This window comes from Pseudoalteromonas sp. ASV78 (assembly GCF_047806705.1).
Classification (GTDB): Bacteria; Pseudomonadota; Gammaproteobacteria; order Enterobacterales; family Alteromonadaceae; genus Pseudoalteromonas; species Pseudoalteromonas prydzensis_A.
The window spans coordinates 1-56,986 of record NZ_JBLOPA010000004.1; the positions used below are offsets into that span (position 1 = coordinate 1).

At 42.3% G+C, this 56,986-nt stretch carries 49 protein-coding genes; 14 read left to right on the forward strand and 35 right to left on the reverse strand.

Annotated elements, in window-relative coordinates; genetic code table 11:
* From ACMVDV_RS23045 to ACMVDV_RS23120, 16 genes are all read right to left on the reverse strand, one after another.
* Positions 1-2,955, reverse strand: a 2,955-nt coding sequence (locus tag ACMVDV_RS23045) for a hypothetical protein (RefSeq protein WP_416159824.1), incomplete at its 3' end; no start/stop codon positions are given.
* 5 nt (positions 2,956-2,960) lie between these two features.
* The gene (locus tag ACMVDV_RS23050; RefSeq protein ID WP_416159825.1) at positions 2,961-4,598 is read right to left on the reverse strand and encodes a hypothetical protein; all 1,638 of its coding nucleotides are present in this window, start codon (positions 4,596-4,598) and stop codon (positions 2,961-2,963) included.
* 11 nt (positions 4,599-4,609) lie between these two features.
* On the reverse strand, positions 4,610-5,281 hold the full coding sequence (locus ACMVDV_RS23055) for a DUF6682 family protein (protein WP_416159826.1): 672 nt from the start codon (positions 5,279-5,281) through the stop codon (positions 4,610-4,612).
* A gap of 12 nt (positions 5,282-5,293) precedes the next feature.
* Positions 5,294-5,857, reverse strand: a complete 564-nt coding sequence (locus ACMVDV_RS23060; RefSeq protein WP_416159827.1) for a hypothetical protein — start codon at positions 5,855-5,857, stop codon at positions 5,294-5,296.
* A 2-nt stretch (positions 5,858-5,859) separates the two neighbouring features.
* Positions 5,860-6,426, reverse strand: a complete 567-nt coding sequence (locus tag ACMVDV_RS23065) for a hypothetical protein (protein ID WP_416159828.1) — start codon at positions 6,424-6,426, stop codon at positions 5,860-5,862.
* 93 nt (positions 6,427-6,519) lie between these two features.
* On the reverse strand, positions 6,520-6,933 hold the full coding sequence (locus tag ACMVDV_RS23070; protein WP_416159829.1) for a hypothetical protein: 414 nt from the start codon (positions 6,931-6,933) through the stop codon (positions 6,520-6,522).
* Positions 6,934-6,987: 54 nt separating this feature from the next.
* The gene (locus tag ACMVDV_RS23075) at positions 6,988-8,205 is read right to left on the reverse strand and encodes a DUF4043 family protein (RefSeq protein WP_416159830.1); all 1,218 of its coding nucleotides are present in this window, start codon (positions 8,203-8,205) and stop codon (positions 6,988-6,990) included.
* A 14-nt stretch (positions 8,206-8,219) separates the two neighbouring features.
* Positions 8,220-9,188, reverse strand: a complete 969-nt coding sequence (locus ACMVDV_RS23080) for a hypothetical protein (protein ID WP_416159831.1) — start codon at positions 9,186-9,188, stop codon at positions 8,220-8,222.
* 69 nt (positions 9,189-9,257) lie between these two features.
* Positions 9,258-11,375, reverse strand: coding sequence for a hypothetical protein (locus tag ACMVDV_RS23085; RefSeq protein WP_416159832.1), 2,118 nt, complete (start codon positions 11,373-11,375; stop codon positions 9,258-9,260).
* A complete protein-coding gene (locus ACMVDV_RS23090) occupies positions 11,372-12,955 on the reverse strand; it encodes a hypothetical protein (RefSeq protein WP_416159833.1) in 1,584 nt (527 codons plus the stop codon). The genes ACMVDV_RS23085 and ACMVDV_RS23090 overlap by 4 nt, the downstream gene beginning before the upstream one ends.
* Positions 12,956-13,116: 161 nt before the next feature.
* Entirely contained in the window at positions 13,117-13,737 is a 621-nt protein-coding gene (locus tag ACMVDV_RS23095) for a hypothetical protein (RefSeq protein WP_416159834.1), read from the reverse strand.
* A gap of 6 nt (positions 13,738-13,743) precedes the next feature.
* A complete protein-coding gene (locus tag ACMVDV_RS23100) occupies positions 13,744-13,986 on the reverse strand; it encodes a hypothetical protein (protein ID WP_416159835.1) in 243 nt (80 codons plus the stop codon).
* Between the two features lie 2 nt (positions 13,987-13,988).
* On the reverse strand, positions 13,989-14,498 hold the full coding sequence (locus ACMVDV_RS23105; protein WP_416159836.1) for a hypothetical protein: 510 nt from the start codon (positions 14,496-14,498) through the stop codon (positions 13,989-13,991).
* Positions 14,495-14,836 carry a hypothetical protein gene (locus tag ACMVDV_RS23110; RefSeq protein ID WP_416159837.1) on the reverse strand — a complete coding sequence of 114 codons (342 nt, stop codon included), beginning with the start codon at positions 14,834-14,836 and terminating at the stop codon, positions 14,495-14,497. The genes ACMVDV_RS23105 and ACMVDV_RS23110 overlap by 4 nt, the downstream gene beginning before the upstream one ends.
* Positions 14,837-15,070: 234 nt before the next feature.
* Positions 15,071-15,439 carry a hypothetical protein gene (locus ACMVDV_RS23115; protein WP_416159838.1) on the reverse strand — a complete coding sequence of 123 codons (369 nt, stop codon included), beginning with the start codon at positions 15,437-15,439 and terminating at the stop codon, positions 15,071-15,073.
* Complete coding sequence (locus ACMVDV_RS23120) at positions 15,429-15,794, reverse strand: hypothetical protein (RefSeq protein WP_416159839.1); 366 nt, start codon at positions 15,792-15,794, stop codon at positions 15,429-15,431. Before ACMVDV_RS23120 ends, ACMVDV_RS23115 begins: the two co-directional genes overlap by 11 nt.
* A gap of 165 nt (positions 15,795-15,959) precedes the next feature.
* On the opposite strand from ACMVDV_RS23120, the gene ACMVDV_RS23125 reads away from it, so the two are divergent.
* Positions 15,960-16,586: a hypothetical protein gene (locus ACMVDV_RS23125; RefSeq protein WP_416159840.1), complete on the forward strand. Its 627-nt coding sequence runs from the start codon at positions 15,960-15,962 to the stop codon at positions 16,584-16,586.
* A 193-nt stretch (positions 16,587-16,779) separates the two neighbouring features.
* On the opposite strand, the gene ACMVDV_RS23130 is transcribed toward ACMVDV_RS23125, so the two are convergent.
* The 3 genes from ACMVDV_RS23130 to ACMVDV_RS23140 all read right to left on the reverse strand — a co-directional run bounded on the left by ACMVDV_RS23130 (position 16,780) and on the right by ACMVDV_RS23140 (position 18,098).
* The gene (locus ACMVDV_RS23130; RefSeq protein WP_416159841.1) at positions 16,780-16,992 is read right to left on the reverse strand and encodes a hypothetical protein; all 213 of its coding nucleotides are present in this window, start codon (positions 16,990-16,992) and stop codon (positions 16,780-16,782) included.
* 201 nt (positions 16,993-17,193) lie between these two features.
* On the reverse strand, positions 17,194-17,469 hold the full coding sequence (locus ACMVDV_RS23135; RefSeq protein ID WP_416159842.1) for a hypothetical protein: 276 nt from the start codon (positions 17,467-17,469) through the stop codon (positions 17,194-17,196).
* Positions 17,466-18,098, reverse strand: coding sequence for a hypothetical protein (locus ACMVDV_RS23140; protein ID WP_416159843.1), 633 nt, complete (start codon positions 18,096-18,098; stop codon positions 17,466-17,468). Before ACMVDV_RS23140 ends, ACMVDV_RS23135 begins: the two co-directional genes overlap by 4 nt.
* 566 nt (positions 18,099-18,664) lie before the next feature.
* On the opposite strand from ACMVDV_RS23140, the gene ACMVDV_RS23145 reads away from it, so the two are divergent.
* The gene (locus tag ACMVDV_RS23145; protein WP_416159844.1) at positions 18,665-19,864 is read left to right on the forward strand and encodes a tyrosine-type recombinase/integrase; all 1,200 of its coding nucleotides are present in this window, start codon (positions 18,665-18,667) and stop codon (positions 19,862-19,864) included.
* Here the strand turns inward: ACMVDV_RS23145 and ACMVDV_RS23150 are convergent.
* On the reverse strand, positions 19,848-20,081 hold the full coding sequence (locus tag ACMVDV_RS23150; protein ID WP_416159845.1) for a hypothetical protein: 234 nt from the start codon (positions 20,079-20,081) through the stop codon (positions 19,848-19,850). The genes ACMVDV_RS23145 and ACMVDV_RS23150 overlap by 17 nt on opposite strands.
* Positions 20,082-20,553: 472 nt before the next feature.
* On the opposite strand from ACMVDV_RS23150, the gene ACMVDV_RS23155 reads away from it, so the two are divergent.
* From ACMVDV_RS23155 to ACMVDV_RS23195, 9 genes are all read left to right on the forward strand, one after another.
* On the forward strand, positions 20,554-21,258 hold the full coding sequence (locus ACMVDV_RS23155; RefSeq protein ID WP_416159846.1) for a hypothetical protein: 705 nt from the start codon (positions 20,554-20,556) through the stop codon (positions 21,256-21,258).
* A gap of 43 nt (positions 21,259-21,301) precedes the next feature.
* Positions 21,302-21,709: a hypothetical protein gene (locus ACMVDV_RS23160; protein ID WP_416159847.1), complete on the forward strand. Its 408-nt coding sequence runs from the start codon at positions 21,302-21,304 to the stop codon at positions 21,707-21,709.
* Positions 21,709-22,107, forward strand: coding sequence for a hypothetical protein (locus ACMVDV_RS23165; RefSeq protein ID WP_416159848.1), 399 nt, complete (start codon positions 21,709-21,711; stop codon positions 22,105-22,107). The genes ACMVDV_RS23160 and ACMVDV_RS23165 overlap by 1 nt, the downstream gene beginning before the upstream one ends.
* Positions 22,100-22,738 carry a hypothetical protein gene (locus ACMVDV_RS23170; RefSeq protein WP_416159849.1) on the forward strand — a complete coding sequence of 213 codons (639 nt, stop codon included), beginning with the start codon at positions 22,100-22,102 and terminating at the stop codon, positions 22,736-22,738. The genes ACMVDV_RS23165 and ACMVDV_RS23170 overlap by 8 nt, the downstream gene beginning before the upstream one ends.
* A gap of 76 nt (positions 22,739-22,814) precedes the next feature.
* On the forward strand, positions 22,815-23,126 hold the full coding sequence (locus ACMVDV_RS23175; RefSeq protein ID WP_416159850.1) for a hypothetical protein: 312 nt from the start codon (positions 22,815-22,817) through the stop codon (positions 23,124-23,126).
* Positions 23,119-23,343 (forward strand): hypothetical protein, encoded by a 225-nt coding sequence (locus ACMVDV_RS23180; RefSeq protein WP_416159851.1) that lies wholly within the window; start codon positions 23,119-23,121, stop codon positions 23,341-23,343. The genes ACMVDV_RS23175 and ACMVDV_RS23180 overlap by 8 nt, the downstream gene beginning before the upstream one ends.
* 1 nt (position 23,344) lies before the next feature.
* Complete coding sequence (locus ACMVDV_RS23185) at positions 23,345-23,809, forward strand: hypothetical protein (protein WP_416159852.1); 465 nt, start codon at positions 23,345-23,347, stop codon at positions 23,807-23,809.
* An 11-nt stretch (positions 23,810-23,820) separates the two neighbouring features.
* The gene (locus tag ACMVDV_RS23190) at positions 23,821-23,997 is read left to right on the forward strand and encodes a hypothetical protein (RefSeq protein ID WP_416159853.1); all 177 of its coding nucleotides are present in this window, start codon (positions 23,821-23,823) and stop codon (positions 23,995-23,997) included.
* Positions 23,998-24,012: 15 nt separating this feature from the next.
* Positions 24,013-24,291: a hypothetical protein gene (locus ACMVDV_RS23195; RefSeq protein WP_416159854.1), complete on the forward strand. Its 279-nt coding sequence runs from the start codon at positions 24,013-24,015 to the stop codon at positions 24,289-24,291.
* A 68-nt stretch (positions 24,292-24,359) separates the two neighbouring features.
* Here the strand turns inward: ACMVDV_RS23195 and ACMVDV_RS23200 are convergent, their stop codons facing one another.
* Positions 24,360-25,100, reverse strand: a complete 741-nt coding sequence (locus tag ACMVDV_RS23200) for a RepB family plasmid replication initiator protein (RefSeq protein WP_416159855.1) — start codon at positions 25,098-25,100, stop codon at positions 24,360-24,362.
* Between the two features lie 356 nt (positions 25,101-25,456).
* Here ACMVDV_RS23200 and ACMVDV_RS23205 point away from each other — a divergent pair, with 356 nt between their 5' ends.
* Together ACMVDV_RS23205 and ACMVDV_RS23210 are read left to right on the forward strand one after the other, a co-directional pair.
* A complete protein-coding gene (locus ACMVDV_RS23205; protein ID WP_416159856.1) occupies positions 25,457-26,062 on the forward strand; it encodes a hypothetical protein in 606 nt (201 codons plus the stop codon).
* Position 26,063: 1 nt separating this feature from the next.
* Positions 26,064-26,288: a hypothetical protein gene (locus tag ACMVDV_RS23210; RefSeq protein WP_416159857.1), complete on the forward strand. Its 225-nt coding sequence runs from the start codon at positions 26,064-26,066 to the stop codon at positions 26,286-26,288.
* 34 nt (positions 26,289-26,322) lie between these two features.
* Here the strand turns inward: ACMVDV_RS23210 and ACMVDV_RS23215 are convergent, their stop codons facing one another.
* From ACMVDV_RS23215 to ACMVDV_RS23225, 3 genes are all read right to left on the reverse strand, one after another.
* Positions 26,323-26,661, reverse strand: coding sequence for a hypothetical protein (locus ACMVDV_RS23215; protein ID WP_416159858.1), 339 nt, complete (start codon positions 26,659-26,661; stop codon positions 26,323-26,325).
* 9 nt (positions 26,662-26,670) lie between these two features.
* On the reverse strand, positions 26,671-27,309 hold the full coding sequence (locus tag ACMVDV_RS23220; RefSeq protein ID WP_416159859.1) for a hypothetical protein: 639 nt from the start codon (positions 27,307-27,309) through the stop codon (positions 26,671-26,673).
* Between the two features lie 85 nt (positions 27,310-27,394).
* Positions 27,395-27,619, reverse strand: coding sequence for a hypothetical protein (locus ACMVDV_RS23225; protein ID WP_416159860.1), 225 nt, complete (start codon positions 27,617-27,619; stop codon positions 27,395-27,397).
* A gap of 132 nt (positions 27,620-27,751) precedes the next feature.
* Between ACMVDV_RS23225 and ACMVDV_RS23230 the strand changes: the two genes are divergently transcribed.
* Positions 27,752-28,453: a recombinase family protein gene (locus ACMVDV_RS23230; protein ID WP_416159861.1), complete on the forward strand. Its 702-nt coding sequence runs from the start codon at positions 27,752-27,754 to the stop codon at positions 28,451-28,453.
* A 503-nt stretch (positions 28,454-28,956) separates the two neighbouring features.
* Here ACMVDV_RS23230 and ACMVDV_RS23235 read toward each other — a convergent pair.
* The 11 genes from ACMVDV_RS23235 to ACMVDV_RS23285 all read right to left on the reverse strand — a co-directional run bounded on the left by ACMVDV_RS23235 (position 28,957) and on the right by ACMVDV_RS23285 (position 56,926).
* On the reverse strand, positions 28,957-29,952 hold the full coding sequence (locus tag ACMVDV_RS23235) for a hypothetical protein (RefSeq protein WP_416159862.1): 996 nt from the start codon (positions 29,950-29,952) through the stop codon (positions 28,957-28,959).
* Positions 29,953-30,329: 377 nt separating this feature from the next.
* The gene (locus ACMVDV_RS23240; protein ID WP_416159863.1) at positions 30,330-42,077 is read right to left on the reverse strand and encodes a PLxRFG domain-containing protein; all 11,748 of its coding nucleotides are present in this window, start codon (positions 42,075-42,077) and stop codon (positions 30,330-30,332) included.
* A gap of 6 nt (positions 42,078-42,083) precedes the next feature.
* Positions 42,084-43,790, reverse strand: a complete 1,707-nt coding sequence (locus ACMVDV_RS23245; protein WP_416159864.1) for a hypothetical protein — start codon at positions 43,788-43,790, stop codon at positions 42,084-42,086.
* 13 nt (positions 43,791-43,803) lie between these two features.
* On the reverse strand, positions 43,804-44,592 hold the full coding sequence (locus ACMVDV_RS23250) for a hypothetical protein (protein WP_416159865.1): 789 nt from the start codon (positions 44,590-44,592) through the stop codon (positions 43,804-43,806).
* A complete protein-coding gene (locus ACMVDV_RS23255; RefSeq protein ID WP_416159866.1) occupies positions 44,589-45,038 on the reverse strand; it encodes a hypothetical protein in 450 nt (149 codons plus the stop codon). Before ACMVDV_RS23255 ends, ACMVDV_RS23250 begins: the two co-directional genes overlap by 4 nt.
* On the reverse strand, positions 45,038-45,613 hold the full coding sequence (locus tag ACMVDV_RS23260; protein ID WP_416159867.1) for a hypothetical protein: 576 nt from the start codon (positions 45,611-45,613) through the stop codon (positions 45,038-45,040). Before ACMVDV_RS23260 ends, ACMVDV_RS23255 begins: the two co-directional genes overlap by 1 nt.
* Positions 45,613-45,984: a hypothetical protein gene (locus tag ACMVDV_RS23265; RefSeq protein ID WP_416159868.1), complete on the reverse strand. Its 372-nt coding sequence runs from the start codon at positions 45,982-45,984 to the stop codon at positions 45,613-45,615. The genes ACMVDV_RS23260 and ACMVDV_RS23265 overlap by 1 nt, the downstream gene beginning before the upstream one ends.
* A gap of 49 nt (positions 45,985-46,033) precedes the next feature.
* A complete protein-coding gene (locus ACMVDV_RS23270; protein WP_416159869.1) occupies positions 46,034-46,390 on the reverse strand; it encodes a hypothetical protein in 357 nt (118 codons plus the stop codon).
* An 11-nt stretch (positions 46,391-46,401) separates the two neighbouring features.
* Positions 46,402-46,800, reverse strand: coding sequence for a hypothetical protein (locus ACMVDV_RS23275; RefSeq protein WP_416159870.1), 399 nt, complete (start codon positions 46,798-46,800; stop codon positions 46,402-46,404).
* A 60-nt stretch (positions 46,801-46,860) separates the two neighbouring features.
* Positions 46,861-47,346, reverse strand: coding sequence for a hypothetical protein (locus ACMVDV_RS23280; protein WP_416159871.1), 486 nt, complete (start codon positions 47,344-47,346; stop codon positions 46,861-46,863).
* 1 nt (position 47,347) lies between these two features.
* The gene (locus ACMVDV_RS23285) at positions 47,348-56,926 is read right to left on the reverse strand and encodes a tail fiber domain-containing protein (RefSeq protein ID WP_416159872.1); all 9,579 of its coding nucleotides are present in this window, start codon (positions 56,924-56,926) and stop codon (positions 47,348-47,350) included.
* Between the last annotated feature and the right edge of the window lie 60 nt (positions 56,927-56,986).

The window sequence follows — 56,986 nt, forward strand, 5'->3', positions numbered from 1 at the left end:
GCGCTGTGCGTTCTCAATCGTGGCCGTTTCCACGGTACTGATCTGCGAACTTAGCTCACCATCTTTAATGCCCAATAAACGCAAGGATTCAACCGCGTCAGTGCTGGCGGTCTCTTGCGTCAGCATACGTGCTTGCAATGAGCCTTGCTCAACTTCAAGCGTATTTAATTGACTTGCATGGCCATCAGTCACTTGTTTCTGTGTTGTCACCAACGTGCGGTTTGTATCCGTTGATAACTGTAAGCTCTGCAAGTGGCTAACTGAGGTATCACTAACTTGCTTTAATTCATCGTAACGGGCGTCAATTTTACCATTCAGCGCTAATTCTTCGGTGACGTCCCAAATTTCTAAGCTATCAATTAGAATTTTAGGGCTACCGCTAGACTGATAATTTACAATCATCATCGGGCGTACGTAGACCGTTTCAGGTCTAAAGTTATGGTGGCCTAAGCCCACCCCACTGATAGTTCCCTCAAATGTTTTCCAGCCTGCCGCTACAGTCAAGTTGTAAGCCGACACGCCGCAATATAAATAACTACCAGCACCACCAGATTGTGCTGGTGCAATACTCATATCCTCTCGTAGTGGAACCACCCCTGCATATACAAGTGATTGACCATTACTGCCTGCAACCAACTGCTTAGCTTTAATCCGCACCTTGTAAACGCGATCTGTACGTATCTTGATTGCTTTACGAGAAAAAACGGAAACACTATTAGCTCGTATTTCAACACCCTCATTGGTGTTAAAAACACGAGGGCTCGCAGACACATGCACCCCACTCGATTCATCGGTGAAGTCTGCCGCACGAACACACACCACCTTATCGCCGGCATTATTGTTGCTGTAGGTTAGGCTTTCAGAGACTGACGCTTGGTTAGCGGTCGTGGTTTGCAATACGCTGATCTGCGATTGATGCGTATCCTGCTGTGTTGATATGCTATTGAGCTGTTGTGCTTGAGTGTTATTAACACTCTTGATACTGCTTATGTCGGCGGTTACTGCGGCGTCAGTGGCTTTTAGCTGGGTTATTTCTTGCGCACTTGTGGCCGTGGTCTGCTGTAAATTCGTTATTTTACTGCTGTTATCACCCTGCACTGTTTCAAGTTGGGCTATTTTTTGGCTACTGCTGGCCGTGGTTTGCTCAACCGAAGTAATACGCGAGGTTAAATTGCCGGCTGTCGTGGTTAAATCACTGACGCGCTGCGCGTTCTCAATCGTGGCCGTTTCCACGGTGCTGATCTGCGAGCTTAACTCACCATCTTTAATACCCAATAAACGCAGTGATTCAACTGCGTCAGTGCTGGCGGTCTCTTGCGTCAACATACGCGCTTGCAACGAGCCTTGCTCAACACTTAATGAATTAAGTGTGCTGGCCTGACTACTGTTTACTGACTCAACTGAGGTAATACGTGATGTGAGTGTGCCGGCTGTCGTGGTTAAATCACTCACACGCTGTGCGTTCTCAATCGTGGCCGTTTCAACAGTGCTTATTTTAGAACCTAATTCACCATCTTCAACGCCAAGCAATCTAATTGATTCAGCTAAATCTAAATGCGCCGTCTCTAAAACAACTATTTGACTAGTATGATCACCTTGTTTAATTTCCACATTACTTAAACGACTTGCAGACAACTCACTTGCTGTTTCAACAACACCAATACGTGAAGATAAATTACCGCTGGCAGTCTGTAACACCGTTACATTAGTTACTAAGTCCGACTGCACCTGGTTTAGATTGATGATCCGAGCATCAACCCCGCCATTGCCTTTGATGTAATCATCAAGCTCACTAAGTGATGTGTTAATTTTATCGCTAGCAATGATCAAGCCTGTCTCAGCATCAAATAAAGCAGCATCCGCTTTATTAATTTTTACCTCAAGGTTATCTCTAGCAAGTGATGCCGCAGCTGCAACATCGTTAATTCGATTATTCAGCTGCTCTCTAGCTAATGATGATGCAGATTCAGCACTGATGATTTGATTATTAAGTACTTGTCTTGCAAGCAATGCAGCATATTCAACGTTATTAATTTTTTCATCAATGGCTTGTCTTGCAAGCAATGAAGTGGATTCAACGTCATTTATCTTATTATTCAGTGTAGATTGCACATCAACAACTGATTGTGTTGTTTCTTCAATTTTAGTGTTTAGTGTGGTTCGAGTGGAGTCTATATCTGTTTGCGCTTGATCTACTTTCAGCGCTATACCTGCACGTTCACTTTGAGCAAAAGCACTGGCGTCATCTATCTTTGTATTAAGATTTGTTAATAGCTGTGATTTTTCTTTATCTGCAGCTTGCAATGCAAGGTTCGCATTCACTAAACCAAAGTGCTCACCAATGACAGCTGAATCTAAAACGCTAATTCGCGATAACAACGTTTCAGACACAAACGTATCATTGGCAATGTCGTTGCTTAATAGCGCTAATAACTCTTCAGGTGTTTGCTGTGCTTCAACATACAAACCTGCACTCGCATTAACGGGACCAACTACACCTTTGCTATTTACATGTTTAATCCAGTAATAACCGCTTGATAAGTAATTAACTGGATAGATAAAAATAGGAAATGAGGCAGTACCTATTACTTTTGCTTCCCCAAGTACATCATCCTGGTTAAATAGCACCACAGTATAAGCATGCCCTTTATAACCTGGCTCATCCCAATTAAGAACAACATTAGATAATGATGCCGAGCCGATAAAACCTGTCGGCAATTGTGGTCGTTGCGCATTACTATTGCCTGGACTCGTAAGACTTAAATCATTTACTGTTGAAGATAATTTATTGAACCGGTCATCAATACCTGTGTAGCTTCTTTGTGTCACAACAGAGTCAGGCGACGAGCCCGTCATGATATTTAAGTTACGCGCCATTACATCAATGGCGCGTTGTAAACTGCGTGGATCAGTTACTTTTATTTTAGGTATTTGTGAAAACTTCGATTTTGTCATCTAGGTTAATCCAGTTCTTGATGGTTATTAGCAAGCGTGATCGAATGGACTGGTTTTGTCGTTTCTATCTCAATTTGCCAGCGGCTGTACAAACCCGCTGGCAACCAAAAAATACCCTTATATTCATTACTTAATGTCACTGAGTGTAAAACTGCATCGTCAGCCAAAATGGTTACTTTTATTCCTTCAATATCAGGCGCCAAAATCTGACATAAAGAAAAACTCATAATTGGCGTTTCAAATAATTTACTACGCCATGTTGCGACAAGCGGCGCCCCTTCCCCCCATACGGCCATGTGAGTTGGCATCATTAAGTAAAATTTATCTGAGCTAATATCTTTAAACCCTGCTCCCGCATAGAAGTTAAAAAATCGTATATCCTTGCGCTTGGGGTTTAATATAAATCCACCACGGTCAAAGCGAGTGCTGTCACCTTGACCACCATAAAAAGCGATGTATTCACCTTCGTTATAGTAGGCATGGATACTCTCAGGTTTAAGTGAGCGCCATTGTTTAGGCTTAATCACCGCATCACTGATCAATTCAGCACCTGATCCCGTTACACTGACGAGCCCATCGGGGCTCGCATACAACACAAAGCCATCCATGGCGACAATTGAACGCTTCGATATACACGCTTGCTGCGCACCTGTTGTTTCTAGCATCATTGCATCCGGTGAAGTACCCGCAAAAATATACGGTTCACCTTGAGTGCATACTACTGCACCACCCGCAACTGCTGCTATACCAACAATCGGCCACTTTGTTTTATGTTGATATCGCTTAGGCCAGGCATACGGTAAAAAGGCTTCACTGACGCACAACGTACTATCTGTAAAACCTGCAAGCATTCCACCATCCATCCCCACTAAACCAGTTAATGTTTCAGGTGGCGGAATAAAATCGGAGGTTTCAAGGAGTGGTCCCAGCTCTGAATCGAGTTTGTTATCTATAAAAGAGGTTTGATGTAATGGCAGTTGGCCAACGAGCAACCATACTGCATCTTCTGCAGACGTGGCTGAACGATATACATTGATATGAGTAATGTTGTAGGTGTTAATAGCAGGCGGTGCGACTTTAACTGTCACTTCATCTTCAAGGGGGGTAGGTAAAACGAGTTTTGCTGATAGTGGCGACTGTGCGCCTTCTTCACCTGTGCCACTGACATACGTATAAACATAATAACGTGTTTCATCGTCATCAATGCCTTCGGGGTCTTCTTCCCCTACTTTTGTGATTTCAACAAATGGCCGAGTAAGTGGCGCAGGTATTCCCAAGTCATAAGACGCGTCAGGCATCACGTGACTACCAATCGCCATTTCATTGGTTGTTACTTGGGGCTTACCATCACCGGTGAAATAAACGCGTTTAAAATCATCTTGCAGAATTGGGCTAGGCACCACATCAACATCTTTTCCTTTCCATGAAAACCAGTGTTTATGCTCATACAAGTAAATAGTCCCATCCATGAATGGAATTGTAATTTGGTGGGGCCCTTCCGTTTCCAACGGTGCATTCAGTGATGTTAAGTCACCGTCCTCAAGCAAACAGTTTACAGCAATAGTGGCGTCGTGCGCCTCTAACCTGCGCGGAGGTGTGGCGGGAAATTCCCCGCCAAAAAAGGGGATATGTAAGCGAGCCAAGGCCATTCACCTTAGTTTACTTGGTCAGGTTTTGGCGTTATTGCCTGATCCATTTGTGCTTTAATGCCAAGCGCGTTTGCATAGCTTTGATACGCTGCGATTGCATTCTGGCCACTACCCGCATAGGTAACGTCTTTGCTGTAAGCACGATATAAAATAAAGTCCATAATAGGGTTTACATAGGTATCGTCTAACCCAAGCACCTGAACATCTGTCTCAAATTCATTATCAGCAATAACAACTTCAAGCGGTGCAGTACAAATAGCACCACGCAGCTTCGCGCCAACAGCGGCGGCAGGAAATACCATAAACTCTTTAGGGATACGATCATCATACACATAATGGTCAATCACCAATGATGCCTTCTCGTCATCATGCCAATCAGGTATTTGGTCATCTAAGATGCGCTGATCGATTAATTTCACCACCCGCTTACTTGCAGCCGTTTCATTACGCGTAATACGAATAAGCCGCAGTGCTTCAGGTGGTAATACTTGGCGCGTTCCCAACTGGCAATCAAATAGAATACTTTTTGTATGCGTGTCCGGACGATGGTTAACAATGTCCTTTTGAGCCAGGTTAAACCAGCCTAACAACTCAGGTAGAGGCCAGCGAGTGCCGGTGGTGTCTTGTAGAACAATTTGAACTTTTTTTAAAACAGAGGTGACTGTGACCGTAGCCATATTGAATTACCTTTAAAAGAAATGGTGTTTAATTGGTGCAGCTAATCGACGTCGGCCATTAAGCGCCACATCACGCGCATCATGTTTACCTATGCGAAATGCCTCTTGCAGTTCATACACTTTGAATTGCGGCATATCCACATGCGGACGGCCTGCAAAACGCAACGCAGCGCCTGCCGCTATCGCATCCCGAAACTGTTTGTAGAGAAATTCAGGAAGCTTATCCGCTTCTGAGTCAGGGAATAGCGCAATTGAAAGATTAACGGGTGTGGTTGGCGCTCGACCATCCAGCCATTTAAGCGTCCCAGCAATGATATTAACGGTGTAGTGCAAATTCTGATGGATTGGATAATCCATATCACCGGCTTCTATAACGCTGTGGAACTCGGCAAGCTCAGGGATGTTAATTACTGCCTTGTTTTGTTCATTAAATTGAACATCAACATCTTCTTGCCAGCAAAGCGTTTCTTTACAGAATTCTCGCGCACTCGCAAGTACAGCTCTGCGTACAATAAACGCCGGTTGCGAGGGTACATGCTCTGCGACAAACGCAATAAAATCATCGAGCGCTCTCATGATTACACCCCGAGTTGTTCTTTATACAACGTCACAATGGCTTCAATGATTTCGCTTTTTGTTCCATCATTTTCAGTTACATTAATTTCACTACCGAGCACATCTTTCGCTTTTGCAATAACGGCAGGCTTAGACGGCAGCTTATCTAGTTCACGTTTAAACGTGATCACCTTGTCTGCCACTTCACTTTCTTGCTTAGCTTTAATGCTGTCCGGTGAATCAATTGGGTTTGTTTCTAATGGGGCGATTGCTTTAGATGTTTTTCGCACACCCGCGATAATCTCTTCAAGTGAGCTATCTTTAAGAGGGCTATTATCGATAAGGAGCTGTGCATCTTCTTCTAAGCCGTTGTCGCATAAATACGCCAGGTACTTTGCGGTAGGCTCGCCTTTTTCGTTTTCGGTGATCATATACACAGACGGGCATTCACGTTCCATGCGACGTGCTTTTTGTGTATCGATTTGAATGGGTACTAAACGCTCGAACACTTCATTGGTGCCATAGTACGTATCGGTTTTAAATGCTTTTGGCCCGATGTATGCCAGCAATGAAAAAATAATTAAACTCATGATAAAAATCCTAAAATAAAAAACCCGCTCAATAGGCGGGTTTGTGTTAATGTGCTTTTAGCTTTTTAGGCTTTTAGCCTTTTAGCCTTTAATTTAATATTGTGAAACACCGTTGTAGCGGTAATGAACCGTGACTTGCAGTTCACCCGTACCAATACCACCTTTCAATGTGGCGATAAGTTCAACGGTCTCATTTACATGACGCGGTTTGATATTTTTCATCGCATCGCCTGCATCAACAGTATTAACCGATCCAAATAGTGCCAATTCATTAATTTCACCATTATGCTTGGACTGAATACCCAGCTCGATGCTTGTGCCTGCTCCCAGCGCATCATGAAACACAGTCACACCATCAAACGTAGTACCCGCAGGAAAGTTACCTAACAGAATTTTCGTATCTGCAGGCGTTGCTGCTAATACATCGTTCAATGTCTCACGGCTCGCATTACCATGTGTGCCGCTATAAACAGCAACTTGTGCTGTCGGTGCAATTTTTAAACTCATAATCAATTCTCACTTTAAACAAAAAGCCCCGCACAAAGCGGGGCAGTTTTCATATTAACGATTCATACCTAGCGATACCGCAGTATCAACAACCATACGACCAACATCGTACTGGAAACCATCCTGGTCTTTTAGGCGGATAGCCTGTTTACCGTGTACGTATGCAAGCGAGATTTCTTTAGCATTACCATGGTCAACGTCTTGCTCTGTGATTTTAAATGTAGATTTCACGTTTTTATGACGTCCGCTAGCAATAGCCAGTGCTTGGCCACCTAACAAGATAGAGCGATGAATCTCAGTATTTACTTGTACTTGCTCGGTTGTTGCATTTTTATCATTTTTCGATACAGCAACACTACTACCCGCAGTTAAACCTACAGGACGGCTCATGACTTTAACTAAAATGTTATTTTTCATTAAACACTTACCGTTAAAGAGCGGATGACTAAAGCCTTGCTTACGCACAGTCGCTTCCGCAACCATCTTCTGGTAGTCCTTGGTGGTTGCTGATTGTTCTAAATCGTACCACTGGCGCGGCGTGATCAATTTCACATAAAACGGGTCATGCCCAGCTTTTTCAGCATCCGGTAAAATAATAGGGCGCATAGGACGCTCTGTTTCTGCCAAGATCAAATCAATGTTATCCAGTATTTCTAATGAATACTTATCTGCCGCATCCACTTGGTCTAACGTTTTATTACCACCGGCAATGATATGGCGGTCATAACTTGGCGCCAATATTTCATTGATCAGGATTTCTTCGAATTCACGGTGCGAACTCAGCGGTACAACATCTGTATTTGATGTAAACGAACCACGCATACCCATTAAATGATACAACGTGGTCTGTTCGTCTAGCTCTTGATACCAGTTACGGATAAGTGTACGAGCAACTTCGACCATGTTGTATGTGGTCAGTTTACTGAACATAGCGCCGCCATCTTCAATCATCTTACGACCTTGATTGATCTTGATTGATTCGCTGTCCATTGCGATGCGACTACCACGACCTTCTAAACGACGATCACCCATCGTCGGTGGACCATAAATAGGATGAATAACATCATACATAACTTCATTACCAGGCATGGTGTTTAAGTCATCAATCATCACAATAGGGTGATCGGCATCGGTTTGCATTGTATTCAGACCATTGATTGTCTTTTTCGCTGCTTTACCGGTTAACAAGTTACTCATTGTTCGCGTTCTGCGAGCCATGGCATAAAGTGCAGCATTAAACGCGACTGCGCGTGAGCCTTTTGGAATAGACATAAATAGTTCCTAAATTAAAATTCGTTAAATAGTGCGTCTAGCTCGGCATCGCTCATTTGTGACGCGTATGCTTGAGCATCGCCGCCGTCCATATCTTCAAAGCGCTGCAGGGCGCTAACATCTGCGCTGTTGCTTTGTCCGCCGCTTGATTCAATGGAGTACGGGGCTACTTCGCCCGTAATGGTTGGGTCTTTCGGGTTTTGAGGGGGTTTAAACTGCTCTCCTAATTGCTGAACAACTGCCTTGAATCGTTCGGCTATAGGCTTGTCCTTGTAATTAGCATCGAGCTTTAGCTTTTCATCCAGTTGAATAGCTAAAGTGCGCTTGGTTGGATCTGCCATGATTTCAGGCAGCCCAGGTGTTTGAGCAATAATCTTGTTTATATCTTCTGGTGCTTGATGTGTGTTTTGTGCAGATTGATTTGCACTGGCATTTCCTTTTTGCGCATCGAGCATCACTTGAATTTGGCTTTCCAGATTCTTTAACTGGTACGCCATATCGTGTGCGACTTGACCTACGGGTCCAAGCTCGTCCATATCTTCACGTAAAGCGTCTAGCGCTTCTTGTGATACACGAATTTCAGTTGGCAGTTGCGCAGGCGTAATGCCCTGCTCTGTCAGCTGCTTGGTGTACAGTTGAAGCCTCTGCTCCATTACTTCCATTTGCTGAGCTAATCTAAGCTCCTCATCCGTGATTTTTGGTTGATAGCTATTACCTTCCCCCTCATCACCTTGGTTTTGTTGCTCACCTTCTTTGCCAGCTGCTGCCACGCTCTGAGTCGCGTTAGTGTCCGGAACCTCAGTTTTAGCCGCTTCTAGTTCAACATTGATTTCATCAGTGCCAGGCGACGTGCCTGTGTTGTGATCACCGTCGTTTTCACCAATTTTCTCTAGTTGAGAAAGTAAATTTTCAATTGCATCCGGATCGGTTTCACCGTCCAGTTGTGCCAATATTTGTTCTTCATCCATCTGGATTACTCCCATAAAAAAAGCCACCTCGCTTTCGCTTGGTGGCTTTGTTGGTCAAAGTCGTTTGTTTAAGTTGTTTGCTTGCTACTGTTGCATAACGCCTGCAAGTATCTGGTCTAGCTGTGCATCTACCTGCATGGCTAATTCTTTATCTTTTATTTCCATATTCTGGTCACGCTCACCTACACGACTAAGCGTTTCAGTTGTTTTTGCATCGTTGTGCCTAATTTCGCTTCGGACTTTTTGCTCTTGAGACTCAGTAATGGCTTGGTTGGCTTTCGCTAACAGGATATCCAGCTCACGCTTATTGTTTTCCAGCTCTGCTTGGCGTACCGCTTCTTCTTTTAAGCGTTGTTCAATTTGTTCTTGAACCTGTTGCTTTTGTTGCTGCTGCTGCATAGCTTGCTGTTCTTCAGGCGTCATATCTTCTGGCGATATAGTTAAGCCAAGCATTTGATTTAAACTGCGGATCAAGTCTTCTTTATCCGGCATATCGGACAGTTCAAGAATTTTAACGAGTAACAGCGGTTGTGCTTGCTCAGGCAGTGATTGCAGTACTTGCATCATTCGGTCAATCAACTGCTGTCTGTATCCTGATGTAGTATGAATATCAGCGATAGCAACGGTTTTACGCAGCATGGTCACTTTATTTGAAATTTGGCCGTTTTCTGATTTCTTGTTTAATTCAACCAATTTAGTCGGCTTCACTTCACCCGCATAAATAGGGATTGATTTAGGGCGGTCAGATATATCCTCTGCCACTAAGTGCGCAATCTGCCAGCCTACTTGCTTTTTAGCTGTGCCGTAGTTGTCGTAAAACTCGCTTAGCGTAATAGAGCCTTGCTCTACTAATGAATTGATGGCAATACCCGATGTAGCCCCTGTATCGCCTTTACCTAGCATGGCATTGTAAACGCCGGCTGAATTTTGAATCATCTCCATTGACTGATTCATCATATTAAATTGCTCACTAGCGACACCAAGCTCGCTGTCAATTTTAAACACACCATCTATACCGTGCTGCGCGGCCACTTTAGGGTCAATCTTTATAATGCCATCCACTCGCGCCAGCGCTTCTTGCACTTCGGTGTCGCTCATATCCGTTGCACCTTTGAGCATAATCACTCGACGTGCCTTGAGTATCCAGGTCAGCATAGAATGGCGGAAGTTAACACCATCTTGTGCGCTGATCATGTTACGTATAAGCCCATAAGGCACACGGCTACGCCCTTCTCTGTAACCAAAAAACGGAACCAGCGGAAATTCATTGTGTGGATAAGGACTTGGACCATCATGCACCATGTGAGGACCACAGAAGATAGCACGGCGCATTGTACGCACTGTAGATAGTGTAACTACCGCGCCTCTGCGCTGTAGTTCCAAGTGCATTTCATTGTTTTTGTTAAACTCAAAGACCTGATCGTGAACTCGCATTGTTGGTACACGTTTTGGTACGCGATACCACACCTCAAAGAACCGACACCGCTTTTCATCTGGACTCATCCACTCAACGCCACTTAAGTAGTGGGTTTCATTTTCAATCGTCCAAGCGGCTGCAAGATTAGGATCGAGTGAATCACTCATTATCGCTTCATCCATTGCCGGCCATTTGCTGTAGATATTGTTGAAAAGCTTTTTCTTCGCTGGCATGTAGTTAACGGCTTCATCGATGTAAAGCCACTTTTCACGCACAATCCAACGGGCATCCTTCATATCTGAGCGTTTAGAATGCCAGTCGTACCAAATGTTAGCCCAATCACTCTCTTCAACAATATAAGGGTCACCGAATGGGTCATCGTTACGGCGCACTTCTACCCAGCCTAGACCGCCTTTAACTTGGCGTGCAAAGGCATCACTACATGCTCTTGGAGCATCAGATAAACGCGATGCTTCGTTAACCTTTTCGTTGAGTACTTCGGCTACTTCAACGCCGTCTTTGTCATCCGCTTTCACCATGAAGTTAGTACGTGTCTTAGCTTCCATGCCAAGCACGCCATTCACCGTAGGATGAATTAGGTTATAAACAAGCAGTGGCTGTCCACGGCTGTCTAATAATTCTTTATCGACTTGTTTAATTTGATGGCCGTCATAATACATTTCAGACATTGCGTGTTCTTCACGCCAAGAACGTGGCTGATTGCGTATACCGTTCATCACCAGGTTTGTGATAAATTCTGCGCCCTGCTTTGGATTTTTTATCATGAATACAAGCTACCGCTATTACTTTTCACTTGATTACCTCTAGGTTCTGTCAATCGATTTCGTGGCATTTCAATTGCCATTTTCAGCGTAATTGCATAGGACATAACACAGTCGTCATAGCAACCTTCACGCGCGCCTAATGAGCCATTCTTTTGATAGATATAGGTAAGGCATTGATCGACAGTATGGATGCACTGTATGCCGCTTGATTCATCAAATAGTGATGCTCCAAGTACGTCATGTATTATTTCTGGTTTGCTTTGGCGGTTTGTATGCCAACCAACTTTAAGCGTTGTCTTGTCATACTCACGCTCGGAATTTTGCATTATGTGTTGATTTGGATAGTTCAATTGCTTCAAGCGCATAACAACAGCATGGCCATGATTATTTACTTCAACACCTAAGTAGGCGTCATTGAACCAACGGCCAACGGCATCGAGTAACTCGCCATACTGACTCATTTCTAAATGGCCGTGGTAATGGCCAACTTGCACACCTAAATCATCAACAATATCAAAACTACAGTAATCGCCGTGTTCAAGTCCTTCTGCAACATCGGCGCCTACTGCATATAGGCTGTTACTGGTTGGCTTAGCCCATAACTGCAGATAGCCTTTTGTACTATCAAAATCATAGCCAATTGGGTTATCGTCTCTGTCTCGTACAACCTTGAAACCTGCTGTATCAACTTCAACAAAGTCCTTTCCACCCTGCCATCGCAGTACATGCTCTGGTAATCGACAACAACTTTTAGCATCAAGTACTTTGAGGGGATCAAAAACGGGTCTCCCGGACGATAAGAATGCTTCATCAATATACGATGGGTATTCTTGGCAGAATAAGTCACTGCTTTTTAACTCGGATATTTTTATCCGACGCCACATCAACTGTTCGTCAGTTAAAAAACAACTAAATTCAGCACCGTCAGGGTGTGCCGCAACTAGTTCTACAAGCTTCTTTTCATCCGGTGTGCGTTCAAAGCCCTCTGGCACAGATACTTTGTAGCCATGATCCCAATACCAGGGCGAGAATATAAGGATAAACTCACCACGGCCAAAACGCGCATCCATCACGATGTCATAAAATGCGCCACCTTGGCCGTTCGCTGTTGATTCAAAATTGATTTCTGAACCAGCAACATTTGGCACAGCCTGCATAACACCCGCGAGTATTTGTGCAGCTTGTGGCCAAAACGCCACTTCTGAACCATGAAATAACTGCGCGGTAAAACCCCGACCTGTTTCCGCGTTTTTCGCGGTACCCAACTCATACGATGATGAAAGTGCCGGAAAGTCGATACCAAGAGATTGCGAGTCACGGCCAAGTGTTGGCTTAATTGGCGTGGGACAATGCTCATGATAGCGCTTAACCATTTGCGCGAGTTTGCCGGTTGTTTTGTTCTCATGACTGAGAATAAACGTTGAAAAACCTTCTCGCTCAGTAGTCTTTTTATAGTACCTGCCACCTATCCACGTACTAAACCCTTGCTGCCGTGCCTTTAGTGTCGCAGCGCGTACTTTACCCGTCCTTTCGACTTGCGCTTCAACTCGATGGTGAGCATATACCTGGGCTTGGTTCATAACGAAGGGCACTAGTGGTCCTTCCTTAGAACGTACCTTCAGGCATTGTTTTGCAAAGTCAGGAAACTTTTGTCCGCGAACCTTGCGTATTAACTCCTGCTTTCTATGCCTATCGAGCGCTGCATTAGCGCTTACCCCAAATGTATAGCCGGACACAATAGTTAATCGTTGTCCATTGCTTCACGGGCTAACGCTAATAGAATGTCATCTGATGATTCACCCGACTCCGCGCTATCAATCCCGTAAGTAATACGCTCCAGGTCAATCAAATCTTTTAAGCTAACAGTAAGCTTTCGCAGTTGATCGGTCACATACGACACCGATGGGGCACATAGCTCCATTTCACCGGTCTTTTTGTTTAATAACGCAATACGCTTATTCAGTGACTGGTCTTTTAAATCAGACGCAGCATGAGTGAATATTTCGCGTAAATCACCGATATTTTCTTGGTGGGCAAGTAACACCGATGCAGCCACGTTCGCAGCTGCTTCAACCTTGGCCGTTTCATCACCATCTAACGTTTTTGGGTCAACACCAAGAATTGCAGCGCCTTTGATAATTTGCGCCTGCATCATTTTTGTTGCAGTTTCGCGCTTAACTTCGTCGCTTAAATCACGCTGCCACTTTTCAGTACGTACCCAGCGTTGAAAGGTACGCATTTCAATTTTATAACCGGTTGCCGCAATTAAGCGGCGATAACATTCAGTGACGGGCAAAGATGGCGGTAATACACGAAAACGTTGCTTTATATCTTCCTTTTGCTCCGTAGATATACGCGCCATAACTTATTATTCCGCTTTCTGTTCGTCTTTAGTGATCCATTCATGATGCAACTGCTTCACGGCTTCACGCGCTGCTTCCACATCATTGGATAATAGCGCTTCAACTAAATCCACAGAGTGATCATCGACCTTACTCTTTGTAAATTTCGCATACGCGCGTAGAGTCCAGATCACCATTTTCTTAGACATAAATACACGCAATAGCGTCTTTGCCATTGTTGGTAATAAAACTTTTAAAGTGCCTATCATTTTTAACGTACCCTTTTATCTAAATAACAATCTAATTCGCAGTGGTAGTAAGACTCAACAAAGTCCGCAGCCTCGCCCTTACCTGCATCTGTGTTGTAATGGTCTTTCCAATAAGTAGCCATTCCCATTAAAGTTTCAGGCACCTTTTCAACAACCTGCCAATATTGAAAACGAGCAAATATCATTGACAGCAATGGATTGACGGCTAGTTCTCGATATTCAACTTTCTCAAGCGCTATACCAAAATGCTGGCGTAAAGTTTTAGCAATACTCTTTGTGCTGTACTTCTGCTTGATGTGATCAAATGCAATCTCGTCAATTTGCATACAACCCACACCATGACGGTAAATAGATTTATCTCGGTACTGTCCTAGCTTCGTTTCAACGGCACATGTACCCAGCAATAAATGAATATCATAAGGACGACGACCAAACACCTCGCACACGGCCTCTGCACACATAGTCAAATGTTCAAGGCTTAAAATTCCATATCCCAGCTGCTTACGTTTCATTTTTTAACTGTCTCCATTTCTGACTGTAACTTTTCAACTTGCTTGATGATGTTCGTTTGATTCACTTCAATCACAGTGATGCGGGACATTGATTGCTGCTGGTGAGTGACCATGGTGTCTATGGCTGTTTTTAAATCTTTGAGTAAAAAGTTTTGATGGCCAATGAGTGTACGCATTTCAACATCAGTTTCTTTTGATGAAACAACGGTGTTGGTAAGCCAGGCAACAGCAATGATCAATAGGCTACTGACGATAGTTATAAACTGGCGCTCTAATGCAGACGCGCTGCTTTTCTTTTGCGATTCGTTGTTATCGCAGCACGGTGCATTATTTGACATTTGGGTAGCCTAAAATGAAAAACCCGCCAAGGAGGCGGGTTTTTAGTAACTAATAAACTTTTTTCTAAGAGTGTTCAGAAACCGAATTGATAAAAGTTAATTTAAATTGATTTCTAGTACGTTGTGCTAACCCACAAGACACAAGACAAGGACATATCTACTTGCGGATCAACACAACGTAGGGAGACAATAATCGAAAAGATTAAACAGATCAACCCATTTTGGGTTATTTTGTCACATGCCTGATTCATTAAATACAGACATAGCCATTCTCATACGCGCTTTTCTAAGCTTATTTTTAAACTGACATAGCGTTATACCGAGGTTTTTAGCCTGCTGAGACTGTGTTTCTCTTGCTTTCGCATGGACATAATAATGGCGTACAACTTTTGCAGCGAGTGGGTCTACCCGCGCAACCATTGCCGCAGATGCTTCAATTTTATTTTCTAATTCGTAGGTATGTAATTCGCTAGTTCTGCCAATTGAACGACCTTCGATTATCCAGGTCGATGCTTGCAATGACACTTCGCCACCGGTTCTAGCCCACTGTCCCCACTTCCAAAACTGCTCATCGTATTTAAACATGCTGCGTTCATCCGTCATTATTTATTATCCAGTCATATAAACTTTCAGCATCAACGTAGTCAGCATTAATGTGTATCATGCCTGGTCTTAAATCTGCGTCACTTTCGCTTGAAGTTGCTGAAAAATGTACAAATATAACGTTCTTCGTATTTTCCAATCTTAGCTTTTCATCGTCTGTTGTATTGCCAACGATGACCAGGAACCTATGTTCAAGCGGCAAGTAATAGTTAAATACGCGATCTATAGTTCTTTGTTCGTTAAGTTTATAAATCTCGGTATACATCATTGCTATGTTTTTGAACTGCTCCGCATATTCAATAATGCTAGGTGGTGGGGTTTTACCGCGACAATTTAATACGATGATATTTTTCATTAGAGGCCAACATTAAAACAACTTGGGTTATTCTAACCAGATATAGTTACTTGCTGCCATAGATGTGATGATTATTGGTTGATTATTGTATTTGCAGACTGTATACCGGTTCACAATAGCCCGATTTGAGTTATACTAAAATGACACAGCACTAGGACATACAGCATGAATAACAACAACAGTAATATTGGTTCTGGCCAGAAATACCACGTTATTTCATATGATGATATGAAGGAGCAAACACGCTATTTATTATCTAAAGAACTAGATAAAAAAGCTCAAACATCTGTTCATAATAATTACGGCGCTTGGAAAGAATCATGCGCCATGTTCAACCGTGAGGTTGGGCTTGATATACCAAGACAGACGTTTAAAAACTTTTTCTTTGGATCTAGATTCAACCTTCCTTTTGTTTACTTATTTTCTCAGTTCGTTGATAAACCAATGACGTACTTTTTCGGCAGTAAAGTATTTTACAATGAACAATCTAAAATATTTAAACATCACAACATAAAGCCTATTGATAATATCGTTACAAGTGATATTGCCTGTGCGCTACCACAAGACCAGGTGGGTGATGCTGATACCACTAAAGTGTTTTCTCTTCCTAACGACGTTCGCCACTATCGCCGTGGCAGTATGTGTTTAATTGATATAACGAAAACTAGGAATACAGAAACAGGTATTTACTTAGTGAAAAGTGATGACGGCCAACTGACCGCTATGGAGTTATCCGAGGCTGGTAAGACACAAACGATAGGTAAAATTAAGTCAGTGTTGTGTCCTGTTTAAGTTTGGCGGCGCTCGCCTGAGCAATATGTTGTAAACCTCATCCCTCAGTTTCTTCCGTTCTTCTGCTATCAACTCAAAACGATAACGAACAGATGGTACGCTAATTTTCATAGCTTTAGCGACAGCGATCAACTTTTCGTTATCGTTATACCTTCTTTCAATCTCTCTTATTTGTTGTGGTGTTAAAATACTATTAGATGCCCACTTCTGCGGCTTCTTCTTTGAATTGCTCATTACACAACCCCATTTTCTCGCGATTAGAATAATACAAAGCAAAAGCTTCAACGGCCTTGGCTCTATCCGCAGCACTTACCCTTGTTACTTTATCTTTATCCGTTCTTGCGTATCTGATTTGTATAGCACACGCATCAATCCATGGTGTTTTGCTTTTTCTGTGACGCGTCACGGATACAGCACCTTGCAATCTTTCGTTAAGTAACAATCAACATCACCATAAAACAACCGGTTGCAGTTTGCGGGTAATGGTTCATTACAGCGAGTGCAGTTGGTTGCTTTAAGCTGCGTACTGCTTAGCTTAAAACGAACAACGGTTACACCCAACGAGCGTAACCGTTGCCTTTCTAATCGTTTTCTCTCTGCGGGTGACTTAGCCGACATAACCAACAATGGCTGATATAACAGCTGTTCCGAATGCTACTGACAATATCGCTAATGACAACGACACCGCTTTTTCTTCGTTTGTTGTTAGTAGTACGTGTACTAGATAAACAATTAGCAACAACGCTATGAATGTTCCGCCATGCTGTGCAACGGGGTTCTTCTTCATCATTAACCAATTGAAAACGAAAATACCAGGAACTGCGACAATGAACACGGCAACTATGGGGTTGTGTAGTAGTTGTGTTATTTTCTTTAGCTTCACTCGATAAGCTCCTTACATTTATCCTCTTCTATCAGCTCCCACTTAACGCCGACAGAAGTAGTAACTTTTCTGAACATTAATGTTAAGAAACGACTGCATTCGATTTTATTATCTCTTGGTACATAGAGTAATTTTGATATGAAAAGCGGATTACGAATATCTACTTGGTAATATTCATTCGGCCACTCTCGAACATCTGGTAATTTTTGTTTTACTTTATCTATTCGCTCTTTGCTTATTTTCGGGGCGACAAGCTCAATTGATGCGCTAGCCGGACCTCTCGATACAGATATGCCAAAATCCTGCATATTACGATCAAAGTTCTGCTTTAGCTCATCCATAAAATTCATATCTGCAGGGATAATATTTCTTTCAGCAAATGTGACTGCATCAACGTGATACACTTCATCGTGTTTCAAGTGAACAATATAATCACCAACAACCGGTTGAACATACGCTTTAAAGAATAGTGACGCGTCACTATTCTTTACTTTCAACTCCCACGTTGATTCGCCGTTAATCTTGGTGATCAACATACTGTCATCGATGAGGATTGCTTTTCTGGTGGTCGGTCTTGATTCGTAGTCACTGAACATGGCCATAACTGTACTGCTAATTTCTAAATTCATTGCTAACTCCATCATGCCAAGGCAAAAACGACAACTGGCCACCACTGGCTCGACTATTCGGCTCAATTTGTCCAAATGACAAAAAATGCCAAACGACAAAATTAATGTCATTTTCACGCTTGCAGCTATTTAATTCTGTTTAAAAAAAAGCTACCACCAACAACCACTTATAATTGGATAAAGCGATTTGGATTGGTTGAAGGCGGTGCTTTGACTTACTGGTTACTCTGTTAATCCGTACTTTTGGGCTCTTAAATGCAAAAAAATGGCGGTCAAACAAACCCCTTTATTGACCGCCATTTGCTCTCCGCTAAGAAGCCGCTGAGCTAATAATGGCAAACTCTTTCTAGGAGATTTTCATTAAATTAACCCAAAGCGGGTTAAATCGTAGCTTTGATTAGGCTTGCTTGTCAACTGGATCTAACGAGGATCTAACAATAAGACGTGATTTAGATTGCTGATATTGATTAAAAATTAGGCTTTAGTGAGTTTCTGCGGGTGTTTTTGAGGGTTTAGTTTCAGCACAACTTGTTTTTTCGTAATCTACGCACGATCAGGAGGTCACGATGAATAAAACATTGCGCGTTGTGCGACTTAGTAAAACTACGATCCAAAAGAGCCGTAAGTACTTTAGAATTTCAGAGGATGGAACGGGAGTTGTGTTTCAATATTACCGAGAACCGGTTAATAACTGCATCGGTTCATTTTACTTAGTGAATAAACGCCAATGGATTTTGCTTGGCGCTTGGCCTGCGATGACTGTTGAACAAGCCAGGCATAAAGCCGCTGAAATATCATTAACGCTAAAACGAAATGCTAATTTACCTGCGGCGCTTGCTGACTTAGATGCAACAACGGTAGTCGATGTACTCAATTTGTATCTTAAATCTATTGAAATAGATGCAAGTGTATCGTCTGAATCACGCACAAGAAACATCAGAGCCGTTATCAATAATCAATTAATACCGACTGTTGGGCAATTCAACGCCGAATCATTAACGACTCTTATTGTTTACCAGCAAATCTATGAACACATGCGCAAAAACGATTACGCATTGAGTTACATTGATATCACAGTGAGAACGCTCGCCAGTGCGTACAGAACAGCAACTAAACTAGGGGTAATTACTAGCAATCCTATTTCTGATTTAAAATTTAGCTTACTCACATCAATTGAAATAAAGCCCAAGCCAATGCAAATAGAGACGTATGAACTCAAGGACGCATTAACTGCAATAAAGAAAAAACGGTGCATCAAAACTCGTATGATGTGCATCATGATGTTGTTGTTTGGCTCACGACTTGAAGAAACCACGATGATATCCTGGTCTAAAATTGATATTAGCAATCGAAAGTGGGTAATTAGAGAAGAGGACACTAAAACCGCCAGTCGCCATGTGTTGCCGCTCACTCAAATATCAATTGAGATAATAAACGAGTACAAGCAGCTGCGCCGCAAAACTAACAACAGAGGACAGCACTTATTCCCTGCATCACGTAACCCCAAACAGCCAATCAGTAACACGTATGCATGTAAGAAAATAAGTGACGGCTGCAAATTCACAGCGCATGACTTTAGAAAAGTAGCTAGAACATGGTGGCAACAAAACCGAATTGATTACTACATCGGTGAAATGCTGTTGAATCACTCGAAAAGTAAAACTGACAAGGCATACATGCAGGGGGAGCTAGATGAATCGTGTCGTGATGCGCTCACAAAATGGCATGAACATCTTGTGAGCATTGGTATTAAAGAGTGTTTATAGTCACCCCTGGAGCCACTATATGCGCCATATTTTCCGTGTATTCCTCCCCCACAAAATCAATTGGTGACATCGTATTAATATCACACAACACATAAAAATCTCTCTCAGTGTGCAAGCGTAAATTATAGATGCCAACCCCATTCACTTCACGAATAAAATAGGCTGTCGCGCTTTTAATGTTAAGCTCAGCAGAGCTAATTACAGTACAACGTTGCATTCTTCATTCCTTTAAAATAGCCAGCTTTTAAAGCTGGCTATGCCATCCCTATTAGACTAAACCCTTTACTCTCGCGGGTTTCCACCCGTTTCGAGACCAGAACTCGCACCAAAATTCACGATTGTATCTAAGTTCAGCCATTGGCTTTTTTACTAAAGTGTTATACGCTTCGTTTGACATATCAGAAGTCCTATTTTGATTTATTGTCATTTGCTCACTGTTCCAGCAGTGAGCAAACCCTTCCCTAATTTTTATCTATCTATTTATAAACATCTAAAAACCAAGAAATTCAATCTTAGTTCGCCCCGCCGTGCGTGTCAATAACATTTTATGCTTTTATGCTTTTATGCCTTTATGCTTTTATGCTTTAAATTGTTGACAGGGTGCGAGGTAGGTGCGATACTTTAATCGTTCCCAGAGAACAGCTAAGAAGTCCGCCAATGTCGGCAGGACGAAAGTTAAGGAAATTATTATGACTACATTAAACATCACTTTTAAAAATGACGATACTACACCCCGCTTTCCGGTTTATCACAAATACGGTGGCCAGTTCCAACCACAACCAGCGTATGTATTTTTAGATTTGCGCGACGGCGAATGTGGCGCTGACTACAATGGCGAGATGGGCGGTGTTCCTGTAGTGCAATGGCACAACATTGTGCTTACCTTTCCAATCAGCGCTGAAACTAAAGCTGACCAAATTGAACAAATTATTAATGATAACGCCGAAAAGTTCCAAGCCATTTTAGATGATTCTGAAATTGTTTGGGATGGCAGCAATAACGTTGGTTCTTTTGGAGATAAAGCAACGGCATTGTTAAGTGAGCTTGGGTTTTATGCTGACGGGAATCCAGAGGGATTGCAAAGCTACGACTCTCAAGTTTGCATGATAGATGAAGAATACTTTGCAGAATGGGTTAGTGACAGTTCACTTGATAATTATGATTTAGACAGTTTGGCCGAAGATTTGCACAACTGTGATGGTGATGGAAATGCATATTTTACTGACAGCATGAATAGCAAAGATGCTATCTACACTCAACTTTTAGACATTTGGGCTGAGCGTTTATACTCAGGTTATGATGTGCCGAAAGAGGTAGCTCAAACATTGCTAGATGAAGGCAAGTGCGACGAAAGCGCATGGCTTGAAGAATTAAAAGAATTTGCTAACGCATAATTAAACACTGGCCGCAATGCGCGGCCTTTTTTGGGAGTATAAAATGACAGCAATTAAAAAATCAGTGCGTTTGGTAGATGAAACTCAAGCCACGCTACACAATTTAACGTTAACGGGCGAGGTTAATTGGTCTGGCTCAATTAACGACATGGCAGCTCAGTTTGAGTTGTTTGTAAACGACAACACACCTGATCTTACAGATAGCGAATGGAATGTATTTTATTGTGCGTACAACGGCTACATGCCAAGTCAAGACCAAGAGCGTGAAGCGCGCATGTTGAGCTGGCATATCAGCGAAGGTTATCAATACGATGAACAGATACGCGAGTTTATCGGCAGTGAAGCGACGGCAGTGGCATTAATTGACCGTGTTAAATCATGGTCGTTATCTCAGCAGTTGGCAGTTATTTACAAAGCCAAGGCGTTTTGGCGAAAAGGCAAAGACGACTAATGAAAGCGGCTCAGTTGATACATTTACGTGCTTTTGCACTTATTGAGAGTTGCTTGGTGATCACTGGCCGTGTGGGTGTTCCTGAGTTACAGCGTGCTTTTTGCAATAGCCGCAGTAGCTGTTCAAATATTTTTACTGAGTATCGAAAAGGTTATCCGTGGGCAGTAACTTATAACGATCAGGAAAAAGCATACATTGCTACTGATAAGTTCAAGCCAATTATTTTAGAGCAGGTTTTTAACACGACTGCTCAAGAGTATTTTGATGCTATACAACTTATTTCGCTTAACGATATTTTGGCACCCACGCGCAACGAAAAATCAAAAATCACAACAAGACAAACGGCGCTTAAAAAATTAAATGCACAACTAACACAGTTAGGAGCTAATAATGACTGATATTGCAATTTATGAATCAATGACAAACGATAAACTGATTACAGAACTGGCTGAGTGTTTAACTGTATCTGCAAAACAACTTGTTAAAGCCGCTCAAATATTTAATGTGCTTGAGCTTCGCGGCGTTGATTTATCGTATTTAAAAACAGGGCTAGGTGCTTTTTTACCCGCGATAGCCAACAACGTCTTAGACGCTGAGGTGGTTATACGTTACGCTGGTCGTAAAGATATACTCAACCATTTGTCGAAAGTGGGTATTGATGTGCAACGTAAACTTTTAGAAAATGACACTGTTGAACTGGTTATTGATGACAATGGACAGCCCCGCACCGAAACCACAAGTCTAGCGAATGTTCGCACGTTTAACCTGAGTAAAATTTTTGATTTTGGGCGCATAAAAACGGTGAGCGAACAGCTGGAATCATACAAACAGCTGCATCGTAAAGCACCACCTAAAAAGCGCAAAAATCGTAAACCAACGGCGGTTCGCTCTTTTAGTGTAGATCGAGAACATGGCGGTATTAGAGTCGGATTGTTGTTCGCAGAGCCTGAGAGCCTAATTGATATTCTTTGTCAATTTTACGGCAGTGTAGAAAACTTAGAAAAACAACTAAAAAACAGCCAAATATAAATTTATAACAACAGACGGTAACTAGGTGCTGTAACACCTAGTTACCAACCACACTTTATCTATTAAGGAGATAAAAATGGCAAAGCAAAGTATACAACATGACGATGATATTAAATATGATCGATATGGTCGGATGCAATATCACCCAGATTATCATGCAAAGCATGGTACGCCATGGCTCAATTCAGATCAAAATTACCTGATCGAAAACTATGAAAAGGATGGTCCTGAAAGCGTTAGTTTCGAGCTAGAGCGAACCATTCATACCGTTATGGCCAAAGCATATCAACTCAGAAAAGATGGCATCATGCCGCCTGCAAAGCCTGTCGGTCAACGTATCAGTCATAGGCGAGTAAGAAGTTTAAATAGTGAGTCATGCAATGACTGACTTTATAAATAGTGATTATGACGAACCGCAAAAAATGCAAATGATAGCGGACGATTCAAAGCTATTTAAGGCGTTATTAACTGGTCTTGTCCATGACACAGACCAGGACTATCCAACCAATGAAGCATGGCTTGGAACACTAACTATAAATGGTAAAACAGCTCAAATTAAACTTACCGTGACTCAAGACCCTGACAAATTCATAGACGAGGATTAACATGACTAGAACAATAGATTACAACGGTGAAAAGCTAGAAATTTCGGATTATAAACCAGAAAATTACTTTGATAATCAAAAAGAGTGGGTGACGGAACATATACCATTAAACCCTAATTTGCGGGATGATTTTGATTTTACGCCAAATAAAGAACGAGATGGTTTGGAAATAGAGCATTGGTGGGGTAAACCATATATTGTTGCTGAATTTGCCACCCTATCTTATAGAAATTATTCAACTTATCGTGAGGAATTAGAGAGCAGAGGCTCAACCGATATCGTTTCTGAAAAAGAATTCCATGAAAAATATTCGGATCTAAGTATGGAAGATCCAAGTTGCATACACGGGGTTACTTTTGTGGTTCGTTGTCTCGATGGTGGCGCTTGGGATCGCTCTACGTGGAAAGGTCAGTTTAATAACTTAACCGATGCTATTTCATGGGCAAACATCATAGTCATTAAATAGAGGAAGATATAATGGATAAAGCGGCAGCGTTTAAAAAATGGTTCTCTGAGCGTATGGGTCATAGCCCACAGTTAAAAATAGCACATGAAGCGATCACCGAATTGGAAAGCCAAGTTGCTGAGTTGAAAACGCAGCTAGATACTATAAATAGAGCCAATGCGATAATGGCTTATGGAAGTGATCACTAAGGAGAAAAACAATAAATGAAATTACAAGCAGAAACTCAGCAATTGATCGATATTGCAAAAAAATACAGAAAGGATAACTCACATATTCCAGGTGGTGGCTTCGTGATCGTTGGCCGAAATGGCGCGCAAGGTTGGACAGGAACACTCGATTCAACAGCTAACAACTACATGCCTGGTGTGTGGGCTATAGACGAATCAGGTAATAAATACTTGGCTATTGGTGGTAACGATTATGACGGTGCTGATTCGTGGCAAATGATATCGCACGATACTTTTAACCACGAAAAAACTTAGTTGATTATCGTAAACTATGGGAATTACCTTAAGTTAAGGTAATTTCCATAGCAACTATGGGAATCACCTTAACTTCCTGCACCATCAACAATATTAAACAGTATTTTATCCACCTTAGCCCCGCTCAATTGTGTTTGATAAGACACATGTAGCGGGGTTTCTTTATTAATACGCTTAATTGCAGGCTCTAAAAAGCTGCGTTTCATTTCAGCAAAGTTGTCTTTTTGTGAGTCAGGGAGTTTATAGCGCTCGGCCAGCCACTGCGGAGTAATAACCCATACTCCAGAATTACGCCACTGGCACAGGTTCTCATAGAGTCGTATTGTTCGGCTGTTATTGATACGCCCACATTCATGTAAATAAAACATAGTAAATTGCTGAGTTAAACCAACGATATAAGGCACTAAGCGCGGGTTAAAGTCTACACGGTACGAACCACGGCCACGACGCATTGCTTTTTCTATAAGCCAGGGGCGTTCTATCTCTTCGTATTCACCTTCTTTAGGATAAAACTTCACCGAGCTATTACTTATCTCACTTAACCCCGCTTTAACGTCTGTACTCGCTGTTTGAGTGCTAACACCAAATAAGTTTTGATAATCATTAACGTACACATCAAAAATACCATCAGTAAAGTCTGCATTTTCACTACTTTTAAGCTGTGTAAAACACATCCAAAGGACGCGTTTAGCTTTCAGCGAAAGGTAATAGGCAGCTTCACTTATCTCATTAGACTGAGTTATTAAGTTTTTTTTATTTGTTTTGGTTAATGTGCTCATACAACTGTGGGTGTTTTTATTTTTCCCCATAATACCATATTAAACACTTTATTGAACCGCTTTAACTTCAGGTGATTCCCATAGTAACTTCAGGTGATTCCCATAGTAACTTCAGGCGATTCCCATAGTAACTTAAGCTAATATCCATACTAACTTAAGCTAATACCCATAGTAACGCGCTACAGCCCTTGCAGTTAAAGGGCTGCGGGCTTGCTAAAAAGGTTTAAAAAGAACTAAAAAAGAAAAAGGTTTATAAATAGGCTGTGGATAACGGGGATAACTTTAAATACAGCATTTTATGCTTTTACCACTAAAGCACCTTAACCCTTTGACACTCTGTGCTATTAGTATAAAATAAGATGAATTAGCAGCACAAAAGGCAAATCATGAAAAACATACTAATAAACAATGGCGCTCTTGGTCGTCAAGGTAAAACAACTATAGCGTATACGTTATATCAGCAATGCCCAGGTTATCGCTTTGTAACGAACGACATAGACAACGCATCTATCAACCTTGAAAAATATATAAAACCAGGAGAGTTATTTCATTTTGATCAAGATGACTCAATAGCGCTACCGGACAATGGGCCCTTTATTTTTGATTTTGGCGGTAAACCCGATTCAAGAATATTACCCGTAGCCGCATTCGTAGATTTAATAATTGTGCCACTGCACTATCAAAGTACGCATGAGCTGCAGGTAACAATTAAAAATATTAACGCATTGAAGAAAGAAAACCCCAATGTTGTTGTTGTAATTAACAATTCAAAAAACAGCGACGATGTAAAAGCCATTAAATTGGCATTAACCAGCATTCAACTTGATGTAGACGTTCTTGAGATAAGTCACTCAGCGTATATACATCGATTGGCCAACGAAGGCAAAAGCATTTATGAAGTGGCCACTGCAAACAAAGCAGACAATACACGACTACGTAAAAAACTGATCCCACAGTTTGAAAAACTAATTAAGTTAATATCAGGAGAATAGAATGGGTAAAGAAAGCATAATCATTGGTGCAGCAAAAGCGGCAAGTGATCAGTCAAGCAACTTAACAAACAAAAAGCCTAAAGTTGAAAAGCCGAAATTAACAGAACGTGTTTGCACTTACTTAACGACCGAAGAATTAAAAGCATTTGAAAGTGTAATAGGGCGTGAAGCATATTCATCAGTAGTTAGAAAGTTGATTCTAAAGTACACCAACGAACAGAAGTAACATAACAAAAAAGGTAGCCTTGGCTACCTTTTTACTATCCAGTTTTTAGCATATTAATCACAGACAAAATTCTATCTGCCCAACTGCAACTAGCACTAGCGTCCTTCTTCATATCATTATGTATTTTTTCAAGACTTAGCAAAGCATCGTCATCAGAAGAACCAAATACTAAAGATGATAGCGGTTTACACTCACCCATTTTCATTAATTTTTTAACTTGAGCGGTAGTCGGTGCGCAATTTTGTTCAGTGAAATCTAACCAATCTGTAACTTCACTTACACTCACCTTTAGATGCTCCGCGATATCCTGAGCAGTATAACCCTGTTCTTTTTTTAGTCTGCTTAAAAAGCCTTTTCTATCGACTAAATCCATAATAAATCCTTAAATAGTACTGCTAGATGTCGGTAAACGATCTAAAACAACTTGAAGCGTCATATAAGTGATAATAACAATCTCTACAACGTGAACAACAAGGAGCATCGCATACCCAACTTGAAAAATAATATAACGATTAATATTGCTTTCAATCAGCAATCCATCTGCAGAAGTAATACCCATTGAAAATAACATGTAATGCATAATCATCACTGCTTGAGCGATACATGCCATTTTTAATGTTTTAGCTAACGCGTTTTCCTGGCGATAAAAATAAATAGAATACTTTGCAGGTGAAAACCAATTAAAAAATGTATTTATAACAATTAATCGTTGGGTGTAACGATTAATAAAAGCTCCAATTCTATGGCTAAGCCATGGGCGTTCATAAATCAACCAGACTAAAAATAAATTAGCACTGATATTATAAACATGTACGACCCAACCATAAGTTGGCTTCAAATCTAAAGTGGACAAAATTTTCATTGCAAGTGCGTCTATACAATAAAAACCAGCCATCAAAATAGAAAGCCAACGTAAATTGGCATTTCTACCACTAAAAACGATAAAAATTACTATCGCAATGATAAATGTGCACTCTGTAGCCGATGTAACAACATCTGCAAAGCCGAAAAACCAATCCATAAAATTCCTTTTTTATATAATAACGAAATATTAACACAGCATTATATAAAGATAGAGTGGTTATTCAGCTTAAATACAGTTTTTATTATCGCTCACTCATCGGTGGATCTGGCACATTTCCCGTTCCAGATGAATAAGTTGCATTAGAAAGCAATTTTCCTTCTTCAGATAAATTAACCGTGCTATTAAGCTTTGGCGGATCTGGCACATTGCCTGTGCCTGACGAATCAGTTGTATGTAACGGCTCTTCAATTACCTTTACCTTACCAGCATGTACCCGTTGAGAATCCATGTTATTACCAATATTCATTTAAAGTCCTGTAAGTATAAACAGATGTTCCTAGAGTACACTCTAAACGCATATTTTAAAACTCAGAAAAAGAGCTTAAAAACAGTAGTGTCTAACGTGTTAAAACAACCCTAAAAGCATCTAATAAAAAAAATGACTAATTACGCTCTAATTCGAGTATCTGACGATAAAAAACAAGATCTAGAAACTCAAAAGCACGCAATCAAATCATACTGTTCAAAGAATAATGTTGAAATCAATAAATGGCATGAATTTAGAATAAGTGGATCTAAATTTGATAGAACCCAACGCGGAATAACACATGTAATAAATTTGCTACAACCAGGCGACCATTTAATAACAACCGACCTGCCGAGACTCGGCAGACAGTCAGTATCGGACTTAATGGAGATAGTTTTAAAAATAATCAATAAAGGTGCCACACTACACTTTTGTTATTCCGGCGAAACACTCAGCAAAGCTGATCAGAATAGCCCATCAAAACTGTTTACCACTCTTGCTGAATCATGGTCAGCTTGGCATTTTGCAGTTGAACGCAGCCAAAAAGCCAAATCAGCAATAGATAGGCGCAGAAAAGCGGGATTACACAATGGCCGTAAGCAAGGGTCTTATGTTAAATCAAAGCTCGATGCACACGAACACACCATTATATCGATGAAAAACGACGGACTAAGTGAATATAGGATTGCTGAACACTTTAATGTAGAACGAACCACGCTTAGATCATGGCTAAAAAGAAGAAATGAAATTATCCGTAAAGCCCAGGAGCTTAAAATATGGCAATTGGGAATGTCTATTACTGATCTAAAAATCGCACTCAATAAACAGCTTTAATACACCCATCCTTCACGTTTGCACTCAATGCGCAACGCGCATGTAGGGCGGAGCCCGCGACCAAACCATGTAAGTAGATGTGCATTGTGAGTGGGCCTCCGATATAAATGCTGTGAATGTTGCCATGCCCCCTCTGATAACAATAGTGCCTCAATACATACAGGCTGCTCCTTAAATTGCCTGTAAAGCCGTGGTTTCAGATGGGGCCCCGAAAGCGTTAAGAAATCCCGCACGCGCTTTGCGCGTCGATTAAGGGATTTTAGCGCTTCATTTATTCTTTCGATAAAAACCAGATGTTTCTTTATCTGGTTTTATCCTCTTATTTATAAGAGAGGTAAGTTCAGACATTACATTCGAGATTATAATAACTAAAAGAACAGCAAGAACTATAAGCATGGCCATCTTTAGCTAAACAGCCGGCGCATCTGTACATTATTTGAGCTTTATTTTTTAGCAGGCACGGCAAGGCTCCCCGCATAAAGCGAGGGTGAAATATAGGGCTATTAGTGCCTCAGTCGATTTGTAACAAGCTTAATGTATTCAAGCCTATCTATATTAGGGTGGGACTCTTTGATAGCCTGCTCAGCGGTGATGAATATGATTCTAGGTGTTTGCTGCTCTAGTAATCTAAACTCTTGTTCAGGACTCACGGCATCCGGCTTTATAGAATTTATAAAGTCTTTGGCCAACTTCTCTTTTTCCGGCTGATCTTCAAACTCACCATTAAACCAGCGCTTATTGTAATTCAGCAAGCTCAATAGTTTTTGATTATCTATGGAAGCCATATTTTCAGAGTATGGCCTGGAGCGCTTAAATTGCATTCCAGCTTTACGCTCAGCTTTAGCTTTACCCGCCAATAAATACTTCGTTTCTTTTGCCGGCATACCCAAAGACTGAAATAGTTTAGGCATTAAGAATATTCGGGACGCTTTATATTGTTTGGTTTCTTTATCCCAGCCGCGAACAACCAGTATCAGGCCTGCGGCTTCCAGATCAGACAATGCCCCCAAAACTGGATCATAAGCCTTGCGTCCGTGACGATGGCCTATGCTATCTTCGGTTTCATCATAACCCGGTTCATACTCATGTAATTGGCCGATAAACTTAGCCAATTCTTCAATAGAACTCATACATTCAAATAAAAACTTTGCGTTAGGCGAGTATTCAACGTTGTTTAAAATAGCTTTAAGTAAGCAACGTATAGTTTGCTCACGCTCAACACGTATACTCAAGCGCCTGGGCATCAGCATTTTATAACGTTTAGTGCCGTCATTATGAACGCGCATTAATATAGAGCCACCGTCTCTACGTAGCTGACTAATAAATTGGCATTTATTGGGATCCCACTTGCGCAAAATAGCATCAAGCCTACGCGCAATAGGTATATTTACACTACGTTTGTTGTATTTTGGCTCATAGCGCCTGTGGCAAGATGGCTTAGCGCGTTCAATGCGTTGTTTATCATTCGTGCGGATCGGACTATATAAAGTTTCACTCATGGCAAGAGAACGCCCTGAGTGCACTTTTTTCGACTGAAATCGCTATTTTGTTATTATTGTATTGCATTTATTACCTGTTTAATTGCAACACAAAGAAAAAATAGCTATTATCGACAAGCTATAAAATTGTATTGCAACGTTTCTTAGCAAAGGTTTGCCAGTGCTGCTAACACTTCAAACCTGTTTAATTCGGAGAACCCCGACACTTTAGAGTGTTGGGGTTTTTTTATACCTAAAAACCACCCCAATAAACCATTTTGGTTTATTGGAATGTCTAAAAAAGTGGTTTAATCAGCAATAAACCACATTTAATAGACAAATACTAAGGCATTTTAAGCTGTATCTCAATGAAATGATCGCAAAAGGATCATTGTTGGTCACATATACTGCAACTTACCTTGTTTACCAACCATTTTATCATTCAAAATCACACCATTAATCGATTTATCTGATAGCTGCTTACGGCGGTGTATACTTTGTGCCAATTGCTTAGGTGTGATTTGCATTGTTTTATTCTTACTATTAAATCCTTTAATTTGATCTAATGACTCTTTGATCAAATCGCTGTCCTTTAATCTTACTCCAAGCGCATAGCGATTCATTAAACGCTTGCGGCGGTTCAATATCTGACGTTCATAACCTTTTAACGCTCTGTTTTGGCCATAAACTTCTGATACTTCATGTGGTGTCCAACCAGTCGCTTGTAGCGCTTCTTGCCAAAGGCTAGTATCTTCCACGACCGCATCGCCACGGTACGAGCTAACCCCCTCTTGGTGATAACGGATAGCCTTTAATCCATCCCTTAAAGACTTCGGTAGTGCAGCTTCGGCGGCGCGATCAGAGTACCCCTCACGCCATAACTGCGTAGCTCGCCCAAAGCCAAGGGCAATACCAAAAATTGGGCCCAGGGCTTGTTCTGCATAATATTGCACAACCGCTTCACCCTCTTGACTTGGATCAGGGTCACGCAACCACAGGTTATTTAACGATGTACGACTAGATACATCAGCGCCGGTTAATGTGTTCATAACTCCTTTAAATAACAATGCCGACGCGTCAGCGCCTAAATGCTCAGTTACAAATGAGCGTACCTGCGCATCAGCGTCAAAAGGCTCGTCTTCATCATCAAAAGCAAGGTTAAGCATCCCCATAACCATACTAAATAAAGGTAATCCAACAGCGCCTGCAAAAATAAACGTCATGCCCAAAATACCGGCTAACTGCTTACGTGCTTCGCTACGTTCTTGTGGAGTACGCCCCTTAATTGCTTGCTGCACATCACGGATCAAACGCCAAGTCATATTCAAGCTATGTTGTCTAAACAGTAACAATACTTTAGCTGTATCAGACTGCATAAATCGCGCTTTATTAGCATTTGAATAATCAAAGTGCGCTTTGTAAGTTATATCATTAGCTTCAGCAAGCGCTTTTTCATGCACTTCACCAGCCTTTAAACCCTTTGCTTTAAACTTTTTCGCGGCCATTCTATAAGCTGCTAAAGCGGTAACTTCGCGGTTAAAACGCTCTGTATGGTGAAACATAAACGCAACGACTTCGGTAAATTTGTGCATTTTAGGGCTGTATTCCACCCCACCCTCTGCTAAACCACTAAGATCATGCGCTAACGTCTTATCAATCAATCCGCTATCTAAAAAGTGATCAAACGCCATTTTCTCATAGCCGGCTAATTTCTTTTCTGCGTGACCTTTACCGCTGATAAACTCTTTTGATGCTATGGCCAACTGCTTGGATGCTTCACCCCAACCATATTTGGCGCCCATAATTGGCAATGCCAAAATAGGTGTCTGTGTAATATTAAGTAACGCCGCCGCAGGCGTAGCACCGAGATACCACATAAAGCCAAGGTTAGTTAACGTATTAGCCATTGCAGAGCCTTGCGGGTTTAATATCCATTCATGCCTGCGCTGCATTTCATTAATAATGTCTGACATTTTGAATGATTCATCATTGTCATTATCTCTAGCAAACTTCTGATCAGCCCTCATTTCTTCAAGCAACGACTCCATGTGATGCGTATTTTCAAGACGAGCAACGTTGTATGCGCCATGGAAGGTATTATGTGCATACGCTCTCATTGCATCAGCACTAAAGCCAGCAACGCCTTTACGGTGCATTTGCTGCTTACGCGCCGACATTTCAGGTAAGCTCTCTAAATAAAGCTGGTAAATTTCGTCACGCACTCTATCGCCTTGCGTACCAAACCCTTTTAACCGGTTCACCACATTATTCATAAATTTTGGGTTGACGGCATCAAGCTGCTTTGACATTTCAACACGTTTTTCAGCAAGCACCGTATAATCATTAGGTAGCTCTTTTACTTGCTTTGCTTGCCACTTTTTCAAATCGCCATAACTTTCAAACATTGAGTGAGAAACCAGTTCACCGCTATCGTCGATAACCATACCAACATAGTCACCAAAGCGATTCAAAGGGAAATAAACACCGTCAATCTCGTTCATTTCAAATTCTTCGCGGATACGTGCACCTAACGCTTTTGCTTCGTTACCATCCTTAATTAATTCCTCTATGCGTTCAACAAGGGCATTCACGCGGCGTATATTTTGGGCTCTATAAACATCACGCGCTTGCTCGAATACGCCTGGCTCCCAAACTTTAGTGCCACTTCTTCGTGCTGAAGCCGGATACACTTTACCTGGTACGCGCTCTACAAAGTGCCCTTTTAGTCCATCAGGCAAGTTTAAATAACGCACCCTAAGTACATCATATTCACTTTCACGCGAACCGTCTTGCTCTCGCTTAAGCGCGGCTTTAATTCTGTTTTTAGCATCTATTTGTTGAGCGATAAACGTTGCTTCACCGTTTCTTAACTTAATACGTGCATCAATCTGCTTCATCATTTCCTTAGCCTGATCAATACCAATCGCCGGCTGATAAAGATTGTCGCTTGGATCAACGCCAGCCAGTGTCGCATCGTGCATTAAGTTAGCCATATCATCAGCCGCCAAAGAGTCTTCGCCCATAGCTTTACGCCAAACGTCAGCGACTTCTTGAGCGCGATTAATCAACTCATTTCGGCTCGCTTCCATTTGCGCCACTCGCGCATCATAGTTTTGTAATGATTTAATAAAACTACTGCTAGACGCACTCATAGTGCTGGCTAACTCAGTGATCATTCGACGTGGAGCAAACTTTAGTGCATGTTTACGGTTATTCTCCCAAGACGATTTAATCGCCTTGGGAATATCAGCTAATTTAAAGTTCTTTGCAGCCGTAGTTACATTAGAAATAAATTCTTTAGCGCCAAGCTTTGAGCGTTGAGGTAACACCCGGGCATTGAGTGAACGCCCGTTGTTATTACCGCCCGTTGGACCACTCGGCTGATCACCATTTCGCATAGCTCGCGCAATGCCATCCAGGATAGTTTGAACTTCCGCTTTTGATACTTGGTTTGAGTTGAGCAATCCAGCGTGGCGTAAGCCAGTAACTAAAAGGCTTTTAATGCGAGTCCATGCGATACCAAGCTTTGAACGCTCAATCTGAGCCAACTTGCCGATCACTTCTTCGGCTTGGCCATCCTGATCAAAATCTGCATATAACTTCTCAACATCAGCCCACTGCTTTTTAAGCGCGCCTGATTTCGATGCAATTACACGATCGATTAACTTACGGTAGTTTTTACTGTTCATGACACTATTTAAACCATGGTGAGCAATAACCTCTTCACGTAAAATAGATTCCAGCTCTTTTATGGTACCTATATTTTCACGTACCAGGTAAACATGGCCGTTTTGATATTCAGCCTGAGCAATACCATCCGCTGGCGGGTTTGGCAATTCAGCTTGAGATTCAAGTACCGTATATTTTATAGCTGCAGCACCGTTCAAATTGCTGATAAACGCATCTGCAGTACGTTTCATTTCAGCCTGATCAATCAAAGAACCTGGTTTAACTTTAGTTTTTGAAAACTTAACGATTGGTCCAAAACCTTTATCCTTAATTTTATGAAATTGCTTATAGTCTTTGACCTGAACTGCCTTTAATTTCACTCCTGTAATATCATGAAGCGCCTCAATGATGGTCTTTACATCACTACGCGGTATGGTAACTTTCAGTGCGCCAGTGCCTTTTACAGCTTGTTCACCTATGATCGACTCTATCCGAGGGTCACCCCAATAACGCTTACCTTTTGTTACTGATTTCGGCATTGATAAAACAAAGTTATCTTGGATAGTTCGAGATAACGTTACTTCATTATCCACAGTGCCAATTCCAAGCGCCGCAACGTGGCTATCGTTCGTATATTTAAGCCACTCAGCAGCCTTATCCGGTGATATTTTTACTGACTCTTTAATATTGTTCTCAGGCGTAAAACTTTCAGGCATTAACATGCCCTGTATTACACGGCCATCATGCGTAGTAAATGGCACAATACGGCCTTTTTGATCTGATTTAGACTGTGCTTCAATCAAATTCCCCGTCATGATAAAGCGAGTTTCAATATCCGGCATTTCAGCCTGACGATCAAACGTCTGTGCCATAGTTGAACGCGACACATGATGACGGCCATCAAACACCCCATCTTTAAGCTTTTTCAGAGTTAAAGGCATCTTGCGTGCGCGATTAGCAAGCATAACAGTTACCTCCCACTTACTCCGCGCTGCAGGATTTCCGTGCCCTTCTTCATGCCTATAAGCCAATTCAGTTACAACACCGGCAACCGTCGATTCGGCATCACCTAAGTCTAATCGCACAAATGCACCGTGAGAAAAATCACCGCCTTCAGAGAATAATTTTGATAAGTACTTAACATCACTAGACGCCGCACTTATTTGCTCTTCAACTCCAAGCAGTTGGGCATTCTGATTATCTGTTTTCTTGCCTTTACTCTTAAGTTTGCTGATTTGCTCTCGCAGCTTATCCGCCTTAGCTTGCAGCGAAACAATGTAACTCGTATCAGCTTTTAACCGCTCTACTGACGCATCAAAATTAGCCTGGTTTGAACTCTTTAACGCGTCTTCTACTTCCGCCCATTTGGGGGCTTTACCTTTGGCTTTAGCCTCCACTTTCGTTACGTAAGTATCTTCGGCAAAAACACCAGCGCCAGCGCGCCCCTGGCTTACCACTTTTTGCTCTATAGGCTTTGCCTGCAGGTCAAGTTCAGTTGTGTCGAGTTCGTTTTGCCCTGTTGCATCTAAATAGCCAATATAGTCTTTGTATTCTGCTTCAATTGCTGAATATATAGACTCCTGTTGCTGAACTGGCAGTACAGCTAATTTACCAAGAAAGTACATTGCCTCATCAGCTTCAGGCAGATCAACGAGCCGGTCGTTAAACTCTCTCAATATCCCGTAGTTTTCATCAACAAACGATTTAACAACGTGATCACCATACACATTCAGCATATCGACACTATCAACACTCGTCGCACTGTCTTTATTACCCGATGTATTGGCATTTAAACTTGTCATTTTTCGTGCAAGCACCGCCGCTGGACGCTTTTCACTTGGCAAATCAAGCCAGGCTAAATCATAACTTGGCTTAACAACTTGTCCGGTACGATTAGTACGCCCAAGCATTTGCATAAACGTATTAATATCCAGGCTTGGCTGAGCCACAATCATGTGACGCTGTTTAACATCAGGAAACCCTTCTTTTGCATGTAAAGAAAGTCCCGTTGAACCCGCTTGATTAAGAATGAGTACGTCCAATTTTCCTGAATTAAAATTATCAACAACAGCGCGGCGATCTTTTTCAGCAACCGGCTTATTAATAATTTCACTATCAGCGCCATAATCCAGATACTTATCACGACCTGTAATTTCAGCAACAGAGTAACCCTGCTTCGCAATCTCATAACGAATAGCGTCAATGGGCGATGCAGGAACGTCGGTGACGTTCATTGCTTTTACTACTTTTTGAACTTCTTCATATAAGAATCGAACATACGAGTCTTGAACATCAGCTGCAGGCACAAGTACTTTTTGGCTTTTTCGCTCACCTGGACTCTTAACACTATAAGCAAGTACTCCGTCTGCCACTTTCTCTAACAGCATGGCAAAGCTCATATCTTGTGCTTTATCACCTACACGTTTTCCTGTTTGATCCATGTAACTGGTTAATGCACTGCCCATCGTATTTTCAAGAGCAATAACAGGCCGTTTACCGGCTTTGATTGCTTCAACCGCCAAATTGGCAACATGCTTTGCTTTTAAACCTAATGACAACTGTGCGATGTAGTTATGCACAACAGAGCTAAATAACGTTACATTAACTGCTGTATCAGCCTTGTTTCCAGCCACATTCGTATCTAATCCGCTAGAACGTTGGATTTGTTCAGCTAAATCACTTTTCACATATCGAGCCCAAGCGGCACTTAAATCTTGTATAGCGCGTAATGACTTTGTGACTTCATCAAAGCCTTGCCTAATTGCCGGTGAATTATCCGTTAAAATGCGGTTGTTTATATTGATCCCATCAAAAGAGCGCTCACGGCGTACCATTTGACCAGCTTCGGCCAACTTACCCGCAATATAAGTTTGCATACCTAAACCACCTGTTACCACGGCGTCAACTAAAGCGGTTTTATTCTCTGCTGCCAATCCTAAGTCGGTTCGGCTGTATAAAAGCATATTGTCCGGGCGTTTTGCATACGTTGCAGATAAGTAAGCAACACCATGCGCATTATCAACAAAGCCCTGAAACGCCTTTCCTAGCTTAGATTCACTACCTGCCGCAGTATGTGACTCGTCTAAAACGAATACCGCATCTTTAACAATAGAAGAAAGTAAACGCGTTTTTTTGCCGCTTTGGTCAGATGATATTTGTGAGTACGTTAAAAACAACGCATCAAAGCCATCTGGTAACTTACCGTTTGCTGATAGTTCAGATAGCAACGACGATCGTTCTTTTGCTTTTAATGTATGAAGTTTAGAGCCATTTTTTGAAATGAAGCCGTCAGCATTCATTATTAGCGGTGTAAAGCTATCAACACCTATGTCAGCCAAATCATCAACCATATCTGTAAATAGATTTGGCTTTTGAGTTACAAAGATAGGGACCTTCTTTTGCTGCATCGCATAACGCATCACCGCAGCAGCTTGTCGGCCTTTGCCAACACCAGTTTGATCACCGATGATAAGCGCACGACCTTGCTCTATATTATCAATCGCAAGCGCCGCTGCATCAACCTGCAACGCCATAAATGCCTTGTGTACATCAGCTATCGAATTATAGCCAAGGCTATCTTGGACATACTTATCGACACTACCATGCTTACTTGCAATATTAGCTAAAGCGGCTTGCGTATAAGAAGCCATATTAACAGGGGTTAATACACCATCATTAAAGCCATCTGACGCTGCTTTATAAACAGCTTGAAAAGGATTAGCACGTTCAACTTTACGTGCTTGAGGATTATCTACGCGAGTGTGAGTTCGAGATAAGTCATTGCGTCCTGCTCGTTCATCAAGTTCATTACTTGTGTTGACGGTTTCTGCTTGGCTGTTTGTTCTTGCCAGTTGATCTGATCTAATATCTGGCTGACTGTCGAACGCTCTACCAGCACTTGAGCTAGTATCTCGTTGTCCTCTTCCATCACTTCTAACTGCGACATCAGATCGAACTTGTCCGCTTGATTCATTTCTTCCAGCATATCGGTCACTTTCATTTCGATTGCTGTTTTCACCGCCAGCCTGGTCGGCGTCTGCTCTTGGCTCAGATAACAACTTACCAGGGCGCTTTGCTCCGTTGAAAGCTGTGCTTTTGGCATCCAATAAGCCCAATTCATTAAATGTTTCATATAACTCCGCCCAATTATCAACTCGTTTTATATCGCCTTTGATTGGCGCATATTTGCCAGTGCCCGTTTTAGCACGGCCATGTACCACTATCATTTGTGTTGGCCAAGCTGCGCCTTGCCCACTGTAAAGATTACCCTCAGCTTCAACGTGGTGGGCAATATTGTAATTATTATACAACCAGTTTAAAAACGCTTTGTTATTTGCTTTGTAATCACCAGGTTCTTTTGGTGCGCCGAGTATCAGTGTAGCCTTTCCATTATCCTTTAGCGAGTCAAGCGCACTTTTCGCAATAACATGATCAAGCTCACCGAAAGAATGTGTTTTGCCTTGATGATCATTAAAAACATAACGCGTTCGTTTACCTTCGCCATCCCGCAAAGCCCCAAACGGCGGATTTGCAAGTACAGCATCCACTTTCCCTGCAGGTTTAAAGTTAGTTGCATCTTGTGTTGTGACATCAAAGCCAGTCCATGCGAGATTATCTGCTCGTATAGGGTCCAATTCATTTGCAACAACATTTTTAGGATCTGCAGTTAAAATTAAAAGACCATTGCCGGCTGTTGGTTCATACACTCTAGTCTTATTGTCTACACCAGCCGCTAAATTTGCCAATAAGCTCATTGGCGTAGGCGTAGAATAGGCCATTAAATCACTGGAATTCTTAGTTCTAACATCAAGCTTAGGCTGTGATTGATATTGTTCAACAGCATAGTCATACGCAGATTTCACACCATCGTTTAAACGACTTACAAGCTGCTGCCTACGATTAATAACCGATACAGTCTCATAAGCTTCTTGCACTTGCTTAAGTCGTAAACTGCTTATCTCTCTCGTACTCTGTTTACCATCAATTTTTACAGCAAGGGCTTTTAAATCATGATTCTTAGTAATTTTAGCAAGGTCTTCTTTAGCGACAGCATCAAGTAATACGCGATTAGCCGGTTGCTCTTTTAATGCACCTTCACTTTTAGATTCACCATCTAAAGTCGAGTGTTCATTAAACTTCTGGCCACCATTATCTAAATGACGCTGATATGCTTGCAAACCTAATTGGTATTCGTCCGGTGTTACTTTATCCCGATGTTTACCATACTCATGGCCATGGGCACCATGTAACCTTGCAGCAACAACGTCAGCAATAAATTCATCAAAAGTAATACTCTTGGAATTGGGGGCGGTTTTATTATTAACCCCACTAATGTCTGTACCAATAGTAAACTTTAATTTGCCAATAACATCTTCATTTTGTCTGAGCCTAGCTGCTACCCCCTCTTTCTCAGACTCTGCATTTACTGTATTAGAGCGACTAATTAACGCCTCAACCTCTGCTTGTTTTGACTTAGGCGCAATCCATCCAGGTCCACCTTTCAAACGAGCGTTAAACTTAAAGCCAGCTGCAGACAAATCACTTTTAACGCGTTTAGTGTCCCCGCGAATAACCAGTGATTTATCAGAGTAATCTTCAACATAAACCCCTTCCGACTCCACTGGTACATGTTCACCTTTCGGTGTTAAATTTTCCAATTCAACTGGTAAACTTTCAGCTTGATATGACGCATTTTCCGACTCAACTGGTAAACTTTCAGCTTGATATGACGCATTTTCCGACTCAACTGGTAAACTTTCACCTTGATATGCCGCATTTTCCGGCTCAACTGGTAAATTACCTGGCTCAGCTGGTAAGTTATCCACATTTTCAGTGGTTAACTCTGTTGATTGTTTATTAAACTCATTACTAGGCAGCGAGTTATAATCGAACCCTGAACTAACAGCTGTAGGCTCTGCCTGTGCAGGCATACTCCAATCACCATCATCATCAGCAAGCCAACTTTTAAATGCCTGGTCTAGCCGTTTTTTGGTCTGTATACGTTTAGCCCGATTTTTAATTTTACTCAGCTCATGATCTTTCGCCTGCTCAAGCTGGGCTAGTTGCTGTGCTTTGTTATTATCACCGTCACGTTTCGCTTGATTGAATGCGTCAGATAACACACCATTAGGAACATAATCAGGTTTAAAAATATTATGGTACATATCAGATTCACCAAGCGCATTTTGTAAACGCTCCGTGATTTCACCATTCGCATTAGCAATGGCTAACTGTTTTTTTAATGCTTTACGTTTTGGTTTTAATTTTTTGGCCAACGCTTCAAATCTATCAAAGTTAGCTCTTTTCTCTGCTAAATTTAATTTATCTTTAGTGCTTAACCCCTCATTATTCGTAGAGTTATTTTCATAAGCCATTTGCTTTTGATGTTGTGCTAAAGCGGCATCATAATCAGCGTCTCTTACTTCTTGATTGGCTTCGGCGTCTGCCTGCTCCCTGCGGCGCTGTTCAGCATCCAAGTAAGCTTGAGTGTCATTGCGATCATTATTGAATGGATTGCGTGCTTCAGGCTTTGGTTGAAGCGATTGCATCGCTAACTGTGCGCTTGTTCTATTATCTTCATCAAAGCGGCTTTGTAGTACGCTTTCTTTACGTTGCTGTTTAGATGTATTATTTCCAAATTGAGCAAGCCTAGATGCCGTTGCATCGCCACTGGCTGCAATTTCATACACTCGCGCTTCAAGTCGTTCAATATCTTGTGGTGATTGTGCGCTTTGCTCAAATTCATTCATAGCTCGCGCTGTAGATTCAGGATCAACTGCCTGCGCATCTAATGCTGTTTTTTCATCAATACCGTAATTTTCAATCGGTAACTTACTATTGGCTGCTAGCTTATCTCTTAAATCTCGGCGCGTTCTCGCTAAAGATGGCAAAGCATTATCAATGACTTCACCTGTTTCAAAGTCTATTGCCTGATCAGCCATATCACCAGGTGCCGGTTCAGAGGCTGGTTTTTGTGGCGAAACAGGCGTTGCTTTAGCTCCAAACTCACGTAACGCCGTAGCAATTTTATCGTTTACTTCTTGTTTTTTATCATCAGGGACTGTCTTCAATACTCGCTTCATGGTTTTGCTATTAAGCATACGATGTAAAAAAGCATCAGCAATATCCCCTTGATCTTCACTCAATTTCAGAGGGCTATACGTTTTGATTATACTTGTTATTTTAGCCTGGGCTGATTCATCAAGCCCATACTCCGCTAAACGCTCTTTAAGCTGCGGGAACTGAGACTTAACACCTTGAAGAAAAGCCTTCGCTTCTTCCGCCCTGCTTAGCGGCTCACTTGGCTTGTGAAGCGTGTCGTTAGCATTTTGTGCTGCTGTGCTTTCAGGTTGTTGACCTTCAGTGTTAAACCCTGTGAGACTAGGATCAACTCCCGGACTAGATTCACCCGAAACTAAACTTTCATCTGCAGTCGCGTTCTGCTCAGCATGTGAACGCAACGCCAACCCTTTTTCAGCTAACGTTCTTGCCCCAGCAACCGAGCCACCCATACCAGCACCGAGTATACCGCCGGTTAACGCAGCTTCGGCAACACCGTCACTTAATTCAACATTAGGGTTAACATCTTGCATTGTTTGGTTAAATGCGACCTTCTGCAAACCTTCTTGGGCTGTTTCTGTCACAGTTTCAACACCAACACCAACTGTCTTACTAGCAGAGCCACGCGCTAACTTTTCTAGCATTTTTGCTTGCAGGCCACCGAATAACATATTAGCCGCGATAAGCGTTGGATTAAGTAACGCATTGTTGGCTGCATCATCTGCAACTAAACGGCGGACTTCGTTAGTGATACGTTCGTCTTCCACATCTGGATAAGTACGCTTAAGTAATTCAAACTTTTCTTGAGCAACCGGCGCTTGCATTAAGTCTTCAATATCCATGGCGTTTACTTCATCACGCACATCACTTGCCTGCATACCACCATACACAGCGTGGGCAGGCGCACCGTAATCAACTATGTTTTGAGCCCACTTTTTATGAGTCTTAGCGTAAGTCTCCCCCGCCTGCTGGCCTATTTTAGTTGCGACTTCTTTACTCAAGCCTTTAGCAATTAACTTATTACGGCTATGATTAACAACCGCTGTTACAGCCATTCTACCCGCTTTCATTGCACCAGCGCCGAACATTACATCTGCGTTAGCACCAAGCATGTGAGCAATATTCATCGTCCAAGATCGCGCATCGGTAGCAGCATCACCCAATTCAAGGGCGCCAAACTCGTCACGCTGAACAAACGACTTATTCAATGCTTCACGACCAGCGAGTGACATTTCTTGAATTTGCTGTTCAGATTTCTCGTCTGCCCAGCCTTTAAGGCTATCTAAGCCAAAGGTTTCACCTATGCCTGAAATGCCATCATATACACCCTTTTGTGCTGCATCGACCGTATCAAGGAAGATATTTTGATTGTTATCCAAATCAGCTAACGAACGAACACCTGTTTTAAAATCTGCCATTATTATTTACCTTGCTACTTGCTGTTCTAGTAATTTTCTTAATTCAGCTCTTCCCGCATCGTCAAGATTGCCTTTTTCAAGAGTTTGGGTAAGTTGGTTTATTTTTCTTTGTCGCGCTTCTCGCAAATCACGCTGGTGCTGTAGCTCTAGATTTTTATTCTCTTCATCAATATCCTTACTGTACTGCTGATAACGTTCTGCAAGAGTTCGCGTATTGATGCTGTATGAATGGGGTGCGTCACGCCGTGAAAATGGACGACTTGTATTGCGTTTACTATCCTTACCTTTATCCATTAGTGCGAAATCTTCTATGCTCATTTTTTCGCGTTTAGGAATAGAGGGTAAAGTAGCGCTTTGGGTTTCAGTGCCATTGGCACTTTGGGTTTCAGTGCCATTGGCATTATTTGATAACCCCTCTATTTTAGCTGTTTGCCTAGCATTATATTCAGCAACCGGATCAACAATAAACTGCTGCATCTCATTTAAAATACGCTCTTGCTCACCTCCGGTTTCAGCTTCACTTAAACGCTGCTCTAACTTCTGATATACCAGCATGTTACGTTGCATCGCAGTACGCGCTATTTGCATTTTCTCTTCATCACCGCCAGCCCACTTAAACGTACTCCATGGCATAGCAAGCGTTGCACGTCGATGTTCATCGGGATTTGTTTGTTTATCCGGCAAGTAGTTTTGATAAATTTTAAACGCATCATCGAACTTAATGGTTGAATTACCGTAGTTCATATAGCCATCAGCAAGTGGCTTATTCTTATTATTCAAGCTTGAATAAATAGCTTGTATGCGCTTTTGAGCATCAGGATTTGCTTGAAGTGCTTTCTCAACTGTTTGTGCAGCCATTTGTTTAGCTTGTAGTAAACCCATGGCCTTTTTAGCATCTATTAATTTAATATTGTCATTATCATCAGTACTTGCATTATTAGTACGTGGAGCTTTGTATGTGTTCCCTTCACTATCGGTAACATCTAACTCTAGCGCCAACTTACCTGGTTGCCCTGGCACCGTATAAACTTGAGAAATACGCTTGTTTGCAATCGGTTTACCGGTTTCACGACTCACCCCCTCACCACGATCTATCTGATCAGCAAATACCGTATTAATAACATCAAGCGCCCCCTCATCCCGCAGTGACGATGGCGTATTTGGGTTTAATAAATCAGCGGCTTTATAAATTGCCTGCTGCTGCTCAGGGTCCATCATGTACTGAAAGTTAAAGTCGTTGTGCATATCTTTAGTTAAATCAAAATACTCAGGGTACTTTTCATGGACAGCACCAAAGTCATAGCCTGAGCTAACTAATGTTTCCATAACCATCGGGTAAAGATAAGCGGCCTGCTGCTTTCGTTTAGTTAAATCTTCACTTTCTAGTTTCCGCTTATAGTTATGCTTTTGCTCTTTTAACCCAAGTTCCGCATTTTTTAGCCCAACATTTGCCGCTTGCTGCCTTGTTTGCTCAGTCGCCAATTCTAACGGTCGCATAGATTCACGATGGCTCATTTCTGCATTTAATGCAGCCAACCCTTGACCACCTCGCGCCATAGATAACGAATGGGATTCATCAGCTCGCTTGTTCTGAGCTTCAAAGCGCTCATCTTGCTTTTGGCTTTGTTCCTCATAGCGTCTATCTCTATTATGCGATTCACGAACTGACTGCTCAATCGCAACACCTCTGGCAAACGAATTAGTTAAACTCATACTAAAAACCTTCTTATAATATTGATGCAGCTAAAATACCCGCCGCCACAGCCCAGCCCACAGGACCAAAAGCGCTCGCACCTGCAGCTGCTGATGCAGCACTACCTGTAGCGGCTGCACCAGTTGTTACTGCTCCAGTTGCTGCTGCTCCAGTTGCTGCTGCTCCAGTTGTTGCTGCTCCAGTTGTTACGGCTCCAGTTGCTGCCGCTCCAGTTGTTGCCGCTCCAGTTGTTGCTGCTCCAGTTGTTGCTGCACCGGTTGCCGCTGCTCCAGTTGTTGCTGCTCCAGTTGTTGCTGCTCCAGTTGTTGCTGCTCCAGTTGTTGCTGCACCGGTTGTTGCTGCACCAGTTGTCGCTGTACCTGTAGCTGCTGTGCCGGTTGTTGTACTTGTGGCAGAAGACAAACCATTGGCAATACTTGTATCGACCGGACTTGCCGCAATAGCTTCAGTTACTGCACCTTCGGCACCCACTGTGGTACTTACAGGACTACTCGCATAAGAGCCTGTAGCACCGTCCAACGTCTGAACCTGTACAGCCTCGCCGCCGATTTGCGTCGTTGTCATAGGATTAGCTTGTAAGCTTGCGCTCTTTGCTGCCTCATTCGCTGCATAGTTGCTATACGCTTTATCTAACCCCATCCCCAAGGACGTCGATACAATTTGTGCATCTTCTGCATCTTCCTGGCGTTCAATTTGATCATTTGCCATTTGACGCTGATGATTTTGCTCAGCCGCACTTTTCAACCCTGCTCGACCTTGCGATTCAAGCGAGTTACCTAGATCAAGTAAGCCATAACTCATTGGTTGACCCTCGTATCTTGTGGCGTAATATTCGCACCTGCGATTGCAGCCATACGGCGTTCTTTACCATGACTTCTAGCCTGGTTCTCAGCAAAGACCGTTGCTAAACCTTGACTACTTGCTGTATTAGGAGACTCAGTACTTGCCAATCCCATACGCGAATTGCGCGCATCCATTTGCCCTTGTACCTGTGCAAATTGCTGCTCAATATTACCTGGCACACGTTCAAGCTGCTGTTTGGTTAAATCATCATTCATAACTGCATCACTAAAAAGCTGATGAACGGGCATAAACGTATTTTTGTAGTCTTGCCAGTCTTTCCTAGCAATATCACCAAACACTTTTGAAGCAAATTGATCATCACTGACAGAGCGACCACCATAATTGCTGGGTCCATTTTTAAAATTATTGAATGATTGAACACTATTTTTTGGATGTTGAAACATTAGTCATCACCTCCATCATTTTTACTAGATGCACTGTAGGTATAACCAGCAAGACCAAGCCCAACATCTTTAACCATGTTGCTTTTTTGCGAACGAGATTGTGCATCAGAACGCGCAGAATCCATTGCCTGACCAGCAACCGTATTAAGTCCATCAACCGCCTGTGCTGATTTTTTCTCACCAAGCGCAACGACCGCGCCCAACCCTTTAACATAATTATCTTGCTGTACACTCGTAGAACGGTTAATAACATCAGCGCCGATTTCTTGCTGCTGCTTAACCACATCTTGCATACCCGCCTGGTAAACTCCAGAATTAGGATTGTTACCACGATTAATTAGCGCCTTACTCGCTTGCGCTTGTTGGCCACCAAAAACAGATGTATTACCAACTGATACTTTGTTATTTAATGCCTTAAATTTTGAGTCATCATTTCCCGCCAGCATTTCACCAACCCACTCATCCCGTACAGGCAATAAGTTATTTTCAAAGTGAGCATATTTTTCATAACTGATCTTCGCCAATTCTTTACGTTCTGGCGTATCTTCAACAGTATTATCGCCACCACCACCCATTAGCCTATCCTCCACTCAAAAACATCGTCATGGCTCTTAACGCAGTTAAAGCCATAACCTGGCATAACTTTAAAATAGCCCTTACGTCTCGTTTCAAAGCCAACGCTGTTGCAGCCAAATTTTGTTGCAATATCAAGCAACTCACCCAAGTAACGGCGAAAAGCACCTGGTTTATTACAATATGCAAAATCAACCCAACAAAGCGCCCCTTTAAATCGCAACACCACAAAGCCATCTTGTGCTCGCGAGACAAACAAAAAAGCACGTTGCTCGGCCAAGGCCGATAAAATTTTATCAGCCTCATGCTCTGCACCGTGCTTAGTCGCAGTCTCTATTAAAATTCGCTTAGCAAACGCCGGCGTTATTTTCATAGATCACCACAAAATAAACCAAAACGGTTTATTTATATTTGTAAAAAAACTATTCCGCAGACACTGAACCGCTAGACTTTGCAGTCAAGCTTTCCACCGCATCTAGTACCTGACCAAAGTTGATTTTGCCATCTTCAACTTTAACACCGAGTTTTTCACCAACAGAAACAATAACTTTAATTGCTTGCTGATGGTTAGCATACGCATCATCTAACTTAATAAATAGGTCATAACCTTTCGATTTTGCTTGCTGCAACTCTGTGTGTAATTGCTGGTTTACTTGCTGTAACTGTTGCACATCACCTTGCAGTGTAGAGACACTTTTAGCTAAATCAGAGTTAACTTGCCCATCACTTGGCCCTGTTGAACTTGAGCGTTTTGGCATTTTTGCTGATTTTTCTGTCATTGGTTTTACTCCTAAGTTAAATCGACCTCTATTGTATTCATATCAATCAAGTGCTGATAGGCTTTTTCTTTTGCTTGTAAATCTGTCACCGATTCAGTAAGCGCCAAATGAAAATACTCGATATTTTTAGGCACTGGATGCTCCACACCTTCAACATAATCTGGATTGCTGACACGCAATGTTTCAATTGCTTCAGCACCACCAATTAGCGCTTCTTCATCTTTGAATACTGAAAATTGAAAGCTTAACGTAACATTCGTTCGTGAATTCGTGTTTTCAATATTATCAGCGCCCAAACTAATAGTTGTGTTATTAGAACGCGTAATACTTAGCTCTTTTAACGTGACTAACACGCTATCGTATGGCGTCGAGTTACGAGCAATAAAATTATTAACGATGATGTTTTCCATATATACCTCTTTGTTTTAATGACTAATATAAGCGGCGTGTATTTACGCCGCAAAAATGAATTACGGTTCAATCCCACCACCACCTGGAGGTAGGGCGTATGTTTGGTATTTTATAACATGATTTGCAATAGCGCTCGCAGTGGCACCGTTGCTATCTGTAACAGTTACTTCTGTGGAGCAGTTAATTGTTCCTCCATTCAAACCCGCATACTTGCTAATATAAGGTCTAGCCACTGTAAGGCTATTGAAATAGCAACCGTCAGGACTAATGAACCTCCAATAATATGTGTACGGTGATATACCACCAGTAATTACCGGCGCAGCCACTTGAACAGATACATCACCATATCTTTCTACATAATGCGTCTGCACGTTTAAAGATGCGTGTGTAACAGACATTAGGCTTTTACCACGAAGGTCTGCGGTAGAAAATGTACCACTTTTACCAGAGAGCACCCTTGCGTCAGCAGAAGTAAACACACCGCTTTTATTCAGTTCATTTCTAATTTGGCTACTATCAAAAATACCGCTTGCTGGAATTGCCATTTTATAACCTCGCGAGTATTTCTTTCATCATTTTTTCCATCTTAAAAACTTTGTTTTCAAGTTGCTTACGCCTGATTGTTTCACCCTGTAAAGCAGCGGTGAGAACCGCTGTGGTGCGTTCGTATTGTAATGTCTTAAAATTCTGTCCTGAAATGCTTTTTCCATTTTCGTCCGAATCAAACGGCGCTATAGTAGTTAATTGCGGGTAATCCTTTTCAATTTCTTGCGCCATTAAACCTATTTGCAATTCGTCACAATCAAAACCATATTTTTCTGCAACTTCATTGCCTTTATAAAACGCCGCAGTCCACCTATTTACATTATCGAGTGCTTCAAGCGGATCAATTCTACTTTGAATTGTTTTCAATCGCTGATCAGAATAGTAAAACCATACCGTTCCTGAAAACCGCCCTTCTGTACACCTAATACCCCCTTCGCTCTTTATCGATTCAGCGGTTGTATTTGGTACATAAAGTCGTCTCCCGCCGTAAACTCGCACCCACGTAGAATCTTCCATGTGAAAACCACCGCCGTGGCTACTAAAGAATATCCCGTCATTATTTTTTGTTCTTAGCCATGTGTCACCACCATTGAGAATGATGTGGCCATCTTGTCTTAAACCACCATTAGCCTGGACATACCCGTCAGTATGAAACCCCCCGTCATAAGCATCCCACTGGAGGTAAGTTGATCCATCGTAAAAAGAGTGCCTAGCTCTAGCTGTTCCCCCCGTTTGATTAACACCGTACCAGTGCATTCTCGCTTCAACAGATGAACCATCCGGCCTTGGGTCAACTCTTTGATGCGCTGTTCCTGCAATAGCCCATTTAGTTACCCCCTCAATAATAACGTCACCGTCGATACTTAAAGCACCACCCCAGGTTCGATTACTTCCAACTTCATTCATAATGCGTACAGCGGCTGAATTTGCGTTACTCGTTGAAAATACAGCGGCATGTGCGTTCTGATTATAAGCAACAATACATGGTACGTTTGCAGACTTTATTCTTAGACCTGCGCCCCAATCTGAGGATACGGCATTAGAGCTATCAATATGTAAGCCAATACCAGCATGGGCTAATGTATTCAACGTCATTACAGTTCTATCGTAAGGACCCGATGCATTACCTTCTACATAAAATCCTGTACTAAATAATGAATTACCATCGGTGACAGTTCTTGTAGAGAATGAATTATTACCCCAAGATAATGATTCAACATTAATAGTGCTTGTATCGATATGACTAGAGTTTATTGCATTCACTGCTATTTTATCCGCAGTGATCGCACCGGCTGCAATTTTAGTGGCATCTATTGAGTTTGCAGCTATTTTTACTGCACTCACTGAGTTTGCAGCGAGCTTATCAACGGTGATCGCACCGGCTGCAATCTTTTCAGCTGTGATCATACCTGCTTTGAGATGGGCAGTATCAATACTTGCAGCTTGGATATGCCCTGCATTTATTGCATTGGCTGCAATCTTTTCTGCAACAACAGCGCCGGCTATTAGATTTGGCGTATCAATTAAACCGCCGCCAACCCGTTTAACACTTGGGCTATAAAACCAGTTTTTAACACTGACACCATTGTTATAGTAATTCAAAAAGCGCATTCGCAGTTTTTTAGTGCCATGCAGCATCTGAAAAATATTACCCGCAGGGTTACCTTCAGCGCGGGCTGGCACTTCACTGACACTACGGTTAGCCCCAACTACATACCCTGTAATCGTAAGCCACTGGCCATTAAAACATTCTCCAGACCAGAAATAAGGGTTCCCATCATTACCCGAACTCAGTTCTCGAGTACCACTATAATGAAAGCGTCGTAAGCCAAGCGATCCACCATCATAACCTTGTGCATTCAAGCCGAAGTACCGCGTCCCTGTTGCATCTGCATGTTTGCTGTGAATTGTAATGCTAAATTCATAAATACTGTCAGGATCAACTTCAAAGTAATCCCCGGTAACTTGCATATCACCGCTTGTTTCAATCCCCAGCGCCTGAACTGTTTCAGAATCTCTTGATATTAGCTCCAAATTACCGCTGTAGCCTGACCAGCCTTCCATTTCACCGGTTAAACTAAAGTTATTCACCTGGTTCAGTGCCGTCACTTTAATATGATTGGCTTCAATGATCCTCGACTTAAAATGTCGGGTTTCAAACGTCGCGCTATTAATGTGCTCAGCATTGATTGAAAACGCTTTTAAATGTCGCGTTTCAATCGCATCGGTGGCTATCTCATCGGCCGTCAACGTATTGGCTGCAACATGTGCAGAGGTGATCACATTAGCGGTGATATGGTTTGCTTTTATCGCATTTGATTCAACATGTTCTGACTTAATACTACCTGCCGAGATATGCCCAGCATTAATAACATCAACGCCTATATGCGTTGCAAGAATGGCATTCGCTAGTATTTTATCAGCGCCAATTGTATTAACACTGATATGCACCGCATCAATTGCGCCGGCTTTAATATGTGCAGAATCAATTAAGTTTGTTGTGATATGTTCCGCTAATATTGATCCAGCTGCTATATGCGTAGCGTTTACCTGGTCCACTTTGATATGTTTTGCCAGGATATTATTTGCCAATATATGGTCTGCATTCACCGCATTTGCAGATAATTCACTAGCCGTTATCGCATTAGCTGATATTTGTAATGCCGTGATCGTATTTGAAGCTATATCACTTGCTTGGATCGTACCCGACTTAATATGCCCAGACTCAATGCTATTGGCTGCAAGATGATTAGTGCCAATAACACCAGCTTGTATATGCGATGCGTTAACGCTCGCAGCCTGTATATGGCTTGCTTGAACCGCATTAGCGGCAATTTTATCAGCCGTGATTATGTCCGCAACGAGGTTATGGGTAACAATTTTACCGGTATTTACTTCTCGCATACTTGGGTTATAAATATGCAGCACTGTTTCAGTGCCGTTATTAGCCCAATTTAAAATCCTCATCCATAAGTGGGTTGTTGCAGTAGTCAACTTAAATATCGGGTTATCAGTTTCTGGTACTTCATCAACTGAGCGGTTAGCCCCGACCACATACCCTTTAACTGTAACCGGCACTCCCCAATCACTTGAATTGGCATAAAAGTAAGGATTTGAAGTATTGTTCCCCTGCGATCTAGTGGCAGCATCATATGCCTGAACATTATGTATCGACAATCCTAAATTAGCACCACCACGCGCAACAATACCGAAGTATCGAGTGCCAGCAAGGGTTGCCCCGCCTGCATATAAGGTGACACTTAATTCGTAAATAGCGTTATGATCAACCTCCGTAGGTGCATGGCTATAACAACGATTACCGTTTGTGACTTCACGAATAGTCGTAACGTTAGCGCCATCAATACTTAAAAGATCTGATACGCTTGATAGCGTAAGGGCTGTTGCTTCTCCGGACGTGTTTGAACTCGCTGTCGAAAACCACCCATCAACATGACCAGATGCAGAGGCATTATTAACAAGCGCTCTTCTCCCTGTCACTTCAATACTGCGAGCAGTTAAATAACGGGTGTTTGTACTGTCCGCTATGACAGTATTAAAATGACCCATTACTGAGTTTACAAAGCCTGTGATAATACTCGGTGTTATCGTGCTGTATGCAGACGTATCAAGTTCACCGCTTGTTATCGCCTGGTTAAATTCATCTACTCGCTTAAATGCCAATGCAAACGATGCTGGCGTGTTATAGCTTAATCCCGCGACAGATAAATATTTATCCGCAATGTTAATGCCATTTTCATAAAGCGTTTGAGCATTAAGTCCACCTTTAAACCAGGCATTACCATTTAAACCAAGTCGATAATTAACAGCACCATTTTGAACGCCAACAATAGTATGTTCATTACCAGTCACAACGCCGTTAATAGGCTCATATCGGTAGCCCAAACCATAGTGATTAGCATGTGTCGTAAAGCTTGTGCCAATTGTCCATATCATCTGAGGTTGTGTTGCACGACCAGGCAGACTATAAGAGCCAACTAGCCCCCCTTCACCGCTTTCGTGATAATCAAAAAAACCACCTTTGGCAAGTACTCCACCGGCGCTATATATAGCGTTATTCGCGGTGTTATCTACAAGAAAACCTTTACCACCGTAAACCCGCACCCATGTAGAATCCTGCATGTGGATGCCGCCGCCGTGGGTTGCATTAAACCAACCATCATTATTTTTAGTGCGAAGCCAGCTGTCCGTACCATTTAATACGGTATGTGAATTACTAACCAGCGCAGTACCAGCCCCCAGCCCAAGTATCGAACCTTGGAATGTATTATCACCCGTCCAAGCATGAACATCGTCTAAAACATCAATTTGCGCGAGCGTTGGTTTGTTATTATCTGAGTAGACACGCTGACCGCTGTCCCACAACTGCGCGTTATTTCTCAAAATTGATTTGGAAAGTACTTCACTGGTAACTTTCGCATCAATGTCACTAAGACCGCGCACAGGGCAAACAGTCCCACCACGCGATACAAAATCAACAAGGTGAACCTCGTAAGGCTGATTAACACCTAACGGTGTTGTTAGCTTATATATCGCTGTTCCGCCTCGTAGCCATACGATTACACCATCATGGGTATTTAGTAAGCCCCCCACCATACGAGAATACGTTTCATCAAAGTTATGTACCGTGATGTTTCTATCATTACCACCCCACGTACCAGTGCCTGACCAGCTAAAATCAAACGATAGCCCCCCCTTATGAGTCGCGTTATTCCACGTTGCAGGTGCAGTCCCGTTATAAGACCGTCCAATGTGGTAATTCATTTTAGCGAAATGGTGTTTACTGGTTGCTGGCAACAAAACAGGGTAAAACTTATCGGCATCACCAGCGACGGTGATCGTAACCGCTTCTTGCATTGCTCCTGCTAAGTAAAACGCATCATCTTGGCCACGGAATAAATCAGCATCAAGGCCTGAATTTATCCCATCATTACCCGCGTGATAAACCTTATGATCATTAAACTGCAGTCCATCTACATCACTCGGCGCAAATATTCGAACGCTTTTCGTAAGCGTTTTAATATTTAAGTTATCACCACTGTGTAATATTTCGTTAGAGTCAAAGCCAAGTTGGAATGTGGGACTTTTGATTAGCAATGACGCCTTAGAAAAATCACTAAGTCCCATCGTTAGATTGCGGTCTATAACTTGTTGGCCATCAAACGTATTATCAATATCTAAACGCGCAAACTTATCACCCGCAATACCGCGAACATTATCCGCATCTAAACCACTTCCTGTGCCGTCATTAAAACTGTTCCAGCCCATTGCAATTAAATTATCTAGGGCAACATTTTTTGTTATTGCTGTTGGTTTATGCGCGTTTTGAATTGCAGTGACTTGATTAACTATTTCTCCAATGTGCGAGGTTTTCACTGTAATAGTAAACCCTTGCCAATACGACTGAGTTGGCCACCAAAAGCAAAGTTTCCCTTCAAACTCAAACAACGTCATCCCTGTTATTGGGTGTCCATGATGAGTACCTTTGCAATTGAGCATTGTGTTGCTATAGATGTAACCCTGCAACTGAGTGTTAAATGGTCGGCTTCCGCCATACGAGTTACCGGTAATTTCCATGTACCACGGAACACCATTCGTAACGGCATAGTTAATATCTGTTTTAACCAACGTTCCCAGCGTAAAGTCACGTTGAGACTGCAAAGGCAAAATAGCCTGCGGCTTCATTCCCTGCCATAGATCAGCGTCTAATCCTGAATCCACTCCATCGTTGTTTTCATGCCAAACCTTGCCACCCATATACTCAATATTACCTGGGCTAAATTGCATCATAATCTGGTTTGCACCAGTAGAAAGTTTGCGCATGAACCGATAATTAGCGCCCTGCATATCAGTTTGATTATCTATGGTTACATCAAAACTTGAGTCTTCAACTTTAAGGGTAACAATGTCGTCACCGGCACTAGCGCCTGCCATTCTTTTTAGAATAAACCCTTTGCTTGTATCAAATTCAGTTTCACCATCGAACACGGCTTTAGCATTGAATTCATTAACGGCTGTAAAAATGTTAGTGCGTGACTTTAGTGCTAATGGCTCGTCATTTTCTGAATGCCATACAACCCCACCTGCATGGCCAACACCGTTACCTACAAGTAAAGACGTACCATTGTGGCGAAGGTAAGTATTAGCCCAGGGAGCATCACCATCCCCGACATAAAAATTAGTAATATCACCTGAAACTGCATTCCAATGCATCCCAATGCCGAGCTGTCTCTCACCAGAGGCACCTTCAAAGTAAAATCCTCTAGCTGAACTTGTACCGCTCCCTTCAAGGCTTATAGTGTTACTAAACCTATTAACGCCAGTCCATCTTTGATAATTTGCCAACTTACCAAGCGGTTCGTCATTGCCTGCATGCCATACTTTATGAGCATTAACAAATAACTCTTTATTAAAGTAAAAAGACGGTCTGTCAGTGTAAATATGTGCGTATGAAGTATTAAGTGGGCCTAATTGAATATACCCACTTGGCGTGTGAAATGTTGTGCCTGACGTGGATGACCTGAACACTCCATTGTGAATAGTATCGAATGCGAGTTTAACGGGGGAATTAAAGTCAACCCGAGTAGTGTTAACGTGTCCAACATGTAAAGTTCCACCTGCAGCGTTAACGGTCACATTGCCGTTACCATGATCACCTAAAATGTAACTGTTGTTGTGTTTGCTAAATACTTTACCGCCAGAATTCAAATGTAAGTTAGGCACAATCTGATCAGCGGTGAATACGTTTGCTTTATTCTTCTCAGCCAATAATGGTGCACCAACAATATTACGCCAATGAATATCAGCAATAACCCCACCGCTGGATCGAACTGGCTCATCCGTACTAACACCCCAGACTAGATCATCAAGTAAATTTCCTATTTCACCTGAAATAAGTATTGTCTCTATTTGTATCAAAGTCCGATAAAGCATTCCCTCCGTCGCGCCATCCCAATGATAATCATCGTCATAGCTAAACTGTTGATGGCCTGCACCGTCACTTGCACTATCTAAAGTAATAACATCGGTTTGATTCGGTTGATGTACCAGGGTAATTGATTTATCACTATTCAACTTGGCCTGTTTAATCCAAAGCCTTGTATAGTTTGAATCATATTCACTGATCCAAAGAGACACACGTATTGTGATTTTCCCAGGATGCTTAATCTTTGGGGACATAAAGTGATATGCGACTGGTACTCGTTGACCGCCGGATTTAACAATTGCGGTAAATGCTTGTCGTGTATAATCTTTGTATTTAACACTAACTATTGACCCGCCGCCGAGCTTTTCAGCGGTCGGATCTATTCTTACCAAGCCATCTTTAAAATCAGCCTCAAGCATCCAGCGTTTGATAGAACCAGGTGCAACTTGAAACCCTTGCGTTGTCGTAAAGTTATCAACGATAAGATTACCACCGGTGATCTTATCCGCGGTTAAATCAACAATACTGGCCTTGTCCATAACAACACGGCCATATTCAGCACTGTAAACAAAAGGCAATAAACGCTTGCTTGTTTCACTTGGGTTCCAATTTGGTGGAACAATAGCAACTTTATCTGCGCTTAGATAAATCGTAGAGCCCGTATTACTATCGGCTAGCACACCAAACCCAGCGACAACCCCATTCGCATCAACCTTAATAACTTTTTCAGCTTTAAGAGCGCCGGTTAAATCATCAGCGTAGGCTTTTGCGCTTGTTTCAACAGCGGCGGTTTTATTATCAATACTCACTGCCAGCTGCTGCAGCGTTTGGGAATGGGTTGACGTGGTGTTTTGTAGCGTGACGATCTGTGCTGAATTTGCACCTTGTACGCTTTGTAATGTACTTATTAGCGTTGCATGGCTATCAGTCACTTGTTTCTGTGTTGTCACCAACGTGCGGTTTGTATCCGTTGATAACTGCAAGCTCTGCAGGTGGCTAACTGACGTATCACTAACTTGCTTTAATTCATCGTAACGGACGTCAATTTTACCATCAAGCGCTTGCTCTTCGGTTACGTCCCAAAGCTCTAAGCTATCAATTAACGCAACAGGGCTACCGCTAGACTGATAATTTACAATTAACATCGGGCGTACATAGACCGTATCCGGCCTAAAATTATTAGCGCCTAGCCCTATACCACTGATAGTCCCCTCAAATGTTTTCCAACCTTGCGAAACCGTTAAGCTATAGCTGCTTACCGCACAATAGAGGTGTGTACCTGCACCGCCTGACTGCATTGGTGCAATGCTCATATTCTCACGCAGCGGAACCACACCCGCATAAACACGAGACACACCATTATCACCATTTACAAGCTGCTTTACTTTAAAGCGCACCTTGTAAACGCGATCTGTACGCACTTTGATAGCCTTTCGAGAATATACCCAAATGTTAGTTGCTCGGGCTTCAACACCTTCATCTGTATCAAAAACCCGAGTACTAACAGGTGCATGTTCGCCGCTCGTTGCATCGGTAAAGTCTGCTGCACGAACACACACCACCTTATCGCCGGCATTATTGTTGCTGTAGGTTAGGCTTTCAGAGACTGACGCTTGGTTAGCGGTCGTGGTTTGTAACACGCTGATCTGCGATTGATGCGTATCCTGCTGTGTTGATATGCTATTGAGCTGTTGTGCTTGAGTGTTATTGACACTCTTAATGCTGCTTATGTCGGCGGTTACTGCGGCGTCAGTGGCTTTTAGCTGGGTTATCTCTTGCGCACTGCTGGCCGTGGTCTGCTGTAAATTCGTTATTTTACTGCTGTTATCACCCTGCACCGTTTCAAGTTGGGCTATTTTTTGGCTACTACTAGCCGTGGTTTGCTCAACCGAAGTAATACGCGAGGTTAGATTGCCGGCTGTCGTGGTTAAATCACTCACACGCTGCGCGTTCTCAATCGTGGCCGTTTCCACGGTGCTGATCTGCGAGCTTAACTCACCATCTTTAATACCCAACAAGCGCAAGGATTCAACCGCATCAGTGCTGGCTGTCTCTTGCGTCAGCATACGTGCTTGCAATGAGCCTTGCTCAACGCTCAATGAATTAAGTGTGCTTGCCTGGTTACTGTTCACCGACTCAACCGAGGTAATACGCGATGTGAGTGTGCCGGTTGTCGTGGCTAAATCACTGACACGCTGCGCGTTCTCAATCGTGGCCGTTTCCACGGTGCTGATCTGCGAACTTAGCTCACCATCTTTAATACCCAATAAACGCAAGGATTCAACCGCATCAGTGCTGGCTGTCTCTTGCGTCAGCATACGTGCTTGCAATGAGCCTTGCTCAACGCTCAATGAATTAAGTGTGCTTGCCTGGTTACTGTTCACCGACTCAACCGAGGTAATACGCGATGTGAGTGTGCCGGTTGTCGTGGCTAAATCACTGACACGCTGCGCGTTCTCAATCGTGGCCGTTTCCACGGTGCTGATCTGCGAACTTAGCTCACCATCTTTAATACCCAATAAACGCAAGGATTCAACCGCATCAGTGCTGGCTGTCTCTTGCGTCAGCATACGTGCTTGCAATGAGCCTTGCTCAACGCTCAATGAATTAAGTGTGCTTGCCTGGTTACTGTTCACCGACTCAACCGAGGTAATACGCGATGTGAGTGTGCCGGTTGTCGTGGCTAAATCACTGAC

Excerpts from the sequence above, each read along its gene's own strand:
- ACMVDV_RS23080 (WP_416159831.1), bottom strand. The coding sequence starts at position 9,188 with ATGGGAGTAATCCAGATGGATGAAGAACAAATATTGGCACAACTGGAC.
- ACMVDV_RS23120 (WP_416159839.1), bottom strand. The coding sequence starts at position 15,794 with ATGAAAAATATCATCGTATTAAATTGTCGCGGTAAAACCCCACCACCT.
- ACMVDV_RS23115 (WP_416159838.1), bottom strand. The coding sequence starts at position 15,439 with ATGACGGATGAACGCAGCATGTTTAAATACGATGAGCAGTTTTGGAAG.
- ACMVDV_RS23245 (WP_416159864.1), bottom strand. The coding sequence starts at position 43,790 with ATGAGTTTAACTAATTCGTTTGCCAGAGGTGTTGCGATTGAGCAGTCA.
- ACMVDV_RS23215 (WP_416159858.1), bottom strand. The coding sequence starts at position 26,661 with ATGGATTTAGTCGATAGAAAAGGCTTTTTAAGCAGACTAAAAAAAGAA.
- ACMVDV_RS23220 (WP_416159859.1), bottom strand. The coding sequence starts at position 27,309 with ATGGATTGGTTTTTCGGCTTTGCAGATGTTGTTACATCGGCTACAGAG.
- ACMVDV_RS23155 (WP_416159846.1), top strand. The coding sequence starts at position 20,554 with ATGACTACATTAAACATCACTTTTAAAAATGACGATACTACACCCCGC.
- ACMVDV_RS23105 (WP_416159836.1), bottom strand. The coding sequence starts at position 14,498 with ATGAAACGTAAGCAGCTGGGATATGGAATTTTAAGCCTTGAACATTTG.
- ACMVDV_RS23240 (WP_416159863.1), bottom strand. The coding sequence starts at position 42,077 with ATGGCAGATTTTAAAACAGGTGTTCGTTCGTTAGCTGATTTGGATAAC.
- ACMVDV_RS23260 (WP_416159867.1), bottom strand. The coding sequence starts at position 45,613 with ATGGGTGGTGGTGGCGATAATACTGTTGAAGATACGCCAGAACGTAAA.
- ACMVDV_RS23265 (WP_416159868.1), bottom strand. The coding sequence starts at position 45,984 with ATGAAAATAACGCCGGCGTTTGCTAAGCGAATTTTAATAGAGACTGCG.
- ACMVDV_RS23180 (WP_416159851.1), top strand. The coding sequence starts at position 23,119 with ATGACTGACTTTATAAATAGTGATTATGACGAACCGCAAAAAATGCAA.
- ACMVDV_RS23160 (WP_416159847.1), top strand. The coding sequence starts at position 21,302 with ATGACAGCAATTAAAAAATCAGTGCGTTTGGTAGATGAAACTCAAGCC.
- ACMVDV_RS23100 (WP_416159835.1), bottom strand. The coding sequence starts at position 13,986 with ATGATAGGCACTTTAAAAGTTTTATTACCAACAATGGCAAAGACGCTA.
- ACMVDV_RS23150 (WP_416159845.1), bottom strand. The coding sequence starts at position 20,081 with ATGCAACGTTGTACTGTAATTAGCTCTGCTGAGCTTAACATTAAAAGC.
- ACMVDV_RS23195 (WP_416159854.1), top strand. The coding sequence starts at position 24,013 with ATGAAATTACAAGCAGAAACTCAGCAATTGATCGATATTGCAAAAAAA.
- ACMVDV_RS23270 (WP_416159869.1), bottom strand. The coding sequence starts at position 46,390 with ATGACAGAAAAATCAGCAAAAATGCCAAAACGCTCAAGTTCAACAGGG.
- ACMVDV_RS23275 (WP_416159870.1), bottom strand. The coding sequence starts at position 46,800 with ATGGAAAACATCATCGTTAATAATTTTATTGCTCGTAACTCGACGCCA.
- ACMVDV_RS23095 (WP_416159834.1), bottom strand. The coding sequence starts at position 13,737 with ATGGCGCGTATATCTACGGAGCAAAAGGAAGATATAAAGCAACGTTTT.
- ACMVDV_RS23255 (WP_416159866.1), bottom strand. The coding sequence starts at position 45,038 with ATGTTTCAACATCCAAAAAATAGTGTTCAATCATTCAATAATTTTAAA.
- ACMVDV_RS23280 (WP_416159871.1), bottom strand. The coding sequence starts at position 47,346 with ATGGCAATTCCAGCAAGCGGTATTTTTGATAGTAGCCAAATTAGAAAT.
- ACMVDV_RS23235 (WP_416159862.1), bottom strand. The coding sequence starts at position 29,952 with ATGAGTGAAACTTTATATAGTCCGATCCGCACGAATGATAAACAACGC.
- ACMVDV_RS23140 (WP_416159843.1), bottom strand. The coding sequence starts at position 18,098 with ATGAATTTAGAAATTAGCAGTACAGTTATGGCCATGTTCAGTGACTAC.
- ACMVDV_RS23085 (WP_416159832.1), bottom strand. The coding sequence starts at position 11,375 with ATGATAAAAAATCCAAAGCAGGGCGCAGAATTTATCACAAACCTGGTG.
- ACMVDV_RS23185 (WP_416159852.1), top strand. The coding sequence starts at position 23,345 with ATGACTAGAACAATAGATTACAACGGTGAAAAGCTAGAAATTTCGGAT.
- ACMVDV_RS23170 (WP_416159849.1), top strand. The coding sequence starts at position 22,100 with ATGACTGATATTGCAATTTATGAATCAATGACAAACGATAAACTGATT.
- ACMVDV_RS23075 (WP_416159830.1), bottom strand. The coding sequence starts at position 8,205 with ATGTCTATTCCAAAAGGCTCACGCGCAGTCGCGTTTAATGCTGCACTT.
- ACMVDV_RS23060 (WP_416159827.1), bottom strand. The coding sequence starts at position 5,857 with ATGAGAGCGCTCGATGATTTTATTGCGTTTGTCGCAGAGCATGTACCC.
- ACMVDV_RS23070 (WP_416159829.1), bottom strand. The coding sequence starts at position 6,933 with ATGAGTTTAAAAATTGCACCGACAGCACAAGTTGCTGTTTATAGCGGC.
- ACMVDV_RS23190 (WP_416159853.1), top strand. The coding sequence starts at position 23,821 with ATGGATAAAGCGGCAGCGTTTAAAAAATGGTTCTCTGAGCGTATGGGT.
- ACMVDV_RS23110 (WP_416159837.1), bottom strand. The coding sequence starts at position 14,836 with ATGTCAAATAATGCACCGTGCTGCGATAACAACGAATCGCAAAAGAAA.
- ACMVDV_RS23230 (WP_416159861.1), top strand. The coding sequence starts at position 27,752 with ATGACTAATTACGCTCTAATTCGAGTATCTGACGATAAAAAACAAGAT.
- ACMVDV_RS23125 (WP_416159840.1), top strand. The coding sequence starts at position 15,960 with ATGAATAACAACAACAGTAATATTGGTTCTGGCCAGAAATACCACGTT.
- ACMVDV_RS23210 (WP_416159857.1), top strand. The coding sequence starts at position 26,064 with ATGGGTAAAGAAAGCATAATCATTGGTGCAGCAAAAGCGGCAAGTGAT.
- ACMVDV_RS23090 (WP_416159833.1), bottom strand. The coding sequence starts at position 12,955 with ATGAACCAAGCCCAGGTATATGCTCACCATCGAGTTGAAGCGCAAGTC.
- ACMVDV_RS23175 (WP_416159850.1), top strand. The coding sequence starts at position 22,815 with ATGGCAAAGCAAAGTATACAACATGACGATGATATTAAATATGATCGA.
- ACMVDV_RS23145 (WP_416159844.1), top strand. The coding sequence starts at position 18,665 with ATGAATAAAACATTGCGCGTTGTGCGACTTAGTAAAACTACGATCCAA.
- ACMVDV_RS23065 (WP_416159828.1), bottom strand. The coding sequence starts at position 6,426 with ATGAGTTTAATTATTTTTTCATTGCTGGCATACATCGGGCCAAAAGCA.
- ACMVDV_RS23200 (WP_416159855.1), bottom strand. The coding sequence starts at position 25,100 with ATGGGGAAAAATAAAAACACCCACAGTTGTATGAGCACATTAACCAAA.
- ACMVDV_RS23165 (WP_416159848.1), top strand. The coding sequence starts at position 21,709 with ATGAAAGCGGCTCAGTTGATACATTTACGTGCTTTTGCACTTATTGAG.
- ACMVDV_RS23225 (WP_416159860.1), bottom strand. The coding sequence starts at position 27,619 with ATGAATATTGGTAATAACATGGATTCTCAACGGGTACATGCTGGTAAG.
- ACMVDV_RS23205 (WP_416159856.1), top strand. The coding sequence starts at position 25,457 with ATGAAAAACATACTAATAAACAATGGCGCTCTTGGTCGTCAAGGTAAA.
- ACMVDV_RS23250 (WP_416159865.1), bottom strand. The coding sequence starts at position 44,592 with ATGAGTTATGGCTTACTTGATCTAGGTAACTCGCTTGAATCGCAAGGT.
- ACMVDV_RS23055 (WP_416159826.1), bottom strand. The coding sequence starts at position 5,281 with ATGGCTACGGTCACAGTCACCTCTGTTTTAAAAAAAGTTCAAATTGTT.